Annotated in this window: 45 protein-coding genes and 1 tRNA gene (1 of these 46 only partly in view); 19 read left to right on the plus strand and 27 right to left on the minus strand. The window is 75.5% G+C overall.

Annotated features, from left to right (window positions below; all coding sequences use genetic code 11):
• The 3 genes from CLV92_RS12705 to CLV92_RS12715 all read right to left on the minus strand — a co-directional run.
• Positions 1–185, minus strand: partial view of a LacI family DNA-binding transcriptional regulator gene (locus CLV92_RS12705; protein WP_104433184.1) — the beginning only. It extends 835 nt beyond the left edge of the window; 185 of the gene's 1,020 nt are visible here — the first part of the coding sequence; the start codon lies at positions 183–185; its stop codon lies off the left edge, out of view.
• Between the two features lie 67 nt (positions 186–252).
• Positions 253–1,422 (minus strand): endo-1,4-beta-xylanase, encoded by a 1,170-nt coding sequence (locus CLV92_RS12710; protein ID WP_104433185.1) that lies wholly within the window; start codon positions 1,420–1,422, stop codon positions 253–255.
• 213 nt (positions 1,423–1,635) lie between these two features.
• A complete protein-coding gene (locus tag CLV92_RS12715) occupies positions 1,636–3,120 on the minus strand; it encodes an MFS transporter (protein ID WP_104433186.1) in 1,485 nt (494 codons plus the stop codon).
• Between the two features lie 85 nt (positions 3,121–3,205).
• On the opposite strand from CLV92_RS12715, the gene CLV92_RS12720 reads away from it, so the two are divergent.
• From CLV92_RS12720 to CLV92_RS12735, 4 genes are all read left to right on the plus strand, one after another.
• Positions 3,206–3,622: a MarR family winged helix-turn-helix transcriptional regulator gene (locus CLV92_RS12720; RefSeq protein ID WP_211291096.1), complete on the plus strand. Its 417-nt coding sequence runs from the start codon at positions 3,206–3,208 to the stop codon at positions 3,620–3,622.
• Positions 3,623–3,674: 52 nt separating this feature from the next.
• Positions 3,675–4,643, plus strand: a complete 969-nt coding sequence (locus CLV92_RS12725; protein ID WP_104433187.1) for a beta-ketoacyl-ACP synthase 3 — start codon at positions 3,675–3,677, stop codon at positions 4,641–4,643.
• A 222-nt stretch (positions 4,644–4,865) separates the two neighbouring features.
• Positions 4,866–5,915, plus strand: coding sequence for a TerC family protein (locus CLV92_RS12730; RefSeq protein WP_104433188.1), 1,050 nt, complete (start codon positions 4,866–4,868; stop codon positions 5,913–5,915).
• 55 nt (positions 5,916–5,970) lie between these two features.
• Positions 5,971–6,909, plus strand: a complete 939-nt coding sequence (locus CLV92_RS12735; protein ID WP_104433189.1) for an SDR family oxidoreductase — start codon at positions 5,971–5,973, stop codon at positions 6,907–6,909.
• On the opposite strand, the gene CLV92_RS12740 is transcribed toward CLV92_RS12735, so the two are convergent.
• From CLV92_RS12740 to ggt, 3 genes are all read right to left on the minus strand, one after another.
• Positions 6,900–7,874, minus strand: a complete 975-nt coding sequence (locus CLV92_RS12740) for a helix-turn-helix transcriptional regulator (protein WP_104433190.1) — start codon at positions 7,872–7,874, stop codon at positions 6,900–6,902. The genes CLV92_RS12735 and CLV92_RS12740 overlap by 10 nt on opposite strands.
• A 47-nt stretch (positions 7,875–7,921) precedes the next feature.
• Positions 7,922–8,260 carry a hypothetical protein gene (locus CLV92_RS12745; protein WP_146099515.1) on the minus strand — a complete coding sequence of 113 codons (339 nt, stop codon included), beginning with the start codon at positions 8,258–8,260 and terminating at the stop codon, positions 7,922–7,924.
• A 306-nt stretch (positions 8,261–8,566) separates the two neighbouring features.
• Positions 8,567–10,405 carry a gamma-glutamyltransferase gene (gene ggt / locus CLV92_RS12750; RefSeq protein WP_104433192.1) on the minus strand — a complete coding sequence of 613 codons (1,839 nt, stop codon included), beginning with the start codon at positions 10,403–10,405 and terminating at the stop codon, positions 8,567–8,569.
• 169 nt (positions 10,406–10,574) lie between these two features.
• Here ggt and CLV92_RS12755 point away from each other — a divergent pair, with 169 nt between their 5' ends.
• Positions 10,575–11,036 (plus strand): DUF6069 family protein, encoded by a 462-nt coding sequence (locus CLV92_RS12755; RefSeq protein ID WP_104433193.1) that lies wholly within the window; start codon positions 10,575–10,577, stop codon positions 11,034–11,036.
• 8 nt (positions 11,037–11,044) lie between these two features.
• Here CLV92_RS12755 and CLV92_RS12760 read toward each other — a convergent pair whose 3' ends face one another.
• The gene (locus CLV92_RS12760) at positions 11,045–11,554 is read right to left on the minus strand and encodes a P-loop nucleotide/nucleoside kinase family protein (protein ID WP_104433251.1); all 510 of its coding nucleotides are present in this window, start codon (positions 11,552–11,554) and stop codon (positions 11,045–11,047) included.
• Between the two features lie 206 nt (positions 11,555–11,760).
• Here CLV92_RS12760 and CLV92_RS12765 point away from each other — a divergent pair, with 206 nt between their 5' ends.
• Both CLV92_RS12765 and yidD read left to right on the plus strand, forming a co-directional pair.
• Entirely contained in the window at positions 11,761–14,892 is a 3,132-nt protein-coding gene (locus CLV92_RS12765) for a bifunctional diguanylate cyclase/phosphodiesterase (RefSeq protein ID WP_104433194.1), read from the plus strand.
• Positions 14,893–14,980: 88 nt separating this feature from the next.
• Entirely contained in the window at positions 14,981–15,259 is a 279-nt protein-coding gene (yidD, locus tag CLV92_RS12770) for a membrane protein insertion efficiency factor YidD (RefSeq protein ID WP_104433195.1), read from the plus strand.
• A gap of 34 nt (positions 15,260–15,293) precedes the next feature.
• On the opposite strand, the gene CLV92_RS12775 is transcribed toward yidD, so the two are convergent.
• Positions 15,294–16,925: a dihydroxyacetone kinase subunit DhaK gene (locus tag CLV92_RS12775; protein WP_104433196.1), complete on the minus strand. Its 1,632-nt coding sequence runs from the start codon at positions 16,923–16,925 to the stop codon at positions 15,294–15,296.
• 187 nt (positions 16,926–17,112) lie between these two features.
• Here CLV92_RS12775 and CLV92_RS12780 point away from each other — a divergent pair, with 187 nt between their 5' ends.
• Entirely contained in the window at positions 17,113–18,372 is a 1,260-nt protein-coding gene (locus tag CLV92_RS12780) for an MFS transporter (RefSeq protein WP_211291097.1), read from the plus strand.
• A gap of 36 nt (positions 18,373–18,408) precedes the next feature.
• Here CLV92_RS12780 and CLV92_RS12785 read toward each other — a convergent pair whose 3' ends face one another.
• The 8 genes from CLV92_RS12785 to CLV92_RS12820 all read right to left on the minus strand — a co-directional run bounded on the left by CLV92_RS12785 (position 18,409) and on the right by CLV92_RS12820 (position 27,946).
• Complete coding sequence (locus CLV92_RS12785; RefSeq protein WP_211291098.1) at positions 18,409–19,629, minus strand: sensor domain-containing phosphodiesterase; 1,221 nt, start codon at positions 19,627–19,629, stop codon at positions 18,409–18,411.
• A gap of 86 nt (positions 19,630–19,715) precedes the next feature.
• A complete protein-coding gene (locus CLV92_RS12790) occupies positions 19,716–20,576 on the minus strand; it encodes an alpha/beta fold hydrolase (RefSeq protein WP_245886766.1) in 861 nt (286 codons plus the stop codon).
• Between the two features lie 7 nt (positions 20,577–20,583).
• The gene (pknB, locus tag CLV92_RS12795) at positions 20,584–22,569 is read right to left on the minus strand and encodes a Stk1 family PASTA domain-containing Ser/Thr kinase (protein WP_104433198.1); all 1,986 of its coding nucleotides are present in this window, start codon (positions 22,567–22,569) and stop codon (positions 20,584–20,586) included.
• Positions 22,570–22,615: 46 nt separating this feature from the next.
• Positions 22,616–24,064, minus strand: a complete 1,449-nt coding sequence (locus tag CLV92_RS12800; protein ID WP_104433199.1) for a peptidoglycan D,D-transpeptidase FtsI family protein — start codon at positions 24,062–24,064, stop codon at positions 22,616–22,618.
• Entirely contained in the window at positions 24,061–25,434 is a 1,374-nt protein-coding gene (locus tag CLV92_RS12805) for an FtsW/RodA/SpoVE family cell cycle protein (RefSeq protein ID WP_104433200.1), read from the minus strand. Before CLV92_RS12805 ends, CLV92_RS12800 begins: the two co-directional genes overlap by 4 nt.
• Positions 25,434–26,738: a Stp1/IreP family PP2C-type Ser/Thr phosphatase gene (locus CLV92_RS22895; RefSeq protein WP_104433201.1), complete on the minus strand. Its 1,305-nt coding sequence runs from the start codon at positions 26,736–26,738 to the stop codon at positions 25,434–25,436. Before CLV92_RS22895 ends, CLV92_RS12805 begins: the two co-directional genes overlap by 1 nt.
• A 6-nt stretch (positions 26,739–26,744) precedes the next feature.
• Entirely contained in the window at positions 26,745–27,227 is a 483-nt protein-coding gene (locus CLV92_RS12815; protein WP_104433202.1) for an FHA domain-containing protein FhaB/FipA, read from the minus strand.
• A gap of 8 nt (positions 27,228–27,235) precedes the next feature.
• Positions 27,236–27,946 (minus strand): FHA domain-containing protein, encoded by a 711-nt coding sequence (locus tag CLV92_RS12820; protein ID WP_104433203.1) that lies wholly within the window; start codon positions 27,944–27,946, stop codon positions 27,236–27,238.
• A gap of 178 nt (positions 27,947–28,124) precedes the next feature.
• On the opposite strand from CLV92_RS12820, the gene CLV92_RS12825 reads away from it, so the two are divergent.
• Together CLV92_RS12825 and CLV92_RS12830 are read left to right on the plus strand one after the other, a co-directional pair.
• Positions 28,125–28,208, plus strand: a tRNA-Leu gene (locus CLV92_RS12825).
• Between the two features lie 153 nt (positions 28,209–28,361).
• Positions 28,362–30,068, plus strand: coding sequence for an ABC-ATPase domain-containing protein (locus CLV92_RS12830; protein WP_104433204.1), 1,707 nt, complete (start codon positions 28,362–28,364; stop codon positions 30,066–30,068).
• A gap of 13 nt (positions 30,069–30,081) precedes the next feature.
• Here the strand turns inward: CLV92_RS12830 and CLV92_RS12835 are convergent, their stop codons facing one another.
• The gene (locus CLV92_RS12835) at positions 30,082–30,543 is read right to left on the minus strand and encodes an ATP-binding protein (protein WP_245886767.1); all 462 of its coding nucleotides are present in this window, start codon (positions 30,541–30,543) and stop codon (positions 30,082–30,084) included.
• Between the two features lie 64 nt (positions 30,544–30,607).
• Between CLV92_RS12835 and CLV92_RS12840 the strand changes: the two genes are divergently transcribed.
• On the plus strand, positions 30,608–31,210 hold the full coding sequence (locus CLV92_RS12840; RefSeq protein ID WP_146099516.1) for a DUF7711 family protein: 603 nt from the start codon (positions 30,608–30,610) through the stop codon (positions 31,208–31,210).
• 20 nt (positions 31,211–31,230) lie between these two features.
• Here CLV92_RS12840 and CLV92_RS12845 read toward each other — a convergent pair whose 3' ends face one another.
• Positions 31,231–31,920: a hypothetical protein gene (locus CLV92_RS12845; RefSeq protein ID WP_104433206.1), complete on the minus strand. Its 690-nt coding sequence runs from the start codon at positions 31,918–31,920 to the stop codon at positions 31,231–31,233.
• Between the two features lie 90 nt (positions 31,921–32,010).
• Between CLV92_RS12845 and CLV92_RS12850 the strand changes: the two genes are divergently transcribed.
• Positions 32,011–33,024: an NADP-dependent oxidoreductase gene (locus CLV92_RS12850; RefSeq protein ID WP_104433207.1), complete on the plus strand. Its 1,014-nt coding sequence runs from the start codon at positions 32,011–32,013 to the stop codon at positions 33,022–33,024.
• Positions 33,025–33,027: 3 nt separating this feature from the next.
• Here the strand turns inward: CLV92_RS12850 and CLV92_RS12855 are convergent, their stop codons facing one another.
• Positions 33,028–34,296, minus strand: a complete 1,269-nt coding sequence (locus CLV92_RS12855; RefSeq protein WP_104433208.1) for a hypothetical protein — start codon at positions 34,294–34,296, stop codon at positions 33,028–33,030.
• A 128-nt stretch (positions 34,297–34,424) separates the two neighbouring features.
• Between CLV92_RS12855 and CLV92_RS12860 the strand changes: the two genes are divergently transcribed.
• On the plus strand, positions 34,425–35,813 hold the full coding sequence (locus tag CLV92_RS12860) for a pyridoxal phosphate-dependent decarboxylase family protein (RefSeq protein WP_104433209.1): 1,389 nt from the start codon (positions 34,425–34,427) through the stop codon (positions 35,811–35,813).
• On the opposite strand, the gene CLV92_RS12865 is transcribed toward CLV92_RS12860, so the two are convergent.
• The 7 genes from CLV92_RS12865 to mscL form a co-directional block, all read right to left on the minus strand.
• Positions 35,803–37,287, minus strand: coding sequence for a hypothetical protein (locus tag CLV92_RS12865; RefSeq protein ID WP_104433210.1), 1,485 nt, complete (start codon positions 37,285–37,287; stop codon positions 35,803–35,805). The genes CLV92_RS12860 and CLV92_RS12865 overlap by 11 nt on opposite strands.
• Positions 37,284–37,622, minus strand: coding sequence for a helix-turn-helix transcriptional regulator (locus CLV92_RS12870; RefSeq protein WP_104433255.1), 339 nt, complete (start codon positions 37,620–37,622; stop codon positions 37,284–37,286). Before CLV92_RS12870 ends, CLV92_RS12865 begins: the two co-directional genes overlap by 4 nt.
• Positions 37,623–37,908: 286 nt before the next feature.
• Positions 37,909–39,408, minus strand: coding sequence for a hypothetical protein (locus tag CLV92_RS12875; RefSeq protein ID WP_104433211.1), 1,500 nt, complete (start codon positions 39,406–39,408; stop codon positions 37,909–37,911).
• Positions 39,405–40,085 (minus strand): ABC transporter ATP-binding protein, encoded by a 681-nt coding sequence (locus tag CLV92_RS12880; RefSeq protein WP_104433212.1) that lies wholly within the window; start codon positions 40,083–40,085, stop codon positions 39,405–39,407. Before CLV92_RS12880 ends, CLV92_RS12875 begins: the two co-directional genes overlap by 4 nt.
• Positions 40,082–40,675, minus strand: coding sequence for a PadR family transcriptional regulator (locus CLV92_RS12885; RefSeq protein WP_104433213.1), 594 nt, complete (start codon positions 40,673–40,675; stop codon positions 40,082–40,084). The genes CLV92_RS12880 and CLV92_RS12885 overlap by 4 nt, the downstream gene beginning before the upstream one ends.
• A 303-nt stretch (positions 40,676–40,978) precedes the next feature.
• Positions 40,979–41,893 (minus strand): universal stress protein, encoded by a 915-nt coding sequence (locus CLV92_RS12890; protein ID WP_146099517.1) that lies wholly within the window; start codon positions 41,891–41,893, stop codon positions 40,979–40,981.
• Positions 41,894–42,013: 120 nt separating this feature from the next.
• Complete coding sequence (gene mscL / locus CLV92_RS12895) at positions 42,014–42,460, minus strand: large conductance mechanosensitive channel protein MscL (protein ID WP_104433256.1); 447 nt, start codon at positions 42,458–42,460, stop codon at positions 42,014–42,016.
• 164 nt (positions 42,461–42,624) lie between these two features.
• On the opposite strand from mscL, the gene CLV92_RS12900 reads away from it, so the two are divergent.
• Complete coding sequence (locus tag CLV92_RS12900; RefSeq protein ID WP_211291101.1) at positions 42,625–43,845, plus strand: lycopene cyclase family protein; 1,221 nt, start codon at positions 42,625–42,627, stop codon at positions 43,843–43,845.
• 45 nt (positions 43,846–43,890) lie between these two features.
• Here the strand turns inward: CLV92_RS12900 and CLV92_RS12905 are convergent, their stop codons facing one another.
• On the minus strand, positions 43,891–44,502 hold the full coding sequence (locus CLV92_RS12905; protein ID WP_104433215.1) for a YceI family protein: 612 nt from the start codon (positions 44,500–44,502) through the stop codon (positions 43,891–43,893).
• Between the two features lie 182 nt (positions 44,503–44,684).
• Between CLV92_RS12905 and CLV92_RS12910 the strand changes: the two genes are divergently transcribed.
• The 5 genes from CLV92_RS12910 to CLV92_RS12930 all read left to right on the plus strand — a co-directional run.
• Positions 44,685–45,701: a LacI family DNA-binding transcriptional regulator gene (locus CLV92_RS12910; protein ID WP_104433216.1), complete on the plus strand. Its 1,017-nt coding sequence runs from the start codon at positions 44,685–44,687 to the stop codon at positions 45,699–45,701.
• Positions 45,702–45,929: 228 nt separating this feature from the next.
• A complete protein-coding gene (locus CLV92_RS12915; RefSeq protein ID WP_104433217.1) occupies positions 45,930–47,249 on the plus strand; it encodes an ABC transporter substrate-binding protein in 1,320 nt (439 codons plus the stop codon).
• An 89-nt stretch (positions 47,250–47,338) separates the two neighbouring features.
• A complete protein-coding gene (locus tag CLV92_RS12920; RefSeq protein WP_104433218.1) occupies positions 47,339–48,370 on the plus strand; it encodes a carbohydrate ABC transporter permease in 1,032 nt (343 codons plus the stop codon).
• Positions 48,367–49,266, plus strand: coding sequence for a carbohydrate ABC transporter permease (locus CLV92_RS12925; RefSeq protein ID WP_104433219.1), 900 nt, complete (start codon positions 48,367–48,369; stop codon positions 49,264–49,266). Before CLV92_RS12920 ends, CLV92_RS12925 begins: the two co-directional genes overlap by 4 nt.
• 95 nt (positions 49,267–49,361) lie before the next feature.
• Positions 49,362–49,516, plus strand: a 155-nt coding sequence (locus CLV92_RS12930) for a family 1 glycosylhydrolase (RefSeq protein WP_146099518.1), incomplete at its 3' end; no start/stop codon positions are given.

Consider the following 49,516-nt stretch of genomic DNA (forward strand, 5'->3'; position numbering starts at 1 on the left):
CGGGTGCTGCGGGCCCGGGGCGGCGGGCGGTAGCCGTGCTCGCGCAGCAGCGCCTCGACGCGCTCGCGGGTGGCGGCTGCGACGTCGCCGCGGCCGTTGACGACGCGGGAGACGGTGGGCACGGAGACCCCGGCGGCGCGAGCGATCTCGGTGATCGTGACGCTGCGCCCGCGGACGTCGGACATGCCGTCAGCCTAGGGGGCGGGTGGGCGCCGCGACCGCGCCCACCCGCCCCGTTGCAGGGCCTCCTGCTCAGCCCCGGACCGTGCGGCCGCTCGCGGCGGCGAGGGTGTCGCGCAGCGCGTGGTAGGCGGGCTTGCGCTCGAGGTCTGCGGTCATGATCGTGGCGTGGCCCTCGCCGGAGAAGAAGACGGGGACCCAGGAGTACTCGTCGGTGAACCCCCAGACGGTGAAGGAGTTGCAGTCCTCGACGGCGAGGCAGGCCTCGAGGGCGCGGCGGTAGTCGCTGGCCTGGCGCTGCTCCTGGGCCGCGGTGGGCTGCTGGCCCTGCGGCACGTCCATGCGGACGTCGATCTCGGTGACGGCGGTCTCGAGGCCGAGGTCGTCGAAGCGCTGCAGGTTGGCCTGCAGGTCGCCGGGGAAGCCGTAGCGGGTGCTGAGGTGCCCCTGGACGGAGAAGCCGTGGACGGGCACGCCCTGGGCGAGGAGGTCCTGGACGAGGGCGTAGTAGGCGTCGCTCTTGGCGTTGAGGCCCTCCACGCCGTAGTCGTTGACGAAGAGCTTCGCCTTCGGGTCGGCCTCGTGGGCCCAGCGGAAGGCGTCGGCGATGATGCCGGGGCCGAGTTCGCGGATCCAGATGTTGTCCGTGGTGCGCAGCGTGCCGTCGCCGTTGAAGATCTCGTTGGCGACGTCCCACTGGTCGATCCGTCCCGCGTAGCGGCCGACGACGGTGGTGATGTGCTCCTTGAGGATGGCGCGCAGCTCCTCGGCGGTGAAGTCGCCCTGCTCCAGCCACTCGGGGTTCTGGCTGTGCCACAGCAGGGTGTGGCCGCGGACGTCCTGCTTGTTGCGCTCGGCGAACTCGACGACGGCGTCGGCGGGGCCGAAGTTCCACACGTCGCGCTCGGGCCGGAGGAACTCCCACTTCATCTGGTTCTCGGGGGAGAGGGAGCTGAACTCCGCGGCGAGGACGCGCCGGTACTCCTGGTCGGAGGTGAAGGGGTCGGGGTAGGGCTGGGCGAGGTGGTGGCCGCCGCCGGCGACGGCGGTGCCGATGACGAGGTCCTTCGGCGCGACCCAGCGGAGGGTGTCCTTCTTGGCCTGCCCGGGCGGGCGGGCGTCGGCGCCGGGGTGGGCGGGGGTGGGTGCCGCGCCGGCGGGCATCGCCGCGGCGAGGAGGAGGGGGGCGGCGGCCAGTCCGACGAGGGCGCGGGCGGCGTGGCGGCTGAGGGGGGTGCGCATTCCGGCTCCTGAGGGCTCCGTTGCCAGTTCCGGAAGACTTCCGGAAGAGTTGCGGGAACCGTAGGTCCGTCCTGCCGGGCCGTCAAGTGCCGCCCCGGCCAGGGGTGATCCCCGCCCTCTCGACGGATGCGACGGTCCCGTGTCGCATCCGTCGAGAGGGCGGGGATCACCGGCGGTGGCTCGGTCGGCCCGACCGGCCCGGCGCGCCGCGGGTCAGCCTCCGACGGGTTCCGGGGCGGGTTCGGGCGCGGCGGGTGCGGCGACCGCGCGCCGGGTCTGCAGCAGCATCGCGACGCCGAGGGCGGTGCCGAGCGCGCTGAGGGCGACGACGACGGCGACGGCGGGCACCATCCCGGGCAGCAGGGCGCCGGGGACGGGCGCGACCGCGGTGCTGGTGATGGCGCTGATCGCGGCGAGGGTGACGGCGCCGCCGACCTGGATGCTGGTGTTCACCAGCCCCGAGGCCAGGCCCTGCTCGGAGTCGGCGACGCCGGCGGTCGCCTGGGCGTTGACCGCGGGGAAGGTGAGGGCGAACCCCACGCCCAGCAGGAGCATCGTGGGCAGGAGGAACGAGGCGTAGCCCGCCCCGGGCTGCACCCGCAGGAACAGGGCGTAGCCGAGGGTGAAGGCCGCCATCCCGGCCGTGATGAGCGGCAGGGTGCCGAAGCGGGCGAGCACCCGGTCGATCCTGGTGGCGCTGGCGACGACGAGGAGCCCGGCGGGCAGGAACCCGAGCGCCATCGCCAGCGGCGACCAGCCCAGGGAGTTCTGCAGGTACAGGGTGGCGACGAACTGGAAGGCGACGTAGCCGCCGAACATCACCGCGCCGCTGACGTTGGCGTGCACCAGGTGCCGCGAGCGCAGGATGCCGAGCCGGACGAGCGGCTGCGGGTGCCGGAGCTCGACGCGGACGAACAGCGCGCCGAGGGCCGCGGCGGCCAGCAGCGCCCCCCACGTGGCGGGGGAGGACCAGCCGCGCTCGGGCGCCTCCACGACGGCGTGCACGAGCAGCAGCAGGGCGGCGGTCACGGTGGTGGCCCCGAGGAGGTCGAGCTGCCGCAGCGAGACGCGCCGCCGCGGGGAGCGGGGGACGACGGACAGCCCGGCGAGGACGAGCAGCAGCGCGACGGGGCCGGGGACGAGGAACGTGGCGCGCCAGCCCAGTTCGGTGAGGAGGCCGCCGGCGACCAGGCCGAAGGAGAACCCGCTCGCGCCGCAGACGGTGTAGATGCTGAGCGCGCGGTTGCGGGCGGGGCCCTCGGTGAACGTGGTGGTGATGATCGACAGCCCGGCGGGGACGGTGAAGGCGGCGGCGACGCCCTTGGCGAAGCGCAGCGCGATGAGGGCCACGTCGTCGGTGAGGAAGGCGCTGGCCACGGAGGCGAGGCCGAAGACGGTGACGGCGGTGAGGAAGACGGGGCGGCGCCCGAGCAGGTCCGCCGCCCGGCCACCGAGCAGGAGCAGGCCGCCGTAACCGAGCACGTACCCGCTGACGATCCACTGCAGCGCGGCGGGGGACATGTCGAGGTCGGCGCCGAGCGAGGGCAGCGCGACGCCGACCATCGAGATGTCGAGGCCGTCGAGGAAGAGCGCTCCGCAGAGGACCACGAGCAGGAGCCAGGTGCGTGCGGGCCAGTCGCCGGCGGTGGTGACGCGGACGGGACGGGTCTGCCCGTCCGGTGCGGTGTCGGAGGTCATGGCCGGGAGTCTTATGCACGTGCATCAAATGCACAAGCATTAATTGCTCACGCATGCGAGCGGGGGTGCGGCGTAGACTGCGGGCGTGCCCGACGTGTCCGACGAGTCGCTCGCCCAGTCCTGGCACGACCTCATGGGCCGCTACGCCCGCCTCACCTGCCGTCTCGACCGCGAACTCGAGGCCGCACACGGGTTGTCCTCCAGCGAGTTCGAGGTGCTGCAGCAGCTCCACGGCCCCGCCGGCCCCGGCAAGCTGCGCATGACGGAACTCGGCGAGCGCGCCCACCTCAGCCAGAGCGCCCTGTCGCGCTTGGTCGGCCGGCTCGAGCGCGACGGCCTGGTGCGGCGCGCCGCCTGCGAGGCCGACCGCCGCGCGGTGTGGATCCACATCACCGACGCCGGCCGCGCCCGCTACCAGGAGGCGCAGCCCACCCAGCGCGCGATCCTGCGCACCGAGACCTGGTGCGCGGCCGTGCCGCCCCCGGAGGAGCCGGCCGGCTGAGCCGCCCCGCCACGCGCGCGCCGGTCCGTTCACCCGCTGGTACCGTCCGAACATGAGGGGCTTCGGTGAGCGCGGCAGCCAGGTGCTCGGGTTGGGCCACCACCAGCCCCCGCAGGTCCTGACGAACGAGGATCTCAGCGCCCGCGTCGACACCAGCGACGAGTGGATCCGCACCCGCACCGGCATCAGCACCCGCCACGTCGCCGGCGACGGCGACACGGTGGCCTCCATGGGTGCCGCCGCGGCGCGCATGGCGCTGGCGGAGGCGGGCACCGACCCGCAGCGCGTCTCCATGGTCGTCCTCGCCACCATGACCGACGAGGACCGCAGCCCCAACTCCGCCGGCCGCGTCGCCGCCGAGCTCGGGCTGGCCGGCCCCGCCGTCCTCGACGTCAACACCGCCTGCTCGGGGTTCGAGTACGCCCTCGGCATCGCCGACCAGGCCGTGCGCGCCGGCACCGCCGACCACGTCCTCGTCATCGGCTCCGAGAAGATGACCGCCGTCACCGACTGGTCGGACCGCTCGACCTGCGTGCTCACCGGCGACGGTGCCGGGGCGCTGCTCATCGGCCCGTCGGAGCCGGCGCTCCTCAGCTCCGTCGTGTGGGGCTCGGTGCCCCACCTGCTGGAGGCGGTGCGGGTGGAGGGCACGCCCTCGCGCTTCGCGCAGGAGGGTCGCAGCGTCTACCGCTGGGCCATCACCGAGGCCGCCACGCACGCCGAGCACGTCCTCAAGGCCGCCGGGATGACCGCCGCGGACCTCGGGGTCCTCGCCTTCCACCAGGCCAACCTGCGCATCGTCGAGCCGCTGGCCCGCGCCCTCGGCGCCGAGAACGCCGTCGTCATCACCGACGTCACCGAGTCCGGCAACACCTCCGCGGCCAGCGTCCCCCTCGGCCTCTCGAAGGCGTGGCACCGCGGGGAGCTCCCGGCCGGTGCGCCCGCCCTGCTGTTCGGCTTCGGGGGCGGTTTCACCTACGCCGGTCTCGTCGCCCACCTGCCGGACCAGCTCCCCGGCTGAGGCGCGCGGGGGGCCGGGCGCGCAGTCGCCCGCACCGGGGGTTGCCGCAACGCCCCTTGCGTTCCGCGGGATGCCGTGTTCCACTGGAGGTGTTGGTGGAGGGGAGTATCCCCGTCGCGCCTCATCGTCAGTACGGCCTCCCGTGCGGGGCCCGGTGAGGCGGGCCCTTCTGGGGCTGGGAGAGACCTCCGGTCGGTTCGGCCTGACCGGAGGTGGGTTGTCGTGGACGTCCCGTTGTGGGGTTGGCTCGCGGTGCTGGGTGTGATCCTGGCGATGCTGGCGGTGGACCTGTTCGCGCACCGTCGTGCTCATGTCATCGGGGTGCGTGAGGCGGCGGCGTGGTCGGCGCTGTGGGTGGTGTGCGGTGTCTCGTTCGGGGCGCTGGTCTGGGCCCTGTACGGCGCGGAGTTCGGCCAGCAGTACTACGCCGGCTACCTGATCGAGAAGTCGCTGTCCGTGGACAACGTCTTCGTCTGGGCGATCATCTTCACCTTCTTCGCGGTGCCGCGGGAGCTGCAGCACCGGGTCCTGTTCTTCGGTGTGCTGGGTGCTCTGGTGCTGCGGGGGGCCTTCATCGCCGCCGGTGCCGCCCTGATCGCCAGTTTCAGCTGGGTGCTCTACGTCTTCGCCGCGTTCCTGCTCTACACCGGTTACCGGATGCTGCGTCAGCGCGAGGAGCACCTGGACCCGGAGTCCTCCCGCGCGCTGCGGTTGTTCCGCCGCTGGGTGCCGATGACCGACGCGTACCACGGGCAGCGCTTCCTCGTCCGCAGGGGCGGGGTCCTGCTGGCCACGCCGCTGCTGGCGGTGCTGGTGCTGGTGGAGGTCACCGACGTGGTCTTCGCGGTGGACTCCATCCCGGCGATCTTCGCGGTGACCAGCGAGCCGTTCCTGGTGTTCACCGCCAACGCCTTCGCGATCCTGGGTCTGCGGGCGATGTACTTCCTGCTGGCCGACCTCATCCACCGCTTCGTGTACCTGAAGGTCGGCCTCGCGCTGGTGCTGATGTGGGTGGGGGTGAAGATGCTGCTGCAGGTCGACGTGGTCCACGTGCCCACCACGATCTCGCTGGCGGTCATCGTCACCATCCTCACCGCCGCCGTCGTCGCCAGCCTGCGCGCCACCCGCGGACAGGGACGACAGGCCCTGTCCGCACCCGCCGCAGCGCCCTTCCGCACCGCCACCGACGCGGAACTGGCTGCGCTGCAACCGCTGTGGCGCAGGACCGGCGCCTCCCGGGTGACGTCGAGCTCCTCGTCGGCCGATCGGTGAACCCGCCCCCGAACCCTGCCGCACCCTGGCAGGGTTCGGGGGCAGCGTGGACGGCATGAGCACTTCCTCGCAGCACACGAGCACACCCCTGGCCGGTGCCGTGGCGGTGGTGGCCGGCGGCACCCGCGGGGCGAGCCGGGCCATCGCGGTCGAGCTGGGCCGGGCCGGGGCCACGGTCTACGTCACCGGCCGCTCCTCCCGCGGCCACCGCTCGGAGGTGGACCGGCCCGAGACGATCGAGGGGACCGCCGACCTGGTCACCGCGGCCGGGGGCAGCGCGATCGCCGTGCAGGTCGACCACCTCGACCCCGCGCAGGTCGAGGGGTTCGCGAAGCGCGTCGACGCCGAGCACGGCCGCATCGACGTCCTCGTCGACGGGATCTGGGGCGGCGACCACCACCTGCAGTGGGGCCGGCCCGTGTGGGAGCACTCCCTCGAGGCGAGCCTGCGGATGATCCGCCTCGGCATCGACGCCCACGTCGTCACCGCCCACCACCTCCTGCCGCTGCTGGTCCGCCGCCCCGGAGGGCTCGTCGTGGAACTCACCGACGGCACCGCCGAGTACAACGCCACGTTCCGGGAGGGCACCTCGCTGGCGTTCTACGTCGCCAAGACCGCCGCCCACTCCCTCGCGATCGCGGAGGCCGCCGAGCTGCGTGCGCACGGCTGCACGGCGGTCGCCCTGACCCCGGGATGGTTGCGGTCGGAGGCGATGCTCGACACGTTCGGCGTGACCGAGGAGAACTGGCGCGACGCCGTGGCGAAGGAACCGCACTTCGCGATCTCGGAGTCCCCGGCGTTCGTCGGCCGCGCCGTCGCCGCGCTGGCCGCCGATCCGGAGCGGGCCCGGTTCTCCGGCCGGACGCTGGACAGCGGCGGGCTCGCGCGGATCTACGGCATCGACGACGTCGACGGCAGCCGGCCCGACGGCTGGCGCTACATGGTCGAGGTCGCCGCCACGGGGAAGCCGGCGGACACCACCGGCTACCGGTGACGCTCCACCATCCGCCGCGCGGCGTCCGCGAACGCGGCCCGTGCGGCGGGTGGCGCCACGACCTCCACCTCGGGGCCGAGCCCCAGGAGCTGCCCCGCGGCGACCACCGGGTCCTCCAGCCGCAGCTCCAGCTCCGTCCAGCCGTCACCGCCGGGCGGACCGGCGGCGGCCAGGGCGCCGGCGACGGCCTCCGCGTCGAGCACCGACGGCAGCGCCCGCACCCCGCGCGGGCTGAGCCGGACCCGCACCGCGACCCGCTGCAGGGAACGCTCGAACTCCGCCGAGGAACGCTGCCACCAGGACGCCAGGTCGAACCCGGCCGGGCGCTCGAAACCCTCGTCGAGCTCCGCCACGGCGCTCACCCGCGCGACGCGGTAGGTGCGCGCGCCGCCGGCGCCGTCCGCGGGGCGGGCCACGAGGTACCAGACGCCCGCCTTCAGGACGAGGCCCAGGGGGTCGAGGTCGCGTTCCACCTCCCCGTCGCCGCGCCGGTAGGTCACCCGGACCCGCCGCTGCCCCCACACCGCGCGGGCCAGCGGGCCGAGGCCCTGCACCTCCTCCTCGCGGCGGAACCACCCGGGCGCGTCGAGGTGGAAGCGCTGGGCCACCCGCTGCGCCTGCTCGCGCAGTTCCGCCGGCAGCGTCGCGGCGACCTTGGCGTGCGCGGCGGACACCGCGGTGCCCAGGCCCAGGTCGGCCAGCGCCCGCGGGACCCCCATCGCGAGCAGCGCGACGGCCTCGCGGGAGGTGAGCCCGTCCAGGTGCGAACGCCACCCGTCGACGAGGCGCACCCCGCCGTGCCGGCCCGGTTCCGTCCACAGCGGCACCCCGGCGTCCCGCAGGGCGGCGACGTCGCGGTGCATCGTGCGCTCCGAGACGCCCAGCTCCCGGGCGAGTTCCCCGACGGTGGCGGCGCGCCGCCGCTGCAGGAGGAACAGCAGGGCCACCAGCCGTTCCGCGCGCACCCCGCCATCCTGGCCCACCGTGCGGCGCCGCCTCGGGTGCCCGCCGGTTACGCGGCCCCTTCCGCGATATGGAAGCCCCGCGCCCGCAGCGCCTCCAGGAACGAACCCACCTCCGCCTCGGTGATGTCGCCGAACTCCTCGTCGAGCGCCGCGCGCACCGCCCCGCGGGCACCCCGGGCCTCCACGGCGGTGGCGGTGTAGGCGTCGACGCCCACGGGCTGGGCGAGGCCCTGGAAGGTGAGCCGCGCCAGGGCGGTGTGCATCGCCTCCTCGGAGACGGACAGGTACCGGGCGATCTGCTGCGCGGTCCAGGCGCCGCCACCGTGCAGCACGTCCAGCGCCAGGGATTCGAACGTGGCGAGGCCGGGAGAGGCCACTCTGCTCACCGGAACTCCTTCTCGTCTGCAACGTCTCGAGAGCTGTCGCGGACGTGCCGTGCGCACCGCTCGCCGTCGAACGGGGCGCGGTCGCACGTCCACCGCGTCAGCGAGCCGCCACCAGGTCCGGCCGGTGGCGACCCGCAAGGTCACCGACTCGTCGTCCACGCCTGCGCAGCGCTGCGAGGCGTCACCTGTCGAGCATGCCACCGGCCGCCGCGCATCCCGCGGCACTGGGCGCGTGTCGGCCACCCGCGTGTCCCGCGCCGGGGAGCCCGCCCGCCGAGGGGCCGGCCGCCGGCGTGGACGCCCTCGTCAGTCCGCCAGCTGCGGCGCCAGGTCCAGCCCGTCGCGGCGCGGGCCCAGCACGTCGTGCACCACGCCGGCGCTGCCGCCGCCGCGGCGCTCGGGTTCCGCCGCCGCGAGGACGAGCCCGCCGGGGAGGAACTCGATGCCGGTCGCGGCGCCGATCTCCGGGGTGGGGTTGAACTCGTGCCCGAGCGCGGTGAGCGCCTCGCCGTGCGCCTCGAGGAAGGCGGGCTCGGCGTTGACCCGCGCGCCGTTGCGCGGCGTCGCCCGCGGGGCCGCGATGGCCTCGGCGAGGTTCATGTTGCGGTCCACCCGGTTCACCAGCGTCTGCAGGACCGTCGTGATGATCGTGCTGCCGCCGGGGGAGCCCATCGCCAGCCGCGGCTCGCCGTCGTCGAGGACGATGGTGGGGGCCATGCTGCTGCGCGGGCGCTTGCCGGGCGCGGGCAGGTTCGGCTCGGGGCGGGTGAGGTCGACCTGCTTGAACGTGAAGTCGGTGAGCTCGTTGTTCAGGATGAAGCCGCGGCCGGGCACGGTGATGCCGCTGCCGCCGGTGGCCTCGATGGTGAGGGTGTAGCTGGCGATGTTGCCCTCCGCGTCGGCGACGGTGAGGTGGGTCGTCGACAGGCCCTCCTCGGCCTCGGCGACCGTGGCGCCGGCCGCCGCCGGGCACGGCTCGTAGGTGCCGTCCGGAACCCCCGCCGGCACGGGCTTGGCCGCCGCCCGGGCCGGGTCGATGAGGCAGGAGCGCTCGCGGGCGAACTCCTCCGACAGCAGTTGCCGCAGCGGAACCTGCGTGTAGGCGGGGTCGCCGACGTAGGCGTTGCGGTCCGCGAACGCGAGCGCGCCGGCCTCGAGGTAGTGGTGCAGTGCGTGGGCGTCGGACATGGAGCTGAGGCGGAACTGCTCCAGGATGTTGAGGGCCTCGCCGACCGTGGAACCGCCGCTGGAGGGCGGGGCCATTCCGTACACCTCCAGGCCGCGGTAGTCCACGCGCGTCGCCTCCCGCGTGGGCGCGGTGTAACCGGCGAGGTCCGCATCGGTGAGCAGCCCGCCGAACACCTCCGCCGCCCCGGGGGACTCCTGCGGATCCTGCGCGGCGGCCACGACGTCACGGGCGAGGGGTCCGGTGTAGAAGGCGTCGACGCCCCGGCGGGCGAGCAGCCGGTAGGTCGAGGCCAGGTCGGGGTTGCGGAACACCGAGCCGACCTCGGGCAGTTCCCCGCCGGGCAGGAACAGCTCGGTCGTCTCCGCGAACGTGCGGAACTTCTCCTCGTTCTCCGCGGTCTGCTGGCGGAAGGTCTCGTCGACGACGAAACCCTTGTCCGCCAGGCGGATCCCGCCGCGCAGGACCTGGCGCAGGCTCATGGTGCCGAACTCGTCGAGGGCGCGCTGCCAGGTGCGGGGGGTGCCGGGGGTCCCCACGGACAGGCCGCTGCGCACGACGGCGTCGAAGGGCAGTGCGTCACCCTGCTCGTCGAGGAAGGTGTCGGCGCGCATGGCCTGCGGTGCGGTCTCGCGGCCGTCGATGGTGGAGACGGTCCGGGTCTCGGCGTCGTAGTAGAGGAAGAACCCCCCGCCGCCGACGCCCGCGGAGTACGGCTCGGTGACCCCGAGCGCGGCGGCTGCCGCCACGGCGGCGTCGGCCGCGTTGCCGCCGCGGCGGAGGACGTCGAGGCCGACGGCGGTGGCGTCGGGGTCGACGGTGGCCACCGCCCCGCCCGTCCCGATGGCCAGGGGTGCCTTCGCCGGTGCGGGGACCGCTGCGCTCACCGGCCCCCCGGTCGCCACGGCGCCGGCGGTGAGACCGACGAGGGCCAGCAGTGTCGTCCCGCGGTGGCGCATGGACTCTCCCGGAGGGTTCGAGCGCGGATGGGCGGCCGTTCGTCTGGGGCGGCCGTCAGTCTGGTCCCGCGGCACCGCTCGCGTCCAGTAGTCGAACCGTGACAGCTCCGGTGGTTCCACGGCCGTGCGCCCTTGACCTCGATCCCGGTTGAGGTTCCAGGGTTGCCGCATGAGCGACGACCAGATCCTGGATCCCCCTTCCCGCCCCGCGTGGTGGCAGGCCGTCGGCGCCGGTGTCCTCGGCGCCGTCGCGGTCAACCTCGTGCTGTACCTGTTCGCGCGAGCCGCCGGCGCCTCCCTCGCCCTGCCCGACGGCTCCGGGACGCACGTCGTGGGCGTGCCCGACGTCGTGGGCGCCACGGTGGTGCCGCTGCTGGTGGGCACCGTCCTGGCGGTGCTGCTCTCGCGCCGGTGGCCCGTCCTGCTGCGGGTGGCGCAGGTCGGCGGCGCCGTGGTGGCGCTGGTGACGGTGGCCGGGCCGCTGACCGGTGACACGGACGCCGCGACCCGCCTCGTGCTCGCCGCGATGCACGTCGTCTCGGCGGTCGCCGTCGTGGCGATCCTGGAGGGCGTCCACCGCGGCCGGGCAGGGCGGCGACGGACCGGGACGGCGGTGCGCGCCGCCGCGTAGTGCGGGGTTCAGGCCGCGCGCACCCGCTGCACGAGCTCCGCCGAGAGCTCGTGCAGCGGCCGGCGGGAGTCCAGCACGAGCCGGGGCTGCGGCCAGTCCGCGAACGCGTCCCGGCGCGGGCGCACCGACTCCCACGACGGCTCGGGGAACCCCTGGAGGTCGCGGCGGCGCCCCTCCAGGCGCCGGCGGTGCAGCTCCTCGTCGGGGCAGCGGACCTCCACGAAGTGCAGCGGTGCCGCGTGCTGCGCGGCGAGGTCGCGGAACGCGTCACGGGCCTCGGGCGCGTCGTTGACGGCGTCGACGAGCACCGGCTGACCCAGCGCGAGGAGTTCGCCCGCCAGGGCGTGGACCACGGAGTAGGCGGCCAGGCCGGTGCGCTGCCCGCGGTCGATCCCGGCCCGCCACAGGGCCGCCTCCACGGGATCGACGGAGAGGACCGCGGCGGGCAGGTCCCGGGCCGCGGCCTCGGCGACGGCGCTCTTGCCGGCACCGGGCGGCCCGCACATCACGATCAGCACCCCCGCACCCTCCCCGGGACCGCGGATCGCCACAACCCCGTGGGCCCGGGGCCGGTTCGGCACGGACAGCGCGATCCAGGGTGATCACCCCTCGTGAGGGCGCGTGACTCAGAGCGGCACTACAGTGCGACTCCCCCGTGGCCGGCGCCCGGGTGAGCCCGTCATCAGTGCTGCCCGGCGGGCGACGGCCGCGAGAGGCAGGTGCGATGCGCGAGACACCGGGGAACGCGACACCGAGCCGGGGGCTGCTCCTCGTCCTCCTCGCGGCGCTCGTCTTCGCCGCGCTGCTCCTGGCCCTCCCCGACGACTCCGCCGCCGCCGTCGTGGGCAGCAGCGCCGGGCTGGTCGCCGCCGCCGGCACCTTCGCCGCGCTGGCCGTCCAGCGGGCACGGCGGGAGGGGCCCCGTCGGGCGGCGGGACGACGGCGGTGGGGATGGCTGCTGCTGGCCGCCTCCGGCCTCGCCTTCGCCGCCGGGCAGTGCGCCTGGGCAGTCCAGCAGCTCACCGACGCCACGGTCTCCTTCCCGTCGTGGGCGGAGGCCCTGTTCCTGGCGCAGTTCCCCCTCACCGCCGCGGGCGTGCTCTGCCTGGCCGCGGGCTCCATGCCCGTCACCTCCGGCGCGAGGACGGTCCTCGACGCCCTCCTCACGGTGACCGCGCTCCTCCTGCTGTCGTGGGACCTCGCGCTGGAGCCCGCCTACCGGTCCCAGGCCGGCGCCGGGATCGCGGCGCTGGCCGTGGCGGTGGCCTACCCCCTCGCGCACGTCGCGGTGCTCAGCCTCATCGCGGCGGTCGCGGCGCACAGCGGCCGCTTCGGGCGCGAACTCGGGTTCCTCGGCGCCGGGATGGCCGTCTCGGCGGTGACGTACACCGCCTTCGGCTGGCTCGTCTACGGCGGCGCGTACTCCTCGGGTGCGCTCGTCGACGTCGGCTGGGTCCTCGCCTTCGGCCTCATGGCGCTGGCCGCCCGCGGAACCGTCCCCGCCGGGGACGCGCTCAGCGCCGGACGCACCTCCCCCCGGGCCGCCTGGCGAGCCCCCGCCGTCGTCCCGCTGTCCCTCGTGGCCCTCTCGATGCTCGTCTCGATGGTCGAGCTGCACCTGTCGTCACGGATCGACGTGCTCCAGGTCTGGCTGGGGGTGGCCGTGGTGGGGCTCCTGCTCGCCCGGCAGGGACTGTCGCTGCGGGAGAACGCCGCCCTCACCCGCCGGCTGGAGCAGCGGGTGGCCGAGCGCACCGCCGAGCTCCTCGCCAGCCGCCGGCGGTACCAGTCCGTCCTCGACAGCGTCCACGAGGTGATCGTCCAGGCGGACGCGCACGGGCGGGTGCTCTTCCTCAGCCGCGCCTGGGAGCACCTCACCGGCAGGCCCCTGGACGAGCCGGTGGGACGGCCGCTCGCCACCCTGGCCCACCCGGAGGACGCGGCGGTCCTCGAGGGGGCCGCCGCCCGCGCCCTGCGGACCGGGGCGCCCGCGCAGGCCCGGGTGCGCGTCGTCGACAGCGCCGGCTCCACCCGCTGGACGGAGGCGTCGCTGCACCCGGCGCGGGAGGCGCGGGGCGCCGAGGCCGCGCTGTCCGGCACCCTGCGCGACGTCACCGACCGCATCCGGGCCGAGGACGCCCTGCGGGAGAGCGAGGAGCGCTGCCGGCTGCTGCTGGAGTCCACCGGGGAGGGCATCTTCGGCCTCGACCTCGCCGGGCGCTGCACCTTCCTCAACGCCGCCGCCGCCACCATGATCGGGCGCCCGCCCGAGGAGGTGCTCGGCGTCCCGCTGCACTCCCTGGTGCACCACACCCGCGCGGACGGGACCCCCCACCCCGAGGAGGAGTGCCCGGTCCTCCCCGAGGCGCGGGCGGGACGCGGCTGCCACCTCGCCGAGGAGCTGTTCTGGCGCTCCGACGGCACCTCCTTCCCCGTGGAGATCAACGCCCGGCCGGTGCTGAAGCACGGGGACGTCTCCGCGGTGGTGGTCACGTTCACGGACGTCACCGGCCGTCGCGCCGCGGAGGACGAGGTGCGCCGCCGCGCGCTGCACGACCCGCTGACGGACCTGCCCAACCGCACGCTGCTGGCCGACCGGCTGGAGCAGGCCCTCGCCGGGACCCGGCGCAGCCGCACCCCCACCGCGCTGATGGTCCTCGACCTCGACGGCTTCAAGGACGTCAACGACCGCCACGGGCACCCCACCGGTGACGAGCTGCTACGGGAGGTCGCCGCGCGCCTCACCGCGCCCGGCCTGCTGCGCGCCCAGGACACCGTCGCCCGCCTCGGGGGCGACGAGTTCGCGGTGGTGCTCCCCGCCCTCGGCGGCGCCGAGGACGCCCAGCACGTCGCCGCGAAGGTCCTCGCAGCCATCACCGAACCCGTCCGCGTCGCCACCGGCCTGCTGCGCGTCGGGTGCAGCCTCGGCATCGCGGTGGCACCGGACGACGCGGCGGACCCGCAGAGCCTGCTCCAGCGCGCCGACGTGGCCATGTACCTCGCGAAGGCGCGCGGCGGCGGCGCGGCCCGCTACCACGCCGAGCACGACCGCGCCCGGCTGCACCGGCTGGAACTGGCGGACGAGCTGCGCGAGGCCATCGGCGAGGGGCGGCTCGACCTGCACTACCAGCCCATCGTCGACCTGCGCTCCGGCCGCACCGCCCACCTGGAGGCGCTGTGCCGCTGGCACAGCCCCGAGCGGGGCAGCGTGCCCGCGCAGACGTTCGTCGACGTCGCGGAGGAGGCGGGGCTGATGGGCGCCCTCACCGCCTACGTCCTCGGCGAGGCGCACCGGCAGAGCCAGGCGTGGCGCAGCGCCGGGCTGGAGGTCACCGTCGCCGTCAACCTCTCCGCCAGCACCCTGCACGAGCCGGACCTCCTCCGGCTCGCCCACGACTGGTGCACCAGCGACCCGCCGGCGGGACCGCTGGAGATCGAGGTCACGGAGAGCGCCGTGATGGCCCACCCGGCCCTCGCCGTCGAGCAGCTGCAGCGGCTGGCCGACCTGGGCGTGCGCGTGTCCATCGACGACTTCGGCACCGGCTACTCCTCCCTCGCGCACCTGCGGGACATGCCCGTGCACGCGGTGAAGATCGACCGCAGCTTCCTCGCGGGCGCGCGCGGCGGCGCGCGGGAGGAGTCGATCGTGGAGTCGATCATCCAGCTCGGGCACACGCTGGACCTGACCGTCATCGCCGAGGGGGTGGAGACGGCGGAGACCGCCCGGCGGCTGTCGGAGCTCGGCTGCGACAAGGCGCAGGGCTGGCACTTCGGCCACCCGGAGCCCGCCGCCCGGCTCACCGCCCGCCTCCTGGAGGAGGACGTGGTGGTCCCGGACGGACACGGGGTGAGGTGAGGGACGGCCGGGGCCCGCGCGGGCCCGCGGACGATCCCCGGTCCCGCCACGAGGGGCGGGCTGCGACCGTCGTGGATACCGTCGCGGCATGAACCGCACCGCACGCGCAGTCGACGCCGCCATCGGCATGTACCAGCGGCGGATCTCCCCGCGCAAGGGATGGTCCTGCGCCCACCGCGTCGCGCACGGCGGCCCGTCGTGCTCCGGCGCCGTCCGCGACGCCGTCCGCTCCCGGGGCGTCCTCGGCGGTGCGGGGTTCAGCGTGCTGCAGTTCCTCGCGTGCTACCGCGCGGCCTCGATGCTCATGGGGACCGAGGTGCGCGGGGTGTGCTGCTGCGGGCCGATCCCCATCCCGTTCCGGTTCTGAGGGGCGGCTGCCGGCCGGGCCGCCCCCGCGGCACCTACCCCGCGACCGCCGCGAACACCCGCGCCACGGCCTCCGCGCCGGGGTCGGCCACGCCGTCCAGGTGCGCCTCCCCGACGTAGGAGGAGCGCCCCGCGCGGGCCCGCCGCATCCCGGCCGTCGCGTCGGCGCCCTTCCGCGCGGCCTCCGCCGCCGCGGCAGGTCCGCCGTCGGCCAGGGACCGCAGCGCGGGCAGCAGCGCGTCGAGCATCGTCCGGTCACCCTCGCCCGCGCCGCCGTAGCGGGACATCGCCTCCGCCCCCGCGAGCAGCGCGGCGGCCACCCCGCCACCGCGGGCGGACTCCGCCGACGCCCCCGCGCACAGCACCGCCAGCAGCACCCCGCTGGAGCCGCCGACCGCCGTGGCCAGCACGTCGGACAGGCGGTCCAGCAGCGCCGCGCGGTCCGCCAGCGGCAGGGCGTCCAGCTCCGCCTCCACGCGGCGGGCCGCCCCGGCCAGCGTGGACCCCGTGTCGCCGTCGCCCACCTTCGCGTCGAGGGCGTTGAGGTCCGCCTCCGCCGCCACCAGCGCCCCGCAGACGGCGAGCAGGACCGCGCGGGTGCGGGCGTCGTCGGAGGCGGCGGCCACCTCGTGCCCCGCGGACTCCGGCACCGCCACCACGGCGGCCGGCGCCACCGACCGCGCCCCCGGCCAGGCCGTCCACGCCGCCACCGGCGCCAGCAGCGCCGTGCGCAGGCCCGCGTCCAGCGGCAGCGCGCTGACGGAGAAGCCCTTCATGCCCAGCGACGTCATCAGCGGCGCCGGGCCCACCAGCAGTTCCGCGCGCGCGCCGAGTTCGGTGGCGAGCAGCTCCCGCAGCACGATCGCCGTCTCCAGCAGCGGCGCCGAGCCCAGGTCGTTGACGAGCAGCGCCAGCGGCCGCCCCGGGTCCACGCGTGCGCCCAGGTCCCCGGCGATGCGCGCCACGAGGTCGCGCACCGGGCCCAGCCGCAGCACCTCCACCCCCGGCTCGCCGTGGATGCCGAGCCCGAGCTCCGCCTCGCCCGTTCCCAGGCGGGTCTCCACCGGGCGCCCCGGGATCGCCGCGCCGGTGACCGCCACGCCGAGGGTGCGCACGGAGTCGGCGACGCGCTGCGCGGCGGAGCGCACCGCTTCCAGGTCTGCCCCGCTCTCGGCGAGCGCCCCCGCCGTCTTGTGCACGAACAGGGTCCCGGCGACGCCGCGCGGCTGGGCGACGTCGGGCAGGGCGACGTCGTCACCGACGACGACCACCTCCACCCGCAGCCCCAGCGCCTTCGCCCGCTCCGCGGCGAGGCCGAAGTTCAGCCGGTCCCCGGTGTAGTTCTTCACCACGAGCAGGCAGCCGGCCTCCCCGGTCACCGCCCGGATCGCCGCCAGCACCGCCTCCACCGACGGGGAGGCGAACACGTCGCCGCAGACCGCGGCGGTGAGCAGCCCGGGGCCGACGAAGCCCGCGTGCGCCGGCTCGTGCCCGCTGCCGCCGCCGGAGACGACGGCGACCCGGTCGCGCTGCCAGTCGGCCCGCACCACCACCTTCACGTCGGGCAGGCCGTCGAGGCGGGCGAGCCGGCCCGCGCCCGCGGCGACCACCACCCCGTCCAGGCCGTCCACCACGGCGTCGGCGGGTGCGTTGACGAAGTGCTCCACGGGGTGTCCTCTCGGCGAGCCGGGCTGAGGCGGTGGTGCGCGGGTCGTGGACAGCTGGGTCGTGGATAGCACAGCGGGAGCGGCGCGGGACAGACCCGCCGCCCCGGCCGTCGGTCCCCTCCGCCAGGCTGGCCCGCGACGTCGCGACGGGGCGGCGTCGCGGTGGGGGTGGGGCGGGGGGATGCACGTGGACACCGGAACGCAGGGGCAGGCCGGCGAGGAGTGGCTGGCCGACCCGGGGGTGCGCCGGGTGCAGCGGCGCACCGTGCGCCTCCTCGTCGCCGCCCAGGTCGCCGGCTCCGTCGGGATGGGCGCCGGGCCGTCGGTGGGCGTCCTCCTCGCCGAGCGGGTCGCGGGTTCCGAGGCGTGGGCGGGGATCGCCCGGACCTCCACGACGGCGGGCGCGGCCCTGCTGGCCCTGCCGCTGGCGGCGCTGGCGGTGCGCTCGGGGCGGGGGGTCGCCCTCGGCACCGGCTGGGCCGTGGCCGCCGCGGGTGCCGCGCTGCTCGTGCTGGCCGCGACGACGGGGTCCGTGGTGCTGCTGGTCCTGGGGATGCTCGCGATGGGCGCCGGAGCCGCGGCGCAACTGCAGTCCCGCTTCGCCGCGACCGACTTCGCACCGGGCCCGCACCGGGCGCGGGCCCTGTCGGTCGTCGTCTGGTCCAGCACGTTCGGCGCGGTGCTGGGTCCCAACCTCGGCGCTCCCGGCACCCGCGTGGAGGCGTTGCTGGGGCTGCCGCCGCTGGCCGGGGCGTTCGTGATCGGGGCGCTCGGCCTGGCCGTCGCGGCGGTCCTCGCCGCGCTGCTGCGCCCGCCGCCACCCGCCCTGCGCCCACCCCGGCCCGTCCCGGCCGCCGGGGCGCCGCCCCGCCCCGGGACGGCCGCGGCGCTGCGCATCGCGTGGGCGGTGCCCGCCGCCCGGGCCGGGCTGGTGGCCCTCGTCTCCGCGCACGCCGCGATGGTCGGGCTGATGACGATGACGCCCGTGCACCTGGACCACTACGGCGCCACGGTGACCGTCGTGGGTCTCGTCATCAGCGTCCACGTCCTCGGCATGTTCGCGTTCGCCCCGGTCGTGGGGTCGCTGGCGGACCGGTTCGGGCGCACCCCGACCGCCCTCGCGGGGCTGGCCGTGCTCGGGGCCGCGGGCGCCGTGGCGGTGCTGGCGGGGTCCGGCACGGGCGGCGTGGCGGTGGCGCTGCTCCTGCTGGGGCTGGGCTGGTCGTTCGTGACGGTCCCCGCCGCGGCCGTCGTCTCCGAGTCCGTTCCGGCGGGGGTCCGCACCACCGTGCAGGGGCTCGCGGACATGCTGATGAACCTCGTCGCGGCCCTCGCCGCGGCGCTGTCCGGGCCGCTGCTGGCGCTGGTCGGCTTCCCCGGGCTGGGGGTGGGGGTGCTGCTGCTCACCTTGCCGGCGGCGGTGCTGCTGGCCCGCGCCCGCCCCTGACGTCCGGCCCCGTCACCCCGAGGGGGCGCCGCCGCTTCACGTGCCGACGGGCTCGTCCTCCAGGACGGGCAGCGGGGCGGGGCGCCCGAGCAGGTAGCCCTGGCCGAGGGGGACGCCCAGGTCGAGCAGCGCCTCGCGCTCGGCCTGCGTCTCGATCCCCTCGGCGATCAGGTCCGCGCCGATCTCCGCGGCGAACCCCACGAGGGAGCGGATGAGGGCCTGGCGCACCGGGTCGGAGTCGACGCCCCGCACGAGGTCCAGGTCGGCCTTGATCACGTCGGGTCGCAGCCGGAGGATGTGGCGGAGGCTGGCGAAGCCCGCGCCGGCGTCGTCGACGGCCAGCGCCAGACCCGCCTCGCGCAGCCGCCCGGTGACCTCGATCAGCGCCGGGTAGTCCATCACCTGCGTGTGCTCCGTGACCTCCACGCAGAGGCTGCGGCCGTCCCGGCGCGCGCGGTGCCCGGCGCGCAGCAGCAGGTCCGGGGTGGCCGGGTCGAGCAGGGCCTCGGCGGAGAGGTTGACGGACAACCGCACCCCGCGGGGCAGCTGCTCCAGGCCGGCGAGGGCGCGCCGCACGGCGAGCAGCTCCAGTTCCGTCCCCAGCCCGACGTGGGTGGCGGCGGCGAAGGCGTGGGCGGGGGTGGGGAAGGACGGCACGTCGAAGCGGGCGAGGGCCTCGACGCCGACGACGTGCCCGGTGTCGAGGGCCACCACGGGCTGGAAGAGCATGCGGATCGCCCCGCGCCCCAGCACGCCCTGCACGACCATCCGGGTGCGCTGCCGGTCGCGCTGCTCCAGGACCGCGGCGCTGGCGAGGTGGTCGCTGATGAGGTCGGCGACCAGCGCGGCGTAGCGGCTGGCGTGGACGTCGAGCTCCGGGCTGGCGGTGCGGCTGAGGCAGCAGAGCATGCCGGTGACCGCGCCGTCGGCATCGCGCACGGGCGCGCCGACGTAGGAGCCGATCCCGAGGTCGCGCGTCACGTCGAGGTCCCGGGCGACGAGGTCGCGGCGGGCGTCCGGCACCACCGGTGGCAGGGCCCCGGAGATCACCCGCACGCAGAACGACCCGTGCAGGGGGGTGCCCTCGCCGAGGACGACGTTCATGGCGGCGGTGTCGCCGCTGGCGGCGTGGATCACCTGCTGGCCGTCGCCGAACTGCGACAGCCACGCGACCTCCATGCCGAGGTGGGTCCGGGCGAGGTCGAGCATGCGCTGCACCCCGACGAACTCGTGGGGCGCGCCCTGTGGCAACTCCACTCGCGTCCTCCACGTCGGGTGCGCATTGCTCGCGCGGTGCCACGAGGAGGTTACTCCTGGTGAGGAGATCGTGGAGGGTCGTCGGCTCAGCCGGCGTCCGCCACCTGCTCCAGCACCGCGCGCGCCACCTGCTCGGGCCGCTTCTCCGGCAGCCAGTGCCCGCAGTCCAGCTCCCGGTGCGTGAACCGCCCCGTCACGTGGTTCCCCGTCCCCCGCACCGCGGCGGGGGCGAAGAACGGGTCCCGGCGGCCGGACAGGTACGTCACCGGCACCGGCACGAAGCCCCGCCCGTCCGAGCCGCCCGCCGGGCGGGCCCGGCCGGCACCCTGCACGGGCAGCGCCCGGTACCAGGCCAGCGCCGCCGTCAGCGCCCCCGGCTCCAGCATCCGCCGCGCGTACCGCTGCGCGAGGGGCTCCGGCAGCCCGCTGCTGCGCAGTCCCTGCCGCAGCCGCGCGCCGTCCCGCGCCAGCAGCAGCGCCTCCGGGACCCGGGGGAGCTGGAAGAAGCCCATGTACGCCGAGCGCAGCGCCTGCCCCCGGGGCAGGGCCGCCCGCATCGCCTCCGGGTGCGGAGTGCTCAGCGCCGTCAGCGACGCCACCCGCTGGGGGTGCCGCCCGGCCAGCGCCCACGCCACCGCCCCGCCCCAGTCGTGGCCGACGACGTGGGCCCGCTCCAGCCCCGCCGTGTCCAGCAGCGCCAGCACGTCCGCGACCAGCTCCCGCAGCACGTACGGCCGCCGCCCCGCGGGCCGGGCCCCGGGGGAGTAGCCGCGCTGGTCCGGCACGAGCACGCGCAGCCCCTCCGCCGCCAGCAGCGGCACCACCGCGTCGTAGGCGCCGGCGTCCTGGGGGAAGCCGTGCAGGCACACCACCGCCGCGTCCGCGGCCCCCGGGCCGCTGTCGCGGACGTCGAAGACCAGGCCGTCGCGGGTGAAGGAGGTCAGCACGGGCCCGTCACTCCCCGGTGGGACGTGGTGCGGAACCGCCCGGCTTCTTGTCCTTGTCCTTCTCCTTGTCCTTCCCCTTGGCGGGGGCGCCCGCCTGCTCGGTGGGCGGCGGGCTGCTGGGGGAGGTGGACGTCGGGCTCGGCGACGGCGAGGACGGCGACGGCGACGGCTCCTCGGACGCGCGGGCGACCGTCAGCGTGACGGACGTCCCCACGTCGACGGTGGTGCCGGCGTCGACGCTCTGCTCGATGACCGTGCCCGGCTCGGCGTCGTCGGTCTCCTCCGTCTCGACGCGCACCGTCAGCCTGCGCTCCTGCAGCGCCGTGGACGCCGCGGCCTCCTGCTGGTTCACCACGTCCGGCACCTCCACGCGCCCGCTGGCGATGTAGAGGACGACGGACTCGCCCCGCGCGACCTGCGTGCCCCGGCGGGGGTCGGTGAAGACGACCTTGCCCTTCTCCACCTCGGGGTTGTCGTCCGTGGTCTTCACGTCGTCGACCCCGAGCCCGGCCTCCTCGAGGATCCGGCGCGCCTCCTGCTGCGTCTTGTCGTAGAGGACGGGGACCTCCACCGCCGCCGGTCCGGAGGAGACGATGACCTCCACGGGAGTGCCCTTCTCCGCCTCCGCGTCGGCCGCCGGGTTCGTCTGGACGACCTCGCCCTCGGGGGCCGTGTCGTGCGGCTCCTGGCGGACCACGGGCTCGAAGCCGGCCTCGACCAGCACCTCCCGCGCTTCCTCCTCGTCCATGCCCGCGACCGCGGGGACCGCCACCAGCTCCACGGTGGGCGCCGGCGGGGGCGGCGGGGGCACCACGGCCGTCTCCGGGCGGTCCCGCAGGGTGTACCCGGCGATCGCGATCGCGCCCACGAGCAGCAGCGCGAGCAGCACCCACGGCCAGCGGCTGCGCCGGTGCGGCGGGTACGCCTCCTCGGCGTGCAGCGGCACCGCCCCCGTGGCCGGCCCGGTGGGCTCGTACGACCGGTACTGCGGCTGCGCGGGCCGGCGCGCGGGCGGCTGCATCGACGGCATGGCGGTCGTCGCGGCGGCCGAGGCCCCGCCGAGGGTCTCCATGCGGCGCGTGGACTCCGCTCCCGCCGCGCCCCCGGCCCCGGCGATCACCGCGCCGCGCAGCGGGCGGCCCTCCACGGCCCGGCGCAGGTCGTCGGCGAAGTCCGCGGCGCTCTGGTAGCGGTGCGTGCGGTCCTTCGCCAGCGCCATCAGCACCACCTGGTCCACCGCCGGCGGGATCTCCGGGCGCAGGGTGCTCGGCGGCTTGGGCTGCTCCGAGACGTGCTGGTAGGCCACCGCCACCGGCGCCTCACCCGTGAACGGCGGGCGGCCGGTGAGGATCTCGTACAGCAGGCAGCCCGTGGAGTAGATGTCGCTGCGGGCGTCGACCTGCTCCCCGCGGGCCTGCTCCGGCGACAGGTACTGCGCCGTGCCCATCACCGCGGCGGTCTGGGTGAGCGTGGCGGAGGAGTCCGAGATCGCCCGGGCGATCCCGAAGTCCATGACCTTGATCTCGCCCGACGGGGCCACCATCACGTTCGCGGGCTTGATGTCGCGGTGCACGATGCCCATGCGGTGGCTGTACTCCAGCGCCCCGAGCACCCCCTCGGTGATGCCGAGGGCCTCCTCCAGGGCCAGCGGCCGACCCGCGCGCAGCAGGTCCCGCAGGGTCCGGCCCTCCACGTACTCCATGACGATGTACGGCAGGACCACCTGCCCGCCGCCCGGCTCGGGGTGCACGTCCTCGCCGGTGTCGTAGACCGCCACGACCGCGGGGTGGTTCAGCGAGGCCGCGGACTGCGCCTCCCGGCGGAAGCGCGCCTGGAACGAGGGGTCGCGGGCCAGGTCCGGGCGCAGCAGCTTCACGGCGACGTTGCGGCCCAGGCGGGTGTCCAGGGCGACGTGCACCTCGGCCATGCCGCCGCGGCCCAGCTCGGCGCCCACCTCGTAGCGGCCGCCCAGCAGACGGGGGGTGCCGTTCACGAGAGTCCTCCCAGCCGACGGGCCGGGCCCGTCCGTCCTGCGCCGCTCATCCGCCCACCACCGCTTCCATGACCCGCTGCGCCACCGGCGCCGCCGTCGCCCCGCCGGAGGCGTCGCTCCGACCGCCACCGTCCTCGATGACGACGGCCACCGCGACCTGGCGCTCCCCGTTCGAGGCGAACGCCGTGAACCAGGCGTGGTTCAGCTCACCGCCGTGCTGGGCGGTCCCGGTCTTGCCCGCGACCTCCACGCCCGGGATGCGGGCGTTCTTGCCGGTGCCGTTCTCCACGACCTCGCGCATCATCGCCGTCAGCTGCTCCGCGACGTCGCGGGACACCGCCCGGCCCATCTCCTGCGGGGAGGGCTCGTCGATGACCTCGGTCTGGTCGGCGCTGCGGACCGACTTCACCAGGTTGGGCTTCATGAGCACGCCCTCGTTGGCGATCGCCGCGGACACCATGGCCATCTGCAGGGGGGTCGCCTTCACGTCGAACTGGCCGATGCCGGCCTGAGCGAGCTGCGGCGCGTTCATGCCCTCGGGGACCACGCTCGGGACGACCCGGAGGGGGATCCGCAGCTCCTCGCCGAACCCGAACCTCGCCGCCTGCTCCTGCAGGGCGTCCTCGCCGAGGTCCATGCCCAGCTGCCCGAAGGCGGTGTTGCAGGAGGTCCGCAGGGCGTCGGTGAGGGTGACCTCGCCGCCCGGGCCGCAGGGGCCGCTGCTGTAGTTCGGCAGGTTCTTGTCCGTCAGCGGCAGGTCCAGCTCCGCCGGCCCCGGCAGGAGGCTGTCCGGCTGGTACTGCCCGCTCGACAGCGCCGCCGCGGCGGTGATCACCTTGAACGTGGATCCTGGCGGGTACAGCTCGCTGATGCCGCGGTTGAGCATCGGCTTGTCCGGGTCGGCGTTGAGGTCCTTCCACGCCTGCGCGATCTGCTCGACGTCGTGGCCCGCGAGCCGGTTCGGGTCGTAGGTGGGGCTGCTCGCCAGCGCCAGCACGTCCCCCGTCTCCGGGTCCAGCGCCACCACGGCCCCGCGGCGGCCCTTCAGCTCGTCCATCGCCGCCCGCTGCGCGCGGGGGTCGATCGTCAGCTCCACCGACGCGCCCTGCGGCTCCTGCCCGATGAGGTACTCGCTCACGCGGCGGTAGAACAGCCGGTCCGCGGTCCCCGCCAGCACGTCGTTCATGGCGCGCTCCATCCCGGCGGTGCCGTAGCGGATGGAGTAGTAGCCGGTGGCGTGCGCGTACGTCGGCCCGTCGGGGTAGGTGCGCAGGAAGTTGTACGGGTTGTCGACCGGGACGCCCCTGGCCACCGGGTCGGGGCCGACGAGGATCGGCCCGCGGTCGCGGCCCAGCTCCGCGTAGAGCTGCCGGCTGTTGCCCGGCTTCGCGTTCAGCTCCGCCGCCGAGACGAACTGGATGTACGTGGTGCTCGCGAACAGCGTGACGAAGAGCAGGGCGACGACCCCCGCGAGGCGGCGCAGCGGACGGTTCACGGCAGCTTCACCACCTGGGTGGCGCCCGTGTCGCCCGACGGGGCCACGACCGGGCCCTCGGGGGCGGGCCGGCGCGCCAGGTCGGAGATCCGCAGCAGCAGCCCGATGATGATCCAGTTCGACAGCAGCGAGGAGCCGCCGTAGGCGAGGAACGGCGTCGTCAGGCCCGTCAGCGGGATCACCCGCGTCACGCCGCCCACGACCACGAACACCTGCAGCGCCACCGAGAACGCCAGGCCTCCCGCCAGCAGCTTCCCGAAGCCGTCGCGCACCCCGATCGCCGTGCGCAGGCCCCGCTCCACCAGCAGCACGTACAGCAGCAGGACCACGAACAGCCCCGCCAGGCCCAGCTCCTCCCCCAGGGAGGCGTAGATGAAGTCGCTGTTGGCGTAGGGCACGATGTCCGGCCGCCCGCGGTCCAGGCCCGTGCCCAGCAGACCGCCCGCGGCCATGCCGTACAGGCCCTGCACGAGCTGGAAGCTGCGGTCGACGTTGTCCGGGTCGAACGGGTGCAGCCAGATGTCGACGCGCCGCTGGACGTGGCTGAACGTGCGCGCCGCCACCAGCGCCCCGCCCACGAACAGCGCCAGGCCCAGCACGATCCAGCTCACCCGCTCCGTCGCCACGTACAGCACCGCGACGAACAGGCCGAAGAACAGCAGCGACGTGCCGAGGTCGCGCTCCAGCACGAGCACCCCGACGCTGGCGCCCCACGCCACCAGCAGCGGGCCCAGGTCCCGCATCCGGGGCAGCTGCAGCCACAGCACCTTCGGCCCCGTCAGGGACAGCGCGTCGCGGTGGACGACGAGGTAGCCGGCGAAGAAGACCGCCAGCAGGATCTTCGCGAGCTCCCCCGGCTGGAACGACAGCGGCCCCAGCCCGATCCAGATGCGGGCGCCGTTGATCTCCTTGCCCAGCCCGGGCACCATCGGCAGCAGCAGCAGCACGAAGCCGGCCACCATCGCCGTGAACGTGTAGCGGCGCAGCACCCGGTGGTCGCGCAGGAACCACACCACCGCACCGGCGGCGGCCATCCCCAGGGCGGACCACATCAGCTGCCGCGGGGCCAGGGGGTTCTCCTCCGCCAGGTCGAGGCGGTGGATCATCACGAGGCCGAGGCCGTTGAGCAGGGTCGCCACCGGCAGCAGCACCGGGTCGGCGTGCTTCGCCTTCCACCGCACCACCAGGTGCAGCAGGGTCGCCACCGCCCCCAGGCCCCCGGCGTGCAGGAGGAGGTCGGCCGGCAGCGCCCCGTCCTCGGTGAGGCCGACGACGGCGTAGGCGCCCATCGCGATCGCCACGGCCCCCAGCAGGAGGACGAGCTCGACGCCGCGGCGGGTGCGCGGGTACACGGGCAGGACAGTGGCCATCAGGAGGTCCCCGAGCAGTCGGTGGTGCTGGTCGTCGGTGCGGGAGAGGCCCCGAGGATCCGCTCCCGGGCCTCGCGGCTGCGGCAGGCGTCCCGGCGCAGGCCGTCCACGATCTCGACGGCGTGCTCCAGGTCGCGCGCCGTCATGTGCCGCTGCACCTGGTCGCGGCGGTACTCGGGCAGGTCGGCGGTGGAGATGTCCGTGCGCCGCACCACCCGTGCGGTGCTCACCGGCCCCAGGTCCTGCGCCAGCCCGCGGAAGACGGCCACCTGCTCGCGGCTCTCGCCGACGAAGTACTGCCCCTGCGTCCAGCGCCACGCGCCGTAGCCGCCGGCGCCCACCAGGAGCAGGAGCACCACCAGGCCGGCCGCCCAGCGCCACCGCCGCCGGCCGCGTCGCGGTGAGCCCTCCGCGTCGTCGGAGCCGGTGTCCTCCTCGTCGGAGCCCGTCCCGGCGGCGGCGTCGCGCAGCTTCGCCGCCTTCGCCGCGGGCGTCCCCGACGCGCTGGAGCGGCGCGGGCGGGAGAACGCGGCCGCCCCGACCACCTGCGGGGTGATGGAGGGGGGCTCGGCGTCACCGTCGACGGTGACGACGTCCGCCACGACGCACGTCACGTTGTCCGGCGCCCCGCCGCGCAGCGCCAGCTCCACGAGCCGCTCGCACGCGGCGGCCGGGTCGGCGTGGGAGGTCAGGGCGTCGTGCAGGGTGTCCGCGCTGACCACGCTCGACAGGCCGTCGGAGCACAGCAGGAACCGGTCGCCCCTGCGCGCCTCCCGCACGGAGACGTCCGGGCGGTCCTCCCGCTCCCCGGTCAGCACGCGCATGATGACGGAGCGCTGCGGATGGCCCTCGGCCTCCTCCGGCGTCAGCTGCCCGGAGTCGATGAGGCTCTGCACGTAGGTGTGGTCGCGGGTGAGCTGCGTCAGCTCCCCCTCCCGCAGCAGGTAGGCGCGGGAGTCGCCGATGTGGGCCAGCACCAGCCGCGCACCCGTGCGCAGCAGCGCCGTGACGGTGGTGCCCATGCCGCTGAGCTCCGGCTCCTGCCCGACCCGCCGCCGCAGCTGCGCGTTCGCGGCCTGCACCGCGTCCACGAGGTGCTGCGCGGCGTCGTCGCTGCCGTGGGACTCGCCGTCGAGGGCGGAGAGCTCGCCGACCGCCAGGGAGGAGGCGACGTCACCGCCGGCGTGGCCGCCCATGCCGTCGGCGACCACCAGCAGGTGGGGTCCGGCGTAGCCCGAGTCCTGGTTGTTGGACCGGACCAGGCCGACGTCCGAGCGGGCGGCGTAGCGCAGCGCGATGGCCACAGGCCGTCACCTCCGCAGTTCGAGCACGGTCCGGCCGATGCGCAGGGGGACCCCCGGCTCGAAGGGCACCGGCGCGGTCAGCCGCTCCCGGCCCAGGTGGGAGCCGTTGGTGGACTGCAGGTCCTCCACCACCCAGCCGTCGCCGGCCGGGCTGATCCGCACGTGGCGCGTGGAGGCGTACTCGTCGTCGAGCACGAGGGTGCAGTCGTTGCCCCGGCCGATGAGGACGGGGGAGCCGTCCAGCGTGAGCGTCGTGCCCCGCAGCGACCCCTCCGTCACGACGAGGGTGCGGCCGTTGCGCGCCGCGGGGGGCTGCGCCGGGCGCTGCTCGCGCCGCTGCCGGCGTGCGGGGGCGGGCCCGTCGGTGGGGCGGGGGCTGACGCGCGTGCCGAACAGGTCGGCGCGCAGGACGCCGACCACCGCGAGCACGAACGCCCACAGCAGCACCAGCAGCCCCAGGCGCAGGGCCGTCAGGGTCAGTTCGCTCATGCCCCGCCTCAGTCCCATCCCTCGTCGGCGCTGCGGCGCGCGGCCCGGAAGACCGCCTGCGTGTGCCCCAGGGTGATGACGCTGCCGTCGAAGAGGTCGGCGCTGGCGGCCTGCTCCCCGTCGACCGACGTGCCGTTCGTGGAGCCGAGGTCGACGAGGCGGGCCCCGTGGGGGCTGACGCGGATCTCGGCGTGGCGGCGAGAGACGCCGGGGTCGTCGACGACGATGTCGGCGTCCGAGCCGCGCCCGAGCACGGTGGTGGACTCGGTGAGGACGTAGCTGCGGCCGTCGACGTCGAGCCGCGGGCGCCCGGCGCCGGCCGAGCCCGACGTGGCGGGGGCGACGCGGCCCTTCACGGTGGAGCTGAGGATGCGGAAGACGCCGGTGCGCAGGTCGTCGCCCTGGTGGAAGGCGACGTGCACGGGCCCGACGAAGGCGTAGCGCTGCTTCTCCGCGTGCTGGGTGGCGGCCGCGACCAGCTCGTCGGCGAGGGTGTCCTGCCAGGAGGAGAGCTTGTCGTAGTCGGAGGCGCTGAGCTCCACGGTGAAGGCGTTGGGCACCAGCGTCCGGCCCCGGGCCAGCACCGCGGCGCGGTCGTCGAGCTCCCGGCGCAGGGCGCTGGCGATCTCCACGGGCTGGACCTCGCTGCGGAACGCCTTGGCGAAGGCGCCGTTGACGGCCCGTTCGATGCCCCTCTCGAAGCGGTCGAGCACTCCCACGGCCGTGCCTCCCCTCGAGCCTCCGCTGTTCCCCGAGCCCTTCGCGCACGGGTGATCGGCGCACCGGCATCGTAACCAGGGCCCGGGCACCGGCCAGGTGATCTTCACGTCCGGCGAGGCGGGGGAGCGGAGGCCGTCCGGGGACGAGTCCGTGCCGTGCTACGGTTTTCCAGGTCACGCGCGAGTGGCGGAATAGGCAGACGCGCACGGTTCAGGTCCGTGTGCCCGAAAGGGCGTGGGGGTTCAACTCCCCCCTCGCGCACAGCGACGAAGGCCCCGGTCCCCAGGACCGGGGCCTTCGTGCTTCCCCCGGTCCGCGGCACCGGCGCGGCGCACGACCTCCCCCGGACCTCCTCGTCTCCTCCGCGTCCCGGGGCGGCGCACCCCGCCCCACCCGCCCCGTAGCGTCGGGCCGGTGACGAGCACGAGCGCCCGGCGCGACCTCGCCGCCACCCTGCACGAGCTGCACGGCGCCCCCTACGCCCGCTACCGCTCCCTCCAGGGCAGCTGGGTCCTGCCGCTCGGGGACGCGGAGGCGGAGCTGCGGGTGGTGCGGGCGCAGGCCGACCCGTTCGCGCCGCCGAGCCGCTTCGAGGTGCGACTCGGCGCCGGTGTCCTCGCCGCGCCCTCCGGGCTGTGGAGCAGCCCCGTGCGCGCGCGGGCACTGGCCGCCCACCTCGCGAGGACGGCCGCCGTGGTCGCCGGCGCGGAGCTGCGCATCGACGCGGGCGGGCAGGAGGTGCTGCGGCGCACGTCGTGCGAGGTGCTGCCCGACGGCTCGGCCGTCCTGCGCTTCGCGGCGCACCTGCCGGGGCCGCGGCGGCGCGTCGACGGCCGGGGCGCGGCGCGGCTGCTGGCGGGGGAGCTGCCGCAGGTGGTGGCCGCCCTGCGCCACGACGCCCTGGACGCGGCCGAGGTGCGGCGCTTCGTGGACACCGTCGACGACGCCGACACCCTGCGCCGGCGGCTGCCGGAGCTGGGTCTGGTGGCGTTCGTGGCGGACGGCGCGGTGCTGGCCCGGCGCAGCGGCGTGGACCCGCGCCCCGCCGTCGGCGCCGTGCCGTTCGCCGCCCCGCCGCAGCTGCGGGTGGAGGTGGACCTCCCGCACGCGGGGCGGGTGTCCGGCGCGGGCGTCCCCGAGGGGGTGGTGCTCGTCGTGGGCGGCGGCTTCCACGGCAAGTCGACGCTGCTGCGGGCGCTGGAGGCCGGGGTCAACGACCACGTGCCCGGCGACGGCCGCGAGCTCGTGGTGACCCGGTCCGACGCCGTCGCGGTGCGGGCGGAGGACGGGCGGGCGGTGACGCGGGTGGACGTCGGCGCGTTCGTGCGCTCGCTGCCGGGCGGGCTGGACCCGGCGGACTTCTCCACCGCGGAGGCGTCGGGGTCGACGTCGCAGGCGGCGGCGGTGCTGGAGGCCGTGGAGGCGGGCGCCGGGGTGCTGCTGCTGGACGAGGACACCACGGCGACGAACCTGATGGTGCGCGACGCCCGGATGCAGGCGCTGGTGGCGAAGGAGCGGGAGCCGCTGAACCCGTTCGTGGACCTGGTGCGCTCGCTGCACCGGGACCGGGGGGTGTCCACGGTGCTCGTCGTGGGCTCCTCCGGCGACTACCTGGACGTCGCGGACCGGGTGCTGCTGATGGACTCCTACGTGCCCTCCGACGTCACGGCCAGGGCGCGGGAGGTCGCGGCGCGCCCCACCGGCCGGGTGGCGGAGGCGGGGACGTTCCCGCCGGTGCGGCACCGGGTGGTGGACCCGTCGTCCGTGGACGCCTCCGCGCGGGGGCGGGTGCGGGTCGCTGCGCGCGGCACGGACGCCCTGCTGCTGGGGGAGCACGAGGTGGACGTGCGGGCGGTGCGGCAGTTCGTGGACGCCCCGCACGTGGTGGGCGCAGGGCTGGCGCTGGCGCGGCTGGTCGGCGCGGGGCACCTGGACTCCCGACGCACGCTGGCGCAGGCGCTGGACCTGCTGGACGCCGACCTCGCCGAGGACCGGCCCGGTGCGCTGGAGCGGTTGCTGGGCGGGGTGGCGGTGGACGCCGCCGTGCCGCGCCGCTTCGAGGTGGCCGCCGCCCTGGACCGGCTGCGGGGGCTGCGGGTGCTGCGCCTGACGGAGGGCTGAGCGGGCGGGCGGGTCAGGGCCCGGTCGGCTCGGGCGTCCACCCGGAGGTCGCGGCCAGGTGGAACCAGACCGTCTTGCCGGGGCGCCCGTCCGGGGCGGGGTCGGTGCCCCAGGAGGTGGAGAGCATGTCGACGAGGGCCACCCCGCGTCCCCCGGTGGCCTCCGCGCCCACGTGCCGCAGGACCGGCTGGCTGGGGTGCCCGTCGCTGACGCGCACCGTGATGCCGCGCTCGTCGAGGTCGGCGGAGAGGACGACGGGCCCGCAGCCGTGCACGACGGCGTTGCCCACCAGCTCGGTCGTCAGCAGCTCCGCCACGGTGCGCGCCGGGAGCGGCAGGCCCGCCGCCGCGCACCGACCGCTGAGCCAGTGCCGCGCCTCCGGGACCGAGGCCAGCTCAGCTGTGAGCTGCAGCTCCTGCACCGTCACTCCCGTCCACGCGCGCACGTGCGTGCCCGCGGTCGGCTGCTTCGGCACGCGCGGGCACCGTACCCAGCACCCGGCGGCCGGATCCATCCGGGGCGTCGGCAGGATGGGCCGGATGAGGTCCGCCCGAGCCCTGACGCACCTGGAGTCGCTCGCACGCACCTGCCAGGACATGGCGGGGCGACCGGCGTCGATCTTCCCGCTGCAGGTGCGGCAGCTGTGGGTGGCGGGCCCGCTGCTGGAGGGCTCCCCCGCGGAGGTGGAGGACCCGCCCGTCGCGCTGTGCGTGGACGTCGAGCCGGACGCGACGGCGTGGCGGTGCACCCCTGCGGGGGCGCAGCACTGGGCGAACGCGGCGCGGCTGCCGCAGGCACCCGTGCAGCCGTACTGGCGCTCCGTGCACGCCCCGGTGTGGAACCACGTCCTGCACCGCCCCGCCCTGCTGTGGGACGCCGAGGACGGGGTGGCGGAGGAGGTGCTGCAGGCGCTGCGGGAGGGCCGCGGGGAGGACGTGCGGCTGCCCGATCCCGGTGCGGAGCGGCTGGGGGCACGCCTGGAGGAGGAGCTGGCGGTGAGCCTGCGGGCGCTGCGGGCGGCCACCGGTGCCTACCGGGCGCGGCGCTGGGCGCCGGGGAAGCTGGAGCCGGCCGCCGATGCGCAGCACGCCGCGGCGGCCGGGTACCTGGACGTGCTGGACGCGCTCGCCCCGCTCACCTGAGCGCTACCGCCGGCTGAGCGCTACCGCCGGGCAAGCCAGACGCGCAGGGGCCCGAGCGGCTCGAAGCCGTGCTCCAGGGCGGTCGCGAGGTCGTCGCCGTGCTCGTAGCCGACGAGGGGCGTGCCGGGCTGCAGGGCCGCGGCGGCGGCCGTGCACCCCGACCAGGCGGCCCCGGGCGGGGTCCCCTCGACGGCGAACACGTTGGACAGCCCGATCGCGCCGGCGGCGAGGTTCAGCACACCGCCCGCCACGACGCGCCCGCCCTCGCGGACGGCGAGCACCGTGACGCCCGGCTCGTGGAGGAGGGCGGGCGAGAACGGGTGCGGCTCGTCCCCGCCGCCGCTCCAGGCGTCCACCCACTCCAGGAGCTCGCCTGCGTCGCGCACCGGTTCCGCGGCGGGTCCGCCCACCCGTCCGGGCCCGCGCCGGATCCAGGCCGCCTCGAACAGCATGCGGAAACCCGCGGGGGCCAGGTGCAGGTCGGCGAAGGAGTCCTTGACGGAGCAGCCGGGGGATCCGGTGTCCAGCCGCGCGAGGACGTCCTCGGCCGGCGCGCCGGGGACGAGGGTGACGGCGTCAGGGTGCAGGGGCGGGGTGCGGACGGCGCTGGTCCAGGCCCGGTGGCCGAGCCGGGGTTGCAGCCCGTGGCTGCGGCACACCGCATCGCACCACGCGGCGTTGTTGCGAGCTGCCTGGGCGCGGGGGTCCATCGGGGCACGGTAGCCCGCACGCGCCCCGAGATGCGTGCCGCGGGCAACCACCTACGGTGGAGGTCCCGACCACCACCCCGAGGAGCCTGCATGAGCACCACCGGCCGCGAGATCCGCCTCGCCTCCCGCCCGCAGGGCTGGCCGGGCGCGGAGAACTTCGAGATCGCCGAGGTGCGGGTTCCCGACCCTGCGCCGGGGCAGGTCCTGGTCCGCAACCTGTTCATGTCCGTCGACCCGTACATGCGGGGCCGGATGGACGACCGGGAGTCCTACGTCCCGCCGTTCCAGGTGGGCCGCCCCTTGGACGGGGGAGCGGTGGGGGAGGTGGTCGCCTCCGGCGCCGAGGGGATCCCGGAGGGGACGATGGTGCTGCACGGCCTCGGCTGGCGGGAGTTCGCCCTCCTCGACGCGGCCGCCGTGCGCGTCGTCGACCCGGCCGCGGCGCCCACCCCCTCCGCCTACCTGGGAGTGCTCGGGATGACGGGCCTCACCGCCTACGCCGGGCTGCTGGACGTCGCCGGGTTCCGGGAGGGGGACGCGGTGTTCGTCTCCGGCGCGGCCGGCGCGGTCGGCAGCCTCGTCGGACAGATCGCGAAGCTGCGCGGCGCCTCCCGCGTCGTCGGCAGCGCCGGTTCCGCGCAGAAGGTCGCCCACCTCGTCGAGGACCTGGGCTTCGACGCGGCGTTCGATTACCACGACGGTCCCGTGCACCGGCAGCTGCGCGATGCCGCGCCCGACGGGATCGACGTCTACTTCGACAACGTCGGCGGCGACCACCTGGAGGCCGCCATCGGCTCGCTGCGGCGGTTCGGGCGGGTCGCGCTGTGCGGGGCGATCGCGCAGTACAACGAGACGTCGGCGCCCGCCGCGCCGCGCAACCTCGCCCTCGCCATCGGCAAGGAACTCACCCTGCGCGGTTTCATCGTCGGCTCGCACGGGCACCGCATGCCGGACTTCGTGCAGGAGGTCGGCGGCTGGCTGCGCGAGGGCCGCATCACCTGGCGGGAGACCGTCGTGGACGGGCTGGAGAACGCCCCCGGGGCGTTCCTCGGGCTCCTGCGCGGGGAGAACACCGGGAAGATGGTCGTGCGGCTGGCGGGGTAGGGGTCAGCGTCGCCAGCGGCGGACGCCGAGCCAGCCGCTGAGGACGGCCATGGCCGCGCAGAACACCAGGAACAGCCAGTCCTCGGTGGTGGCCGCGGGTTCGTCGACGAGCGCACCGTCCGTCGCCACCACCCCGACCCACAGGGCGGCCAGCGCGCCGAGGACGACGGTGACGACGAGGTTCACCACGGCCTGCGCCCGCCACAGTCGCCGCAGCCAGCGGGGCTCCTCCTCGGCCGGCACCCGCGACGCCTCCCACGCCGCCCGCCAGGTGCCGGTCCGCTCGTGCAGTTCCGCCCGGTGCAGGGCCGCCGCCGACCGGGGGTCGTGCAGGGCCTGCAGCGCCCCTGCCGGGATGCCCAGGAGTTCCGCGAGTTCCGCGAGCAGCTGTTCGGGAGGTCCGCTGCGGCGCAGCAGCGCCCGCAGCAGGGAGGCGTCGGGCGCGCCGGCGGCCTCGGCGAGCGCGGTGGCGTCCCCGGTCGGGGGGAGCGCCGCCTCGGGCGGATCGCCGGGGCCGGTCCACTCCCACGGCGAGTTCCAGACGTGGGTGTCCTCGGCCCTCCCCCGTCGCCACAGCTGGTAGCCACACTCCGGCCCGTCCTGCCAGAGCAGGACGGCGACGGTGCCGCGGCCTCCGAGGGCGCTCGCCGCGCGGGCCAGGGCGACCAGTTCGGAGGAGGTGGCACCCTCCCGCACGAGGGCGGTCCAGCCGCCGCCGAGGTCGGCGGTCCACGTGGAACCGACGTGCCGGGCGGCGAACCGCGCGGCCGAGGGCGAAGCCCGGGACACGACGACGCTGTGCGTCGGGAGCTCCTCGTGGAGCAGCCGGGGCAAGGGGAGTTCCTCGGTCAGCGCGACGCGCAGGTCGTAGCCGTCCAGCTCCGCCAGCGCCTCGTGGAGGGCGGCTGCCTCCTCCCCGGTGCCGAACGCGCGGGCGAGTTCGTCCGCCACCGAGGCGAGGGCACCACCGCCATCGCCGTCGTCGCCCTCGTCGTAGGAGGCGGTGCGCCCACCCGCGCGGCACACCGACAGCGACAGCAGGCCATCTCGGATCACGACGCACAGCACTGGCGCGGCCAGGACCGCCGACCACCGCAGCGAGAGCTCCTCGCCGTCCGCTGCGCGTGGCAGGCGCACGACGACACTCCCGTCCCCGTCGGGACCCACGAGCGCGGCGCGGCCCTCCGAGTGCAGCAGGGCGACGACGTCGGCGCGTGCGGCGCGGACCACCAGCCGCACGTCGTCGGACCACCCGCTGCCCGCCTCGTCCACACCCCCACCGTGCCAGAGCCGGTGCGCTCCGACGGCCCGGGCAGGCCAAGGCACCCGGTTTGGCCGCTGCCCCCGGCGCGGGAACGGGGCAGGCTCCTCCCGACCGACGCCGCACAGGGAGCGACCCGATGACCGACACCGCCGAACTCGCCCTCCTCGCCGACGCCGACGAGCGCGCCCGCCGCTACACCGCGGGGACCGGCGAGCGGCGGGTGTTCCCCGGCGAGCGGGCGCGCGCGGGGCTGCGAGCCCTCGGTGGCCCGCTGCCGGAGTCGGGCACGGACCCGGCGCGGACCCTGGCGCTGCTCGACGAGCACGCCACCCCCGCCACCGTCGCCTCCAACGACCCGCGCTACTTCGGGTTCGTCATCGGTTCGAGCCTGCCCGCGGCGGCGGCGGCGGAACGCCTCGTCCTGGCGTGGGACCAGTGCGCCTCCACGCCGCTGAACTCCCCGGCCACCGCCGAGGTGGAGCGGATCGCAGGCGAGTGGGTGCTCGAGGTGCTGGACCTGCCCCGGGGTTCCGCGGTGGGTTTCGGCACGAGCGCGACCGCCTGCACCCTCTCCGCGCTGGCGACGGCGCGCCGGGTGCTGCTGGCCCGGCAGGGCTGGGACCTCGGCCGCCGCGGGCTGGCGGGGGCGCCGCGCGTGCGCGTGGTCGTCTCGGAACTGGCGCACGTCACGGTCCTCAAGGCGCTGCGCGTCCTGGGTTTCGGCGACGACGACCTCGCCGTCGCTCCCGTCGACGACCACGGCCGCGTCGACCCGGCCCGGTTGCCGGCGCTGGACGGCAGCACCGTCCTGTGCCTGCAGGCGGGGGAGGTGAACACCGGGGAGTTCGACCCGTTCCCGGAACTCCTCGCCCGGGCGCGGGCCGCGGGGGCATGGGTGCACGTCGACGGGGCGTTCGGCCTGTGGGCGCGGGCGGCCGTGCGCCCGGAGCTGCGGGCCCTGGCCGACGGGGTGGAGGGCGCGGACAGCTGGACCACCGACGCCCACAAGGAGCTGAACACCCCCTACGACTGCGCGATGACCATCTGCCGCGACGCGGGGGCGCTGGCCGCGACGCTGAACGCGGACGCCGCCTACTCCCCGGCGCTGGAGGGGGTGGAACCGCAGAAGAACCTCACCCTGGAGTTCTCCCGCCGCCCGCGCGGCATCAGCGTGTGGGCGGCCCTGCACAGCCTCGGTCGGGAGGGCGTCGCGGAACTCGTGGAACGGCACTGCGACCTGGCGCGCAGGGTGGCGGACGGCCTGCGCGCGGCGGGGTTCACCGTCTGCAACCGGGTGGTGCTCAACCAGGTGCTGGTCCGCGCCGGGGACGACGAGCGGACGCGGGCGGTGCTGCGGGCGGCGCAGGAGTCGGGGCGGACGTGGTTCGGTGCCACGACGTGGCAGGGCCGGGTGGCGTTCCGGATCAGCGTCTCGTCGTGGCGCACGCGGGAGGAGCACGTCGACGCGCTGGTGGAACTGCTGGTGGAGGCGTCGGCCTCGGTCCGGGGCGGGGTCACGCGGTAGCGGCCGTGCGGCGCGTTCCGGAGCGCCGCGTCAGCCGGCCCACCACGGCGGCCACCAGGAGCGCGCCCAGCGCCGATGCGGCGAGCCGCCAGGGCAGGGGCCAGCGGCCCCGGTGCGCTTCGCCGGGTTCGCGCACCACGGCGGGTGCCAGGTCGGCGGTCGCCAGGTGCAGCCTCACCACGGCGAACTCGCCGTCGGTGGGGATGCTGCTGACGGGCGTCACCTCCTGCGTCGAGAGGCTGAGCGCGTCGATGCGGACGGACTCCGCGCCGGTGCCGGCCGGGGGGTCCGTCGCGGCGAGGAGCAGGCGGTCCGCGCCCGCCCAGGCGAGGAACGTGGCCCCGGCCGGGACGGCGGGCAGGGGCACGGCGTCCGTGCTGCCGGGGCGTGCGGGGACGGCGGTGGTGGGGCGCACGAGGCACCCCTGGTCCGGGCAGGACGCGTCGTAGGCGCCGGTTCCGAACCCGGTGGCCAGGAGTCGTCCGTCCGGTGACCAGGCCCCCGGCCCGGCCAGGCGGTGCCCCGCCGGCAGGTCGAGGTGGCGCCGGGTGCGTCCGTCCGCCCCCAGCACGACGGTCGTCTCGCCGGGACGGGGGGATCCCTCGGCGGCCTGCTGCACGGCGAGTTCCGTCCCGTCGGGTGACCAGGCGGCGACCACGGGCGGCGCCGCGAGGTCGGTGGTGGTGACCCGACCGGTGCGCAGGTCGAGCAGGTGCAGGGCGGCCTTCGTCCCGGGCGGCTGTTCCTCGTGGGCGGGCGCGCCGGACACCGCCAGGGCGAGGAAGCCGCCGTCGGGTGAGAGGGCGAGGGGAACGGTCCGCGCGGCGTCGCCGACGGGCCAGGTGCGCACCTCCCCGGTGGTCAGGTCCTGCACGGCCACGTCGGCGGGCCGGCCGCTCAGGTCGCCGACGGCGACGCTGCGCCCGTCCGGGGACAGCAGCATGGGGGCCGGATCCCCCTGCTGAGAGGGGGAGGAGCGGCGCTCGGCGAGGTCGAGGCGGCGGTACTCGTCCGCCTGCGCGCCCACGACGACGGCCTGCGGGAAGTCGACGAGTTCCACGCCGAGGCCCTGCTGGTACAGGGCGGCGGCGCGGCCCGGCGGGTCGGTGGAGGCGTCGCCCGTGAGGAGGGAGTACCCGGCGAACCGGCTGGGCAGGGTGGCGGTCCCGGGTTCCGCCGCGGGCGCGGGGCCGGCGGGCAGGGAGGTCAAGAGCACCGTCGCGGCGAGGGCGGCGATCCCCGCGGCGGGGCCGGGGTTCCGGCGGGCGGCGGTGCCGGCCTCCTGCGACCAGGCGCGGGACCCGGCGCGCAGCAGGTCGAGGCGCTCGGCGGCCGTGGCGCGGCGCTGCCCGGGTGCTGCCGCGTCGAGGAGGACGGAGAGCAGTTCCTCCTCGCGCCGCTGCCGGTACCGGGGCGGGAACCAGCGCAGCATCCGCCGGTAGGAGTCCTCCAGGGGATCGGGCCGCGGGTTCACGCGAACTGCCCGTGGGCGCCGCCGAGGGTGGGGCGGGCGCGGAGCCGCTGCTGCGCCGCCTCGGCCTGGCTCCGGCGCCGTTCGGCCTCGGTGGCGAGCTGCTCGGCGCCGAGCGCGGTGAGCCGGTAGTAGCGGCGGAGCCGGGAGTCGACGACCTCTTCGTGGTCGAGTTCGACGAGGCCCTCCGCGGCCATGCGGTCGAGTGCGCCGTACAGCGTTCCCACACGCAGGACGACGTCGCCGCCGGAGAGCGCCTCGACGTCCTTGAGGATGCCGTAGCCGTGCTGCGGCCCGGTGGCGAGCGCGGTGAGGACGAGGAAGGACGGCTCCTGCAGCCGTTTCGGGCTCACGTGACGAACATACTCCGCTCACCGGAGCATGGCCAGGCTGTTCCTCCTGTGCGGGCCGGGCGCGGGGGTGGGCGGGGACGTTCGGCGGGCGGCGCGCCGGTGTCGCCCGGCCGAACGTCCCCGCGCCGGCCAGCGCGGGGGTGGGCGGGGACGTTGCGCAAACGGCGCGCCGGTGTCGCCCGGCCGAACGTCCCCGTGCCACCTCCTCCCGCGGGACGACGAAGGGGGCAGCGCACCCCGAGCGCGCTGCCCCCTTCCGCTGGAACCCCGCTCAGGGGGTGCGCAGGTTCTCCAGCGCGGCCGCCGCCCGCACCCGCCCCGCCAGCGCACGGGCCAGCACCCGGCAGGCGAGGACGACGGCGGCGGCGTTCAGGGCGGCGACCAGCAGGATCGACGCCGGCAGCCAGCGGAGCGCGTCGACCGTGGCGCCCAGGGTGAGCGTCCCGTAGAGCAGGCCCCCGAGGACGATGCCCGCCGTCATCGCGGGGAGCGCGGTCGCGGTGAGGGCGCGGGCCTGCACGGCGACGAGCCGCGTGGTGTCCGCCCCCAGAGCGTCGGTGGAGGCGACCGCCCGGCGCGCCCCCAGCAGGTGGTCGGTCAGGCTGAGCGCGAGGGCTGCCAGCGCCACGAGGATCGCGACCGCCGCGACCGCCGCAGCCAGGGCGACGCCGGTGACGTAGAAGGCGACGTCGTGGCTGTCCACGGGTTCGGTGCCGAAGAAGGCCAGGAAGGCGGCCTCGACGCCGAAGGAGAACCCGCAGAGGAACAGCACCCCGGCGGCCGCCGCCACCGCCCTCGGGTTCCCGGCCCGCTGCGCCGCCGCCAGCACCGCGGCGGCCGGGTCGCGCGGGTGCAGGAACCCCACCCGCAGCGGGCGGGTCCGCCGCGGCCTCGTGCTGGTTCCCCGGGCGGCCCGGCGGGCGCTGGCCGCCCCCGCCGCCCACAGCAGCAGGAGCAGTTCCGCCAGCAGCAGGGCGAACGACAGGACGCCGGAGAGGCCGGGGACGGCGAAGACGGGGAAGAGCCCGATCGCGGCCACGACGGGCAGCACCACGTGCAGCCGGGACGGCGCCTCGGCGCGGGCCCGGGCCGCGAGCGGGCCGCTGCCGCGCCGCGCCGAGGACCAGGTGCCCAGGACGGCCCCTGCCGCGGCCAGGGCCAGGACCACCCCGAGCCAGGCCAGGCCCAGCCACGGCTCCGGCGCCGGCAGCAGCCGTGAACCGTAGGGCGGGGCGAGGCCGAGGACGAGCCACGCCACGAGGTAGGCGGGGCCGGCCAGCATGCCACCCAGGGCGAAGGCCGACGCGGTGCGCCGCACCCGAACCCGGCGCAGGTCCGCCGGGGCGGCGCCGGCCAGGGTGAGCAGGGCAGCCTCCCGCTCGAGCGCGAGGCTGCCGACCCGGGCGGCCTGCAGCGCCAGCGCGACGAACGGCAGGACGAGCAGCACCGCGGCGAGCGTGGTGCCGGATCGCAGGCCGGTGTCGGCGACGAAGGAGATCAGCCCGCCGGGTGCCTGCAGGATCTCCTCCTGCACCTTCGTGCCGTCGGGCAGCGTGTAGTGCAGGGTGCTTCCGGTCGGCTCGGTGCTGCGGACCGCCGCGATGGCCGCGGCCATCAGCAGCGCCACCCCGATGCCCGTCGCGGCGGCCGTGGTGGCGCCCGCCCGAAGCCGGTCCACCGGGGTGCGGGGCCGGCTGAGCTCCCGCAGCACCTCCCGGCTCATCCGCCCGGCGGGGGCGGGGGTCTCCGGGTGCGTGGCGACGGCGCTCACCGCAGCACCGCCTCGTGCTCGATGCTGCCCGTCCGCAGGCGGACCTCGCGGTCGGCGAGGGCCGCGACGGTGTTGTCGTGGGTGACGAGGACGAGCGCGGCCCCGCCCAGGCGCGCGGCCGACATCAGCAGCCCGAGCACCTGGCGGGCGCCCGCGGGGTCGAGGCTGGCGACGGGTTCGTCGGCGAACAGGACCCGAGGGGAGGTGATGAGCGCCCGGGCGACGGCGGCGCGCTGCGCCTGCCCACCCGAGACCTCCGCGGGCACCGCCTGCGCCGCGTCCTGGAGGCCGACGCGTTCCAGGGCCTCCTGCGCGGCGGTCCGCGACTGCGCGAGGTCGCCGCCGTCCAGGAGCAGCGGCAGGGCGACGTTGTCCAGCAGCGGCAGGTCCGGGACGAGCTGGCCGTACTGCAGCACGATGCCCACCTCGCGGCGGCGCAGCACGGCGCGGGCGGTCTCGTCGAGGTGGTGCAGGTCCTGCCCGAGGAGGCTCGCGCGTCCCTCCTGGGGGCGCAGCAGGCCGGCGGCGACGTGCAGGAGGGTGGACTTCCCGCACCCGCTCGGGCCCGTGACGGCGACGACCTCGCCCGGGACGACGGAAAGCGAGACATGCTGCAGGGCAGGGGTTCTGGCGTACGAGTGGGACACGCCCACCAGTTCGACGGCGGGTGCGTTCATCGGGTCTCCTCGAGGGGGCCGAGCTCCGGGGCTCCGGCAGGGGGTGCGTCGGGGGGTGTGGCAGGGGCGTTCGCGGGGCGCGACAGGGAGTCCACGGCCTCGTCGAGCCAGCGCAGGTCCGCGTCCAGGTGGAGGACGGCGTGGCGGCGCGCCAGGTGCAGGGCGACGTCGGTGTCCGCGCCGTCCAGCCCCTGCAGTTCCCGCATGCGGCGCAGGTGCGCGGTGCGCTGGCGCAGCACCACCTGCCGCGCCGCGCCCTCCCCGCGGGCGGCGCGCAGGGCCACGACGGTCTTGCGGACGATGTCCTCGGGGCCGGTGCCGGCCGGGGGTGCCGGTTCGGTCAGCCATTCCTCCAGCCGCTGCCGCCCCGCGTCGGTGACCGCGTAGACGGTGCGTTCTGGCCCTCCCTCGGTGCGGGTCTCGACCACTTCGGCCAGCCCGTCGCGCACCAGCCGCCCGAGGGTCGCGTACACCTGCCCGAAGGCCAGCGGCTTGGCGTCGGGGAACCAGGCGTCGTGCTCCTTCTTCACCTCGTAGCCGTGGCGCGGGCCGGGCAGCAGCAGCGCCAGGTGCAGCTCGGTCAGGGACATGCTCTGAGTATGCACCACGAGTATGTACTGAGTGAATAGTCGGGCGGATCCGTCCCAGCGCGGGTGTCGGCGGGGACGTTGCGCAAACGGCGCGCCGGTGTCGCCCGGCCGAACGTCCCCGCCCCGGCCAGCGCGGGGGTGGGCGGGGACGTTGCGCGGGCGGCGCGCCGGTGTCGCCCGGCCGAACGTCCCCGCCCCGGCCAGCGCGGGGGTGGGCGGGGACGTTGCGCAGGCGGCGCGCCGGTGTCGCCCGGCCGAACGTCCCCGCGCCGGGGCCCGCACCAGCCCGCGCCGGGCCCGGCCTCAGTGGACGACGACCACCGGGGAGGCCGCCGCGCACAGCACCGTCCGGCTGACCGAGCCGAGCAGGCGCCCGGTGAGGCTCGGGCGCCCGCGGTTGCCCAGCACCACGAGCGCCGCCTGGTGCGAGGCGCTGACGAGGCAGCCGCCCGCCCCGTCCTGCACCACCTGCACGTCCACGTCGAGGCGGGGGTGGGCCATCCGGGCGAGGGCTGCTGCGGGCCGCGTCACCGCCTCGCAGTCCAGCGCCAGCGTCGTGAGGGTTCCGCTCTCCGAGGGGTCCAGCCAGCGGGAGCGGGGGGCCGGGGCGGGCTGCGCGGAGACGATCGTGAGGCCGAGCCTGGCGCGGGCGGCGTGGTCCGCGGCGAAGGCCAGCGCGCGGGCGGCACCCTCCGAGCCGTCGATGCCGACGACGACCCGCCCGGCGGTCGCCCACGAGAACGGCGTCAGGTCGTCCCCGGCGTGCTCGGGCCGGCGGTCGGGGCGCACCACCACGACGGGGCAGCGCGCGGACGTCGCGACCGCCACGCTGACGGAGCCGAGCACGAGGCCCGCGAGGCTGCCGTGGCCGCGGCTGCCGGTGACCAGGAGGTCCGCGTAGTGGGACTCCTGCTGCAGCACCGCAGCGGCGGAGCCGGCGCGCACCTCGCCGCTGACGCGGGAGGCGGGTGCGAGTTCCGAGGCCCGCTCCACCGCGGCGTCGACGGCGACCTGCGCGGCCTCGCGGGCGGCGTCGAGGACGTTGCCCGCGGTGAAGGCGGCGGAGGTCGCGGGGGAGACGGGAGCGCGGACCGCGGTGACGATGCGCAGGTCGGCGCCGCGGCGGCGGGCGTCCTCGGCGGCCCACTCCAGGGCGCGCTCGGCCTGCCACGAGCCGTCGACGCCGACCACGATCGTCGGGTGGTCCCGTCGGGACACCGGTTCCTCCTCGGGTGCTCCGGAGGGGACCGCGTCGGTGCGGTCCGTGCCCACACCATGCGGGCGCGCCCCGGTGGGCGCAAGCAGTTCGCCCGTTTCGGCCCTGCCGGACCGGTCCAGTCAGCCCCGCTCGGCGCGGGTGCTGCCCGCGGGGCCGTCCGGCGCGGCCGCGGCGCCGTCCGGCGTGGCGTGCTCGCGCAGCAGGTCGCGGATCTCGGTGAGGAGCTGCACGTCGGCGGGGACGGCCTTCGGCTCGGCCTCCTCCCCCTCCCGCATGCGCAGGAACAGCCGGTTCACGGGCGTGACGATGAAGAAGTAGACGACGGCCGCGACGATGAGGAAGTTCACGATCGCGCCGAGGACGTCGCCGAAGCCGAACTCCGTCTGCCCGATCGTCTGGTTCAGCCCCGACATCTCCCGCTCCCCGCCGACCGCGGCGATGAGCGGGTTGATGAGGCCCTCGACCATGGCGTTGACGACCTTCGTGAACGCGGCGCCGATGACGACGGCCACGGCGAGGTCGATGACGTTGCCCCGGAGCACGAAGTCCTTGAACCCGCTGATCAGCGACATGCCCGGGACCCTAGGGGCGGACCGGCACCCGGGCACGGTGACAGCCGTCCTGCGGGCACGCCCGGAGCGGCGGCGCGGCGGGCGCGTGCGGCGGCGCGCCGGGCTCTGCCCGCAGGCTCGCTGTCGGCCGGCGTCCCGGCGTGGGGCAGGGTGGCGGCGTGGAGGAGCTGACGGCGGACGTGGCGCTCGTGGGGCTGGGGGCCGCCGGGGGCAGCCTGCTGCGGGCGCTGGTGCGCGACGGGCGGGCGCGGGCGGGGCGCCGGCCGCTGCGGGTCGTGGCGGTGGAGGCGCCCTCGGCCTCGGCCCGGCGCAGCGCGTCGAGGTCCTGGTGCACGTGGGGGCCGCCCGGCTGGCGCTACGAGGGCGACGTCGCGGCGCGCTGGTCCCGCGTGCGGGTGGTGGACGGCCGGGGCGGGGTCGTGGAGGAGGCGCTGGACCCGCTGGAGTACCGCCTCGTCCGCTCGGGCGACTTCGAGGCGGCGGTGGCGGCCTGCGCGGCGGGGGCGGAGGGGGTGGAGCTGCGCCGTGCCGAGGTGCTGGAGGTGGCCGACGGCGTGGCCGGCGCCTCGGTGCGGGCGCGGGCCGACGACGGCGGGGAACTGCTGGTGCGGGCGCGCTGGGCGCTGGACTCGCGCCCACCCGCCCTTCCCGTCCCGGGTCGCGGCCGGACGGTGCTCCTGCAGCACTTCCGGGGCTGGCGGGTGCGCACCGCGGAGCCGGTGTTCGACGCGGGCGCCGCGACCCTCATGGACTTCCGGGTGCCGCAGCCGGCGCGGGGGACGGCCTTCGGCTACGTCCTGCCGACCTCGGCGCGGGAGGCGCTGGTGGAGTACACGGAGTTCTCCCGGCAGCCGCTGACGCGGGCGCGCTACGAGGAGGCGCTGCGGGCCTACCTGCGCGGGGCGCTGGGCGTGGGGGAGTTCGAGGTGCTGGAGGCGGAGTCGGGGGTGATCCCGATGACGGACGTGCCGTTCGAGCCGCGGGCGGGCCGGTCGGTGTTCCGCATCGGTGCCGCGGGGGGTGCGGTGCGGCCCTCGACGGGGTACGCGTTCAGCGCGGTGCAGCGGCAGGTGGACGCGGTGGTGGCGGCGCTGGCGGTGGGGGAGGTCCCGGTTCCGCCCGTGCCGCACCGCCGGCGGCACCTGCTGATGGACGCCGTGGTGCTGCGGGCACTGGACTCGGGGACGGTGCGGGGGTCGGAGCTGTTCCCGGAGCTGTTCCGCCGCAACGGGGCCGCGCGCGTGCTGCGGTTCCTGGACGGGCGCTCGACGGTGCGGGACGAGGTGCGGGTGATGGCCTCGGCGCCGCGGGCGCGGATGCTGCGGACCGTCGGGGGTCTGGCGCTGTCCGCACCTGCCCGCCGACGGCCCGCCCGCTGAGCCCCGCCCGCCGGGTTGCGCCCGCTGAGTTGCACCCGCGGGGGCTCACGCCTGGAGGACGGCCTCGATGTCGAGCTGGAGGTCGACCTTGTCGGAGACGACGAGGCCGCCGGTCTCGAGGCGGGCGTCGAAGTCGACGCCGAAGTCGCGGCGGTTGATCTGGCCGGTGGCGGAGAAGCCGGCGCGGGTGCCGCCGTAGGCGTCGGGGCCGAAGCCGCTGACCTCCAGCCGCAGGGAGACGGGCCGGGTGACGCCCTTGAGGGTGAGCTCGCCGTCGAGGGCGAAGTCCTCCCCGTCGAAGCGGAGGGTGCGGGAGCGGTAGGTCATCGTGGGGTGCGCCTCGACCTCGAAGAAGTCGGCGTTGCGCAGGTGGGCGTCGCGGGCCTCGTTGAAGGTGGTCACCGAGGCCATGGCGATGGTGGCGGTGACGGAGGACTCGCGGGGGTCCTCCGAGGTGACGATCTCGCCGCTGACCTCGCCGAAGCGGCCGCGGACCTTGCTGACGGCCATGTGCCGGACGGTGAAGGAGACCTCGGAGTGGGCGGCGTCGATGACCCAGGTGCCGGCCTGGTAGCCGGGGATCGCCGGGAGCGCCTGCTGGGTGGGCAGGGTGGGGGCGTCGGTGGCGGTGTCGCTCTTGGCGCGGAACCAGGACATCGGGTTCTCCTCAGGTAGTTGCGAGTTCAACTGCTTTGACAGTAGCGGGAACCTGCTTGAAGACGCAACTATTCCGTCGCCCGACTGCTCCGGGACACCGTGCGCCCCGAGGTGGGACAGTGGCCCTCCCGATCTCGTCCCGATCCGCCCCCCCCGTCGGGGCGCAGCCCGCAGGAGGTGCCGTGCCCGCGACCGGCGCGCCGACCCTGGAGTCCGTCGCGGCTCGCGCCGGCGTCTCGCGAGCCACGGCCGGGCGCGTCCTGTCCGGATCCACCAAGGTCAGTCCCGCCGCCCGCGAGGCCGTCCTGCAGGCCGCCACGGAGCTGCACTACGTCGCCAACCAGGCCGCGCGCGCGCTCGTCACCCGGCGCAGCGGCTCGGTGGCCCTCGTGGTGGTCGAGCCCGTGGAGCGCTTCTTCTCGGACTCCTACTTCCCGCTGATCCTCAACGGGGCGCAGTCCGTGCTCGCGGAGCGGGAGGTCCAGCTCGTCCTGGCCGTCCTCTCCACCGCCCGGGAGCGCGAGCGCTTCGAGCGCTACGCCCGCAGCGGGCACGTCGACGGCGCGATCCTCGTCTCCGTCCACGGCGCGGACCCGCTGCCGCAGCACCTGCGCGACGCCGGCATTCCGGTCGTGCTCTCCGGGCGCCCGTACTCGCAGGAGTCCACGGTGCCCTTCGTCTCCACCGACAACGCCGTCGGCGCCCGCCTCGCGGTGCGCCACCTCGTCGAGGCGGGCTGCCACCACATCGCCACCGTGACCGGCCCCATGGACATGTCCGCCGCGCAGGACCGGCTCGAGGGGTTCCGGGCCGAGCTGCGGGCGCACCGGCGCCGCGTCCCCGCCCGCGCCGTCGCCTCGGGCGACTTCGCCGTCGCCGGTGGGCGCGAGGCGATGCGGGCGCTGCTGGAGCAGTACCCCGAGCTCGACGGCGTCTTCGTCGCCAACGACCAGATGGCGGCCGGCGCGCTCCAGGCGCTCGCCGCGGCCGGGCGCTCCGTGCCCGCGGACGTGCGGGTGGTGGGCTTCGACGACGCGCCGCTGGCCGCCGCGGCCACCCCGCCGCTGACGACGGTGTGCCAGCCCGTGGTGGAGATGGGGCGCGCCCTGGCGACCATGCTGCTGCGCATCGTCGAGGGCGAGGAGTCGCCGGAGTCGGTGATCGTGCAGCCCGAGCTGATCGTGCGCGCCTCCGCCTGATCCGCGCCTGATCCGCGGCCGCTCCGGCTGCTCCGTCCGGGTTCCTCCCGGCGCGTTGCATCACGAGTTCGCAACGGCTGGTTGACACGCCGCCCCCTGTGCGGCGAACCTACTCGACACACCCCTTGAGAGCGCTCTCACTCACCAGGGCAGAACTTGAGAGCGCTCTCACACCGCCATCCGGTCAACGACGATTCCGCCCCGCTCCGGGGACGGCGAGGAGCCTCCATGCGCAGTACGAAGAAGACGACCATCGCCTCTCTCGCGGTGATGGTCAGCGGCGCCCTGCTGCTCAGCAGCTGCGGCTCCAGCGACGCCGGCTCGTCGGAGGCCTCCGAGTCCTCCGCCGGCGGGGAGGGCAAGACCGTCCTCACCGTCTCCCTCTTCGGCACGATGGGCTTCGAGGAGTCGGGCCTCTTCGACGAGTACGAGAAGCAGAACCCGAACATCGACATCAAGTACGAGTCCACCCAGGGCGAGACGAAGTACTGGCCGGCGCTGCAGACCAAGCTGCAGTCCGGGACCGGCCTCGCCGACATCCAGGGCATCGAGGTCGCGCGCATCGCCGACGTCGTCGCCAACCAGTCGGACAAGTGGACCGACCTCAGCCAGTTCGTCACCAAGGAGCAGGTCCCGAACTACCTGGAGTGGAAGGCCGAGGCCGCCACCACCGAGGACGGCAAGGTCCTGGCCCTGGGCACCGACATCGGCCCCATGGGCATCTGCTACCGCAGCGACCTGCTCGAGCAGGCCGGCCTGCCCACCGACCCGGCCGAGCTCGCCGCGAAGATGCCCGACTGGGATGCGTACCTGGAGCTCGGCCGCCAGTACAAGGCCAACGCCCCCGCCGGCTCGGCGTGGACCGACTTCGGCGGCGGTCTCTACAACGCGATCGTCTCCACCGAGGAGACCATCTACTACGACGAGTCCGGCGAGCCGGTCTGGGACTCCAACCCGGCCGTGAAGGAGGCGTTCGACACCGCCGCCGAGGCCGGGCAGGAGGGCCTCACCGCCAAGCTCGAGCAGTTCAACGACCCGAACTGGGAGCCCGCCTTCGCCAACGGCGGCTTCGCCACCATCGCCTGCCCGTCCTGGATGATCGGCTACATCAAGGGCAAGGCCGGCGACGCGGGCGCGGGCAAGTGGAACGTCACTTCCCTGCCCGGCGGCGCCGGCGGCAACTGGGGTGGCTCCTACCTCGCCATCCCGGAGGCCTCCGAGAACAAGGAGGAGGCCGCCAAGCTCATCAAGTGGATGACCGACGCCGAGCAGCAGGCCACCGTCTTCAACAACGTCGGCAACTTCCCCTCCAACAAGGAGGGCATCGCCCTCGTCGGCGACACGACGGACGAGTACTTCCAGAACGCGCCGATCGGCAAGGTGTTCTCCGAGTCCGCGGAGGCCGCCCCCACGCAGATCCTCGGTGAGGGCGACGGCGTCATCAAGACCGCCCTGACCAACGCGCTGCTCTCGGTGGAGGCGAACGGCGTCGCGCCCGCCGACGCCTGGGAGAACGCCAAGGCCGAGATCAGCAACCAGCTCGGCTGAGCAGGTTCCCGCAGGGGCCGGCCGGTGGACCGTCCACCGGCCGGCCCCCGCCGGTCACCCGCCCCCGGACCCGCCGACGAGGAGACGACATGACCCTCTCCAGCACCACGGCACCACCCGCACCCACCGACCGGCCCCCGCGCGTCGTCGTGACGGAGAAGCCCACCTGGAAGCAGCGACTCTTCCGGGCCGAGGAGAAGGGGGCACCCTACGCGTACATCGCCCCGTTCTTCGTCCTCTTCATCATCTTCGGCTTGTTTCCGCTCGTCTACACCGCCTGGATCAGCCTCTACAGCCTCAAGCTCGGCTCGTCGAACGCCGAGTGGGTCGGACTGGAGAACTACGTCTGGCTCTTCGAGAACCCGAAGTTCTACAACGCGCTGTGGAAGACCCTCACCATCGGCGTGCTCGCCACGGTCCCCCAGCTCATGTTCGCCATCGGCCTGGCCCACCTGCTGAACTACCGGATGCGCGGCCGGAACTTCTTCCGCGTCTCGATGATCATGCCGTACGCCACGTCGGTGGCGGCCGCCACGCTCGTCTTCGGGCAGATCTTCGGCGGTGGCAGCGGGTTCGCCAACTGGGTGCTGTCCTTCGTCGGGATCGACGCGATCGACTGGCGCAACGGTGACTGGACGGCGCAGATCGCCATCGCGGTCATCGTCACCTGGCGCTGGACCGGCTACAACGCGCTCATCTACCTCGCCGGCATGCAGTCGATCTCGCAGGACCTCTACGAGTCCGCGGCCCTCGACGGGGCGAACCGCTGGCAGCAGTTCCGGCACATCACGCTGCCCGGCCTGCGCCCCACCATCCTCTTCACCGTCGTCGTCTCCACCATCGGTGCCACCCAGCTCTTCGCCGAGCCGCTGCTGTTCGGTGGGGGCACGGCCAACGGCGGCGCGCTGAACCAGTACCAGACGATCACCCTGTTCATGTACCAGCAGGGCTGGACCTTCGGCTTCCTCGGCCGCGCCGCCGCCATCGCCTGGGTGACGTTCATGCTCATCATCGGCCTGGTCCTGCTCAACACGTGGATCGCCCGCAGGCGCGACCGCGACCCGATGGAGACGGCCGCGAAGAAGGCCCGCAAGGTCGCCGCGAAGGGAGCCCGTCGATGACCGCCACCACCACCTCCGTCCGCCAGGCCGCGATCGCGGCCCCGGAGCCGGGCAACGGGAAGCGGCGCCGCTACCGGGCCCCCGACCAGGCCGGGCCGATGGCCTACGTCATCCTGGTGTTCACGGCGTTCCTCTTCATCATCCCCTTCTACTACATGATCGTCGCGGGTAGCCGGCCGATGGCGGAGATGAACCAGACGCCGCCGCCCTTCCTGCCCGGGGCGGATCTGTGGTCCAACATGGTGAAGGCGTTCCAGCAGCAGAACATCGGGCTGGCGATCTGGAACTCCCTGCTCGTCTCCATCGCGATCACCGCCGCCACCCTGCTGTTCTGCACCCTCGCGGGCTTCGCGTTCGCCAAGCTGCGGTTCCGGGGCAAGGACGCGCTGTTCGGCATCACCATCGCCACCCTGATGATCCCGCCGACCCTCGGCGTGGTGCCGCTCTACATGGTGATGTCCGAGCTGAAGCTGACCGGCAACCTGTGGTCGGTCATCCTGCCGACCATGGTCACGGCGTTCGGCGTGTTCTTCATGCGCCAGTACATCCTGCAGACGCTGCCCGACGAGCTGCTCGAGGCTGCCCGCATGGACGGCGCCACCTTCACCCGCGCGTTCTTCAGCATCGTGCTGCCGATCGCCCGCCCGGGCATGGCCGTGCTCGGGATGCTGACCTTCATGACCGCCTGGAACGAGTTCTTCTGGCCGGTCATCGCCCTGAACTCGTCCAATCCCACCGTCCAGGTCGCGCTGAACAACCTCGGCAGCGGCTACGTGCCCGACCAGTCCGTCATCATGGCGGGCACCCTCGTCGGGACCCTCCCTGTGATCATCGTCTTCCTGATCATGGGCCGCCAGATCGTCAACGGCATCATGGCCGGCGCCGTCAAGGGCTGAGGCCGCACCCCGTCACCACGTCGTCCATCCGGACGCACCCGAGCAACCCCGGAACCCGAGAGGAGGCGGGGTCGCCAGTCGGCGGCCCCGACCACATGACCACGATCCACGAGCGTCCCGCGACCGCAGCCACCCCGACCGCAGCGCCCCGGCCCTTCCCTCCCGGTTTCACGTGGGGGTCGGCGACGGCGTCGTACCAGATCGAGGGTGCGGTGGCCGAGGGTGGGCGCACGCCCTCGATCTGGGACAC

Origin of the sequence: Kineococcus xinjiangensis, from assembly GCF_002934625.1 — a bacterium.
Taxonomy (GTDB): Bacteria; Actinomycetota; Actinomycetes; order Actinomycetales; family Kineococcaceae; genus Kineococcus_A; species Kineococcus_A xinjiangensis.

Bases quoted from the DNA above. Each gene is read 5' to 3' on its own strand.
- CLV92_RS12905 (WP_104433215.1), bottom strand. From the start codon at position 44,502: ATGTCCTGGTTCCGCGCCAAGAGCGACACCGCCACCGACGCCCCCACC.
- yidD (WP_104433195.1), top strand. From the start codon at position 14,981: ATGAACCGCACCGCACGCGCAGTCGACGCCGCCATCGGCATGTACCAG.
- CLV92_RS12815 (WP_104433202.1), bottom strand. From the start codon at position 27,227: ATGAGCGAACTGACCCTGACGGCCCTGCGCCTGGGGCTGCTGGTGCTG.
- ggt (WP_104433192.1), bottom strand. From the start codon at position 10,405: ATGCGCCACCGCGGGACGACACTGCTGGCCCTCGTCGGTCTCACCGCC.
- CLV92_RS12715 (WP_104433186.1), bottom strand. From the start codon at position 3,120: ATGACCTCCGACACCGCACCGGACGGGCAGACCCGTCCCGTCCGCGTC.
- CLV92_RS12765 (WP_104433194.1), top strand. From the start codon at position 11,761: ATGCGCGAGACACCGGGGAACGCGACACCGAGCCGGGGGCTGCTCCTC.
- CLV92_RS12845 (WP_104433206.1), bottom strand. From the start codon at position 31,920: ATGGACCCCCGCGCCCAGGCAGCTCGCAACAACGCCGCGTGGTGCGAT.
- CLV92_RS12840 (WP_146099516.1), top strand. From the start codon at position 30,608: ATGAGGTCCGCCCGAGCCCTGACGCACCTGGAGTCGCTCGCACGCACC.
- CLV92_RS12925 (WP_104433219.1), top strand. From the start codon at position 48,367: ATGACCGCCACCACCACCTCCGTCCGCCAGGCCGCGATCGCGGCCCCG.
- CLV92_RS12755 (WP_104433193.1), top strand. From the start codon at position 10,575: ATGAGCGACGACCAGATCCTGGATCCCCCTTCCCGCCCCGCGTGGTGG.
- CLV92_RS12725 (WP_104433187.1), top strand. From the start codon at position 3,675: ATGAGGGGCTTCGGTGAGCGCGGCAGCCAGGTGCTCGGGTTGGGCCAC.
- CLV92_RS12860 (WP_104433209.1), top strand. From the start codon at position 34,425: ATGACCGACACCGCCGAACTCGCCCTCCTCGCCGACGCCGACGAGCGC.
- CLV92_RS12805 (WP_104433200.1), bottom strand. From the start codon at position 25,434: ATGGCCACTGTCCTGCCCGTGTACCCGCGCACCCGCCGCGGCGTCGAG.
- CLV92_RS12915 (WP_104433217.1), top strand. From the start codon at position 45,930: ATGCGCAGTACGAAGAAGACGACCATCGCCTCTCTCGCGGTGATGGTC.
- CLV92_RS12880 (WP_104433212.1), bottom strand. From the start codon at position 40,085: ATGAACGCACCCGCCGTCGAACTGGTGGGCGTGTCCCACTCGTACGCC.
- CLV92_RS12850 (WP_104433207.1), top strand. From the start codon at position 32,011: ATGAGCACCACCGGCCGCGAGATCCGCCTCGCCTCCCGCCCGCAGGGC.
- CLV92_RS12920 (WP_104433218.1), top strand. From the start codon at position 47,339: ATGACCCTCTCCAGCACCACGGCACCACCCGCACCCACCGACCGGCCC.
- CLV92_RS12735 (WP_104433189.1), top strand. From the start codon at position 5,971: ATGAGCACTTCCTCGCAGCACACGAGCACACCCCTGGCCGGTGCCGTG.
- CLV92_RS12885 (WP_104433213.1), bottom strand. From the start codon at position 40,675: ATGTCCCTGACCGAGCTGCACCTGGCGCTGCTGCTGCCCGGCCCGCGC.
- CLV92_RS12710 (WP_104433185.1), bottom strand. From the start codon at position 1,422: ATGCGCACCCCCCTCAGCCGCCACGCCGCCCGCGCCCTCGTCGGACTG.